This window comes from Stenotrophomonas sp. TWI602 (genome assembly GCF_039674045.1).
In the GTDB taxonomy this organism is placed as follows: Bacteria; Pseudomonadota; Gammaproteobacteria; order Xanthomonadales; family Xanthomonadaceae; genus Stenotrophomonas.
In genome coordinates, this window is the sequence record NZ_JBDJMT010000009.1 from 1 (window position 1) to 57,671 (window position 57,671).

The window sequence follows — 57,671 nt, forward strand, 5'->3', positions numbered from 1 at the left end:
ACCGGCGTGGGGACCCAAGCTACCCAGCGGTCGCAAGACCTAGAGCCACACGGTCGCCCACGCCGGGCTCTCGGCACCTAAAGTGCCAGATCGGCAAGAGATAAGAGCCACGCCACGCGTGGCTGCCTTGCGGCAACCGCAGCGTCAACCGCAGCCGGTACCTCGCGGCGCTGACGGCGCCTTGATCCGGTACAGATCCAGCCCGCCGGCACGCGGTGCGCGTGCCATGCCAGCCAGGACCATCTCCGACGGCTTCGACGCGTCCACCACCGGCGCACCGGTCTGGCCGTCGGCGGTATTGAAGGACAGCATCAGCGGCACCGCCGCCTGGCGGTGATCGCAGCTCGCCAGCAGGACCTGCGAATGCCCGTCGCTCGCGCGGGTGAACGCCAGTGCGCCGTCATTGTCCAGCCACGCCGCCCCAAGTTCGTCGGCGGCCGTGTTGAGCGGGGCCGGCAGGGCCTGCGCGGTACCGAATCCCTCGCCCTGCACGGGCGCCAGATACAGATCGAAGCCGCCCTGGGTCTGCCTGCCGTTGCGTGAGAACAGCAGCGTGCGCCCATCCGGACGCAGCGCGGGCGCCCGTTCGTCGTCGCGCGTGTTGAGCGCCGGCAGGGCCTGCACGGCCTCGATGGTGCCGTCGGCGGTCACCGGGGCACGGTACAGATCGAAGCCGCCTTTTCCGCCGCTGCGGTCGGAGGCGAAGTACAGCCAGCGGCCATCGTGGCTGAAGTACGGGTCGCGCTCGTCATTGGCGCTGTTGAGCGCGAGCGGGGCAGGGTCCTGCCAGCGCCCCTCGCGCAGCACCGCCTGCCACAGGTCCCAGCCCCCCTTTCCGCCGGGTCGGTCGCTGGCCCAGACGATGCGCTGGCCATCCGCTGCGATCGTGGCCTGCGCCTCGTTGGCCTTGGTCGAGACCACGCCCATGCCCTCGATGCCGAATTCGGAAAGCGCCATCGCGGCGGGTGTGCAGAGTAAACTGGCGCTCAGCGCGAGCAGAGACAATGGAATGCGCATCATCGCGTCCGTTGGGGTTTGCGTTCCATTCTAGGCCCGGAGCAGGAAACCCATGACCGACCGTTACGCCGTATTCGGCCAGCCCATCGCGCATTCGCAGTCGCCGCACATCCATGCCACGTTCGGCCGGCAGGAAGGCCTGGCGCTGGACTACCGTGCGATCGAGGCATCGCCGGGCGAGTTCCTGGCGGCCCTGGACGCCTTTGCCGCCGAGGGGGGCGTGGGCGCCAACATCACCGCGCCGCACAAGGAAGCCGCCTTCGCGCTGTGCACCACGCTGACCTCGCGCGCGCGCCGCGCCGGTGCGGTCAACACGCTGCTGCGCAAGGGCGATCGCTGGCATGGCGATACCACCGATGGTATCGGCCTGGTCCGGGATCTCACCGACCGTCACGGCCTGGACCTGCGTGGCCGCCGCACCCTGTTGATCGGCGCCGGTGGCTCGGCCCGCAGCGTGGCCCCGGCCCTGCTGGATGCCGGCATCCTGGAGCTGGTGGTGGTCAACCGCACCCCCGAGCGCGCCGACGCGCTGATCGATGCGATGGGTGAGCCGGGTCGCGCCATCACCCGCTACTGGGAAGACATCCGCGAGCTGGGCGATTTCGAGCTGATCATCAACGCCACCTCGGCCGGCCGCGACCGCGCCGCGGAGTTCAAGCTGCCGTTGTCGCTGGTCAACAGCATGACCACCGCGGTCGACCTCAACTACGGCGAGGCCGCGATTGCCTTCACTGCGTGGGCGCGCTCGGCCAGCTGCCGCAACATCGTTGATGGCCTGGGCATGCTGGTCGAACAGGCGGCGGAGAGCTTCCTGCAGTGGCACGCCGTGCGCCCGCAGACCGATGCGGTCTACACCGAGCTGCGGACCCAACTGGCCCCGCTGGCCGGCGAGGACTGAGCCGGTGGACATGGATCTGCTGATCTCGATGCTGACCATGGTGGGCGTGCGCCTGCCGGTACTGATCGCGCTGGCGATCGCCGTGGTCTGGGTGGTGGATACCCCGCGCGGCGCGATCCGCAGCGTGGCCTTGGCTGCGCTGGGCGTGATGGCGCTGACCACCCTGGCCGGCCTGGTGCTGAACCTGGTGCCGATGTGGATGGTGCAGCAGGGCAACTACGAGAATCTGCAGCTGATGTCCAAGCTGCTCGGTGCCGGCCACTTCGCGCTCAATCTGTTCGAGGCGCTCGCGCTGGTGCTGCTGGTCTGGGCGATGACCCGCGCGCTGCGCGGCCACGCCGTTCCCCCCACTGCGCCGCTGCCGCCACGCTGAGGGGTGCAGCCACCTGTCGCGGCCCACAGTAAGGGCGTGGGCCGCGTCACGGATATGAACCGGCGCGGAAAATGGCGCCGGTCACGGCCCCCGGGTCGTGAGAAAATGGGGGCCGTGATCCAGTCAGGCAGTCCCCCGGCGTGACCGAAAAAGTTGAAGCTCCCCGCGCCCTGAACGACGAGCTCAAGGCCGGCATCCGCGACGCCTACGCCAAGCTGCAGGCCAATACGCCCGGCTTCAGTACCCGGCGCTCGCAGAGCCAGATGATCGGCGTGGTGTCGCGTGCGCTCTCGCACAGCGGCGGCGTCGGCGTGGTCGAAGCACCCACCGGCGTCGGCAAGTCGCTGGGCTACCTGACCGCCGGCGTGCCGATCGCGCTGGCGACCAAGAAGAAACTGGTGATCAGCACCGGCACCGTGGCGCTGCAGTCGCAGCTGGTCGAGCGCGACATCCCCAATTTCCTCAAGGCCACCGGCATCGAAGCCACCGTGGCGCTGGCCAAGGGCCGCACCCGTTACCTGTGCACCCGCAACGCGGCCGAAGCGCATGGCGATGGCGCGCAGGAAGGCATGTTCGACGACGAACAGCCGTTGTTCGACCGGCCGTTGGCGCCGATCGAGATGGACCTGGCGCAGTCGCTGAGCAAGGCCTTCCTAGAAGGCCGCTGGAACGGTGACCTGGACAACGCGCCGGAAACGATCAGCAACACCCTGCGCTCGCGCATCACCACGCCGGCCTCCGGCTGCGCCGGGCGCAAGTGCGCCTACTCGGCGCAGTGCGCGGTGCTGCGCTCGCGCAACACCGTGCGCGAGGCGCAGATCGTGGTGACCAATCACGCGCTGCTGTTGTCGGCGCTGTCGATCGGCGAGAGCGACAACGGCCAGCCGCTGATCGCGCCGCCCTCGGACATGCTGCTGGTGCTTGATGAAGGGCATCACATCGGCAACGTCGCCATCGACCAGGGCGCGGCCAGCCTCGCGCTGGACGAAATGGCCAAGCGCACCGGCCGTCTGCAGGTGCTGATCGCCGCGTCCTACCGCGCGGTGGACAAGGACAAGCTGGGCAACCTGCTGCCCAACGAGGCGATCGAGGCCGCCGCCAAGGTCAGCAAGCAGCTCAAGGCCTTCCGCGATGTGATCGACCGCAGCTGGCGGCCGGATCCTTCCGCGCAGGAGCCGATGTGGCGCGCTCCGAATGGCCGCTTGCCGGACATCTGGATGCCGGATATCGAGGCCATCGCCGACGACACCCGCGCGCTGTTCAACTGGGCGCACGCCGCGCTGACGCAGGTGGCCAAAGGCAAGCCCGAGGATGCCGCGCGCGAGCGCCTGCAGCGCAACCTCGGCATGGCGCTGGAGATGATCGAGCAGCAGCACAACCTGTGGACCGGCTGGCGCCGCGAGGACAAGGAGGGCCAGCCGCCGACCGCGCGCTGGATCACCCTCTCGCGCGATGGCGATCTGATTCTGCATGGCTCACCGGTCTCGGCCGCGAACGTGCTGCGCAAGCTGCTCTGGGACGAAGTGGACTCGGTGGTGATGACCTCGGCCACGCTCACCGGCGGTGGCGATTTCCAGGCGCTGGCGATCGACAACGGCATTCCGGCCGAGGCCGAGATGGTCTCGCTGGCCTCGCCCTTCGATCTGCCGAACCAAGCGCAGCTGATCGTGCCGGCATTCCCGGTCACCCCGGATGACAAGGAAGGTCACCCCAAGGAAATCGCGAAGTACCTGGTCAAGGAGCTGGACTGGGGCAAGGGCAGCATCGTGCTGTTCACCTCGCGCTGGAAAATGGAAAAGGTGGCCGAGCTGATGCCGGCCGCGCAGCGCAAGCAGGTGCTGGTGCAGGGCGAAACCGCCAAGCAGAAGATGATCGACGAGCACCTGCGGCGCACCTCGGCCGGGGAGGGCTCGGTGCTGTTCGGGCTCAATTCCTTCGGCGAGGGCCTCGATCTGCCCGGCGAAGCCTGCACCACGGTGGTGATCACCCAGGTGCCGTTCGCGGTGCCGACCGACCCGCAGACCTCCACCCTGAGCGAGTGGTTCGAAAGCCGCGGCCTGAACGCCTTCAACCTGATCGCGATCCCGCATGCGCTGCGCACGCTGACCCAGTTCTCCGGCCGGTTGATCCGCACCTCCACCGACACCGGCCGCGTGATCATCCTCGATTCGCGGCTGCTGACCCGCCGCTATGGCAAGCGCATCATCGATTCACTGCCGCCGTTCAAGCGGGTGATCGGGTAGGGATGCATCAGACAGCCACGTGGCCGTGGCGTTCACAACGGTAGAGCCACGCCATGCGTGGCTGCTCTCCGATCAGAACGGGGTAGAGCCACGCCATGCGTGGCTGCTCTCCGATGAGAACGCGCCGCAGCCTGAAACTGCACGCATCCACGCATGGCGTGGGCCTACTCTTCCAGCTTCGCCAGGTCCCGCACCGCACCCTTGTCGGCACTGGTGGCCAGCAACGCGTAGGCCTTCAGCGCGCCGGTGACCTTGCGCGGGCGCACCTCGCGCGGCTTCCAGCCCAGTGCATCCTGCTCGGCGCGGCGTGCGGCCAGCGTGGCGTCATCCAACAGCAGATCGATGCGCCGTGCGGGAATGTCGATGCGGATGCGGTCGCCGTTGCGCACCAGGCCAATGGTGCCGCCCGAGGCCGCTTCCGGCGAGGCATGCCCGATCGACAGGCCCGAGGTGCCGCCGGAGAAACGGCCGTCGGTGAGCAGGGCGCAGTGCTTGCCCAGCCCCTTGGATTTCAGATAACTGGTCGGGTACAGCATCTCCTGCATGCCCGGGCCACCGCGCGGGCCTTCGTAGCGGATCACCACCACGTCGCCGGCCACCACGTCATCGGCGAGGATGCCGGCCACGGCGGCGTCCTGGCTCTCGAACACGCGCGCGTTGCCTTCGAACACGTGGATGGATTCGTCGACGCCGGCGGTCTTCACCACGCAGCCATCGACGGCCAGATTGCCGCGCAGCACCGCCAGCCCGCCTTCGGCCGAATAGGCATGCGCGACGGCGCGGATGCAGCCTTCGGCACGGTCCACGTCCAGCGTCGGCCAGCGCGTGGCCTGGCTGAAGGCGACCTGGGTCGGGATGCCGGCGGGGCCGGCACGGAAGAAATCGTGCACCTTTTCATCGGTGCTCACCGCGACATCCCAGCGTGCGATCGCCTCGGCCAGGGTGCGGCTGTGCACGGTCGGCACGTCGGTATGCAGCAGGCCACCGCGCGCGAGTTCGCCGAGGATGCCGAACACACCGCCAGCGCGATGCACATCCTCCATGTGGTACTTCGGCGTGTTCGGGGCGACCTTGCACAGCTGCGGCACACGGCGCGAGAGTTCGTCGATGGCATGCAGGTCGAAGTCCACCTCCGCTTCCTGCGCCGCGGCCAGCAGATGCAGGATGGTGTTGGTGGAGCCGCCCATGGCGATATCCAGCGTCATCGCGTTCTCGAACGCTTCGCGGGTGGCGATGCCGCGTGGCAATGCACCCACGTCTTCGCCGCCGTACCAGCGGTGGCACAGTTCCACGACCACGCGGCCGGCGCGGCGGAACAGCTGCTCGCGGTCGGCGTGGGTGGCCAGCGTGGAGCCGTTGCCGGGCAGCGACAGCCCCAGCGCTTCGGTCAGGCAGTTCATCGAGTTGGCGGTGAACATGCCCGAGCACGAGCCGCAGGTCGGGCACGCGCTGCGCTCGTACTCGGCGACCTTCTCGTCGCTGGCGCTTTCATCGGCGGCGATCACCATCGCATCCACCAGATCCAGCTTGTGCTCGGACAAGCGCGTCTTGCCCGCTTCCATCGGCCCACCGGAGACGAACACCACCGGGATGTTCAACCGCAGCGCGGCCATCAGCATGCCGGGGGTGATCTTGTCGCAGTTGGAAATGCACACCAGCGCATCGGCGCAATGCGCGTTGACCATGTACTCCACCGAGTCGGCGATGATCTCGCGGCTGGGCAGCGAATACAGCATGCCGTCGTGGCCCATCGCGATGCCGTCATCCACCGCGATCGTATTGAACTCCTTGGCCACGCCGCCGACCTGCTCGATCTCGCGCGCCACCAGTTGCCCCAGGTCCTTGAGGTGCACGTGGCCGGGCACGAACTGGGTGAACGAGTTGGCGATGGCGATGATCGGCTTGTGGAAGTCGCCATCGGTCATGCCGGTGGCGCGCCACAGGGCGCGGGCGCCGGCCATGTTGCGGCCGGCGGTGGAGGTGCGGGAGCGGTATTCAGGCATGGTGGCTGGCAGGATCTGGCGGGCCGTGGGGGCGCGTTTCACCTCGATTCTGCCGAAAAATTCCGGTTGCGTTTGCAACCGTTGCCACCGGTGTTTTCCGGGCAAAACCTGAAACCGCGTTCAGCTGGGCGACTTTGCCGGTTTTGGTTGTTCGCCCCGATCAGGCATGATTGGGGAGATAACCGTACTAGGGGGCATGACGCCATGAAACGTTCCAGGACCACTGCGCTGCTGCTGATGAGCGCCGCGCCGCTGCTGTTCACCGCCTGCCAGAAGAACGAGGCCGTGCAGGTGCAGGAAGGGCTCTACACCTCGGTGCAGGCCTGTACCGAAGCCACCGGCGATCCGTCCAGCTGCCGCACTGCCTTCGCCGAGGCGCAGAAGCAGTCGGCCGATGCCGCCCCCAAGTACGCCACGCGTGAAGCCTGCGAGGCCGAATACAACGCCGAGCAGTGCGTGGAACAGAAGACCTCCACCGGCCATTCGTTCATCGGCCCGATGATGATGGGCTTCTTCATGTCGCAGATGCTGAGCAACCGTGGCGGCGCAGGCCTGGCCCAGCAGCCGGCCGCGAGCCCGGCCTACCAGGACAAGGCCAAGGGCTGGGCACGCCCGGGTCCGTCGACCGGTGGCATGAACACCGCCAGCGGCATCGGCGCCGGCAAGGCCGGCCTGGCCCCGGTCAATGCCACCCCGAACCGGGCGGTCACCGCCAGCCGCGGTGGCTTCGGCAACACCAGCAGCAACCGCAGCAGCGTCGGCGGCTGATCGATGCAGCGCGTGCGTATCGCCGAGCGCAGCCAATGGCGCGCCCGGGCCGAAGAGTCGGGTTTCCGTTTCCACACCATCGATGGCCTGCCGTACTGGGATGAAACCGCGTACTACGCCTTCACCCTGCGCCAGATCGAACAGGACATCGAAGATCCCAGCGCCGAGCTGCATGCGATGGCGATGGACCTGGTGGACGAGGTGGTGGGCAGCCAGCAGCTGATGGACCAGCTGGCGATCCCGCCGCCGTTCCGCGACTGGATCGCTGACAGCTGGCGTCGCCGCGAGCCGCACCTGTATGGGCGGCTGGATTTTGCCTACGACGGCACCGGCCCGGCCAAACTCTACGAGCTGAATTACGACACGCCCACCTCGCTGTTTGAAGCCTCGTTCTTCCAGTGGCAGTGGCTGGAGGACCAGCGCAACCAGAACCGGCTGCCGCCGGATGCCGATCAGTTCAACGCGATCCATGAGGCGCTGGTCGAACGCTTCGGCGAACTGGCCGCGCAGCTGCCGCCGCCGCTGTATTTCAGCGCGGTGGGTGCGTCGGACGAAGACCAGGGCACGGTCGCCTACCTGCGCGACTGCGCGGCCCAGGCCGGCCTGCGCGGCGAAGCGATCGCGATCGAGGATATCGGCCTGTCCGAGGACGGGCGCTTCACTGCGCTCGACGACACCGTGATCGGCAGCCTGTTCAAGCTGTACCCGCTGGAAGACCTGATGACCGAGTCGTTCGGCCAGGCGCTGCCCGCCTCGGGCGTGCAGCTGCTGGAACCGGCGTGGAAGGCGATCCTCAGCAACAAGGGCGTGCTGCCGCTGCTGTGGCAGCGTCACCGTGGCCACCCGAACCTGCTCGCCGCCGAGTTCGACGATGGCAGCGAGCTGCCGCGTGGCTGGGTGCGCAAGCCGCTGTTTTCACGCGAGGGCGCCAATGTGGCCATGCACCTGGCCGATGGCAGCTGGCAGGAAAGCGAAGGCCCGTACACCGGCCCGGCGATCCGCCAGGCCGCGCATCCGCTCACCGCGTTCGATGGCGGCTATCCGCTGATCGGCAGCTGGGTGGTGGGTGACCACGCCTGTGGCATGGGCATCCGCGAAGACAACAGCCGGATCACCCGCGACAGCGCCCGCTTCGTACCGCACGCGATCATCGACGAAGCGCCGACGCGCATCTATCTCTGAGCGTTACAGCAACCCATCCCGCTTGACCGCCAGGTAGCGTTCCACCAGCGCGCCGGGCAGGGCCTCGGCGGTGACATCCAGCACCATCACCCGGTGGCTGCGCAGCGCGTCATGTGCGTCGCTGCGCTGCTGCAGGTAACGCGCGATCGCGCCGGCCTGGGTGGCGTCCTGCAGGGTCTCCACCGGCTGGGCCAGCGCATCGTCCAGCGCGCTCTCGCGCAGGCTGGCCACGCACACCAGGTGCTGGCGCTGCAGCAGGCGCACTGCGGCGAGCAGGTCTTCGATGTCCTCATCGCGCACGTTGGTGACCAGCATCACCAGCGAGCGCCGGCGCTGACGCAGCGACAACTCGGTGGCAGCGGCGAGGTAATCGGTGGCCACCGGCTGCGCCTGCAGATCGTAGCTGGCGCGCAGCAGGGTATCGATGGTGCCCATGCCGCGTCTGGGCGCGACCCAGCGGCTGTCGCCCCCGGCCGCAAACAGGCCCACACCGTCGCCCTGGCGCAGCGCGAGGTAGGACACCACCAGCGCCGCGTTGAGCACATGATCGAAGTGCGACAGGCCACCTTCGCTGGCCATCATGCGCCGGCCGGTGTCGATCATCAGCACCAGCTGCTGGTTCTTCTCGTCCTGGTATTCGCGGGAGATCAGCTTGCGCGCCCGCGCGGTCGCCTTCCAGTCGATCTGGCGCAGGCTGTCGCCGACGCGGTACTCGCGCATCTGGTGGAAGTCGGTGCCTTCGCCGCGGCGGCGCTTGAGGTGCGCGCCGACCAGGCGCGAGGCCTGTTCGGCACTGAACAATGCGAAGCGCGTCAGCGGGGCGAAGTTCGGGTACACGCGCACCGCCAGCGCCGGCGGCAGTTGCCGCCGTTGATGCCACAGCCGCCACGCGCTGTGCATGCGCAGGTGCACGCCCTCGAAGACGAAACGGCCACGCGCGGTCGGGGTCAGCCGGTACGCCACGCTGCTGGCGACCATCGGTTTGAGCGCCAGCGACCGCGGCAGGCCCTGCAGGCTCCAGCCGCCGGGCACCAGATCGAACACGTCCACGCGCTGGTGGCGGCTCGATTCCAGCCGCAGCGTCGCCTCGCGTTCAACGTTCAGTGCCAGCGACTCCGGCAGCTCGCGGTGCACACTCGGCGAGGGCTGGCGGCGCAGGCGCAGCAGGTCCACCAGCGCAATCAGCGCCACGCCGCCACCGATCGCCCACCAGACCGCATGCGGCCAGGCGCCGAGCACCACCGGCACGCCGAGCAGGCCCCAGCCGGCCAGCAATGCCAGCAGCAGCGCGCCCGGCCTCATGCCGATCGCTCGCGATGGAGGACGCGCGCCCTCATTTGCGCGGTGCGTCCACCTTGGCCAGCAGCGCGGTCAAGGCATCGTCGGCGCTTTGCCCTTCGATCTGCAGTTCCGGTGCCAAGGCGATGCGGTGGCGCAACGCCGGCTTGGCGATGTCGCGTACGTCATCGGGGGTGACGAAATCACGGCCGGACAGCACCGCCTGCGCACGCGCCGCACGCACCAGCGCGATGCTGCCGCGCGGCCCGGCGCCGAGGGCGATACCCGGCCACTGCCGGGTGGCAGCCACGATCCGCACCGCGTAGTCGATCACTTCCGGATCGACCGTGATCGCCGCGGTCGCCTGCTGCAGCGCGACCACCTCGGCCCCGCTCAGCACGCGTGGCACCTGCGAGAGATCGAAGTCGGCCGCGCTGCGGCCGGTGGTGATCGCATCGACCATGCGCTTCTCGTCGTCCAGCGTCGGGTAATCGATCAGCACCTTGAGCAGGAAGCGGTCCAGCTGTGCTTCGGGCAGCGGGTAGGTGCCTTCCTGCTCGACCGGGTTCTGCGTGGCCAGGGTCAGGAAGGGCGGGGACAGCGCGAACGCCTTGCCTTCGATGGTGACCTGGCCTTCCTGCATCACTTCCAGCAGGGCCGACTGGGTCTTGGCCGGGGCCCGATTGATTTCATCGGCGAGCAGCAGGTTGGTGAACACCGGGCCGCGACGGATCTTGAAGCTCTCGGTCTTCGGGTCGTACACCGCATGGCCGCTGACATCGCTGGGCATCAGGTCCGGGGTGAACTGCACGCGGCCATAGTCCAGCTCCAACGCCTGGGCGAGGGCGCGCACCAGCAGGGTCTTGCCCAGCCCGGGCACGCCTTCGATCAGCACGTGGCCGCCGGCCAGCAGCGCGATCAGGATCTGGTCGAGCACCTCGGGCTGGCCGATGAAGGCGCGGCCCACGGCCTCGCGCACGGCATCGACGCGCTCGGACAACGGCGATGGGGATGGCGTCACGGCAGGCGGGGACAACGGCGGCGGAAGCGTCGGCTCGGTCATAGCAGGTTTCTCATCTGGATCAGCAGGCGGATGCGGTCGCGCAGGCCGGCGACGTCGTGGGAAGCGGGTGGGGTCAAGGCGGTCTGCACGCGCTCGTGCGACCACTGCAGCAAGGTGGCGACGGCCTGTACCCGGGCCTCGCCGGTCAGTGCGGCTGCACTCGGCGAACGCCGCCGCAGACGCGCCAGGAACGCGCGGCGGACCGCGTCATACAACAGCGGTGCCTTGCCAAAGCGCAACAGGTGGTCGCCGCTGGCGCGGATGTGTTCGAGCAGCGAGCGGCGTTCCGCGGCAGGCGAGGGCAGTTCACTGCCCAGGCGCTGGGTGCGCTGCCAGAGCCAGCCGAGCAGGGCCAGCAGCAACGGCGCCCACACCGGCCAGCCGAGGTAGAACACGCGGTTCCACAACGACGGCGGGCGCGAAGCGTAGACCAGCCACATCGTGCCCTTGCCGTAGTTGGGCGCCAGCACGTAGCGGGTGAGATCGCGGTGGGCTTTGTCGTGCAGGCCATCAACGAGGGCGTTGGCAGCGTTTGGCGGAACGGTCGGGTTGGGCCGGCCCTTGCCCTGCATGAAGGCCATGTCGGCCAGCACATCGATGCGCCCCTGGCCGTGGCGCAGGCGGGCGAAGACCCGATTGGCCGCGTTGCCCCACTCGCGCTCGAGCCCCATGCCCGCGGGTGGCTCCACCGCGAAGCGGCGGCCAGTGCAGAACTCCACATGCTGCGGGTCATCGCGCACGTGGAACTGCTGGCAATCACTTCCGCGGTCCGCGCTGTCCACGCCGAGCGCGTCCAGCAGCGGGCCATTGCGGGCGGTGTCCTTGCCCACCGGTGGCGTGCGCACGATCAGGTGCCCACCACGCTTCACCCAGGCCATCAGCGTTGCTACGGCAGGTGCGGGCACTTCCGCGCTGTCCTGCAGCAGCACCAGGGTATCGCCCGGCGCCAGCGGCATCCGGGTCAGGTCCAGGCGTGGCCGCGACTGCACGGTCAGCCCGTCCGCACGCAGCGCCTGGCCGAGGACGTACAGCGGGTTGTAGCTGGCTTCGCCCTGTGGCGGCAGGTGCTCTGTGTGCGTCACCCGCTCGTGGGTGCGCAGGAACAGGATCGCCAGCGGTACGCCGATCACCAGCAGGCCCAGGCCGACCAGCAGCCAGCGCAGGCGGGCGCTCACGCGCGCCACCCGAACTGGGCCTGCAGAATCGTCGCCAGCGCATCGAAGTCATCATCGCTAGGCAGTCGGCCGGCATAGGCCGCGTACTGCCAGACCCGCACGATGCGCGCGAACAGGCTGCGGTCGGCCTCGGCCGGCATCCGTCGCGAGGCCCGCAGGCATTGGGCCTCGGTCGCACCCGGGGGCAGGTTGATCTGCGCCCGTTCGCTCATCGACTCCACACTCGCGCGGTACAGCAGCGCCAGCGCCTGGCGTGGGCGGCCCTCCTGCCACAGGGCACGCGCACGCGCGGCGGGATCGGGCGGCGCCACGTCCGGTACCCGGATCGGCTCTTCCACCACGGCCGCCGCCTTTGCCCGGCGGCGCTGGCCGGAGCCGCGCAGCCACGGCAGCCAGCGCGGTGCGGTGGCCAGCAGCAGCAACACCAGGACCCCGACCACCGCCCACAGCGTCCATTCGGCGATCCGGGCCGGCAACAGCGGCCCCTTGCTGCCGCGTTGGCCATTGGCCTTGGCCGCGGCCTCACGTTTCGCCTTCTCCGCCTCGGTTGCATCGCGCTCGATGCGCGTCCACTCGGTGACCTCACGGGTCGGACTCTGCAGCGGGTCTTCATACGCGCGCTGCACGGCCTGGCGGAAGCCAGCCGTATCCACCGCTTCAGCGCCAAAGATGACCGGGGGCGTGTTGTCCGGATCATTGTCGTACGTACGCGGCGGGTCATCGGCGTCATCGTCGTCGCCACCGTCGGCATCCGCGACCGCGTCCGCGTCCGAAGCCGTATCGGCGTCCTGCGCAGGCGACGGAGCGTCATCGGCCGGCGTCGGCAACGCACCCTTGGTGTTCGACTGCGCCGGTGCCTGTTGGGCGTGCAGTGCCGCGCCCGGCCAGACCAGCACAAGGGCCAGCACCAGCAGTGGCGCAGCGCGCTGCAACCGTGCATGCAGGCGCCGGAAGGCGATCTCCAGGTCCCATGCTTCCATCTGCGTACGCCGGTCCAGATACAGGCCGAAGCCGGCACCGACATAGAACGGCCCGATCAGTGTGGCGGCCAACCAGAACAGCAGGTTCACGCCCAGCTGCATCCACGCCGGCATGTCCTGCTTGGCCAGTTCCCACGCCGCGCGCCAGGACTCGGACAACAGGTCCACCGGGATGAACAGGAACACCGCGGCGATGCCGCCGACCACCAGCACGATCTCGAAGACCATGCACACCAGCGTCAGCAGTACGGCATGGCCCATCGCGCCACCGGCGATGGCGCGCCGACGTTGGCGACGATGCGCGGCGTCGGTGCCCTCCAGCAGATTCACCGGCAGCAGCACCGAGCGCAGCGGACTCAGGCGCCGCCAGCCCAGATAGCCCCAGAAGCCCTCCCAGCCCCACGTGCGCTGCGCGCGCAATGTCTGCGGGGTGGTGGATGCATCGCCGAACACCCCGCGCGAGATCACATACAACGCGATGCGCTCGAACAACGGCTTGAGCCACCACATCGCCAACCAGGCCCAGCCGAAACTGTCGGTCCACCAGGCCAGCGCGTTGAGCAACACGAACAACGGCAGCGACACGACGACCCACGGCGCCCAGATCGCCGCGGCATGCCGACGCACCAGGGCCATGCCCAGCTCCATGGCTTCCCAGCCGGAGCGTGCGCGAAGGACGATGTTGAGCCGGTCAATCTGCATCGGCCCCTCCGCGTCCGCCGCGCCACAACCACACCAACACCGCGGTCCACAGCACGGCCGCCACGCTGTATTTGCCCCAGGCCGGAATCGCCGCGATAGAGGACCAGAACGCTTCGATGAAGGCGGCGATCAGCAACATCGCCGCGACCCCAACGCACAGCTTGGCCCCGATCACACCGCCCTCGACCAGCGCATCGATGCGACGCCGGCGGCCGGGCGCGAGCAGTTTCATGCCCAGCTGCAATCCAGCGCCGCCGGCGATCACGATCGCGGTCAGTTCGAACGCGCCGTGGCCCGCCACGAAGCGCCAGAACGGATCGCCGTGGCCGACGTGCTGCAGATGGCCGGCGACCGATCCGATGCCGACGCCGTTGAACAGCATCACCAACACCGTGCCGACGCCGGCGATCAGCCCGAAGGCGAACGTGCGCAGGCCGATGCTGATGTTGTTCATGATGTAGTAGCCGAACATCGTCCAGTTGGTGCCGCTGTCGCGGCCCAGGTTCGGCGAGGCCGGGTCGTACATGCGTTCGAATTCGGCGATGCGCGCGTTGTCCATCAGCAGATGGATCAGCTCGGGGCGCCACAGGATCAGCGCGAAGCTGCCCACCAGCGGCACCACGAACAACGCTGCGGCTACCCACATGCTGCGCGCCTGGCTGCGCACCAGCTGCGGGAAATCGGCGAACAGGAAGGCGAGTGCTCGCTGCCACTGCGGACGCGGGGTGCGGTAGAGCAACGTGTGGCCCTGCTGCATCAACTGCTGCAGGCGTGCCACCAGCTGCGGGCTGTAACCGCGCCGACGCGCCAGTGCCAGCTGTTGGCACAGGCGGCGGTAGCGTTGCGGGAAATCACCATCGTCCAGGCCCTCGTGGACCGGCTGCCGGCGCGCCTGCCGCGGGCGCTCACCGCGCTGGGCCAGCCACTCCTCCAGCGCCTGCCATTCGGCCTGGTAGCGGGCGACGAACTGCTCCTGTCTCATCGCCGCCCCAGCAGCCAGTTGGCCATCGCATACAGGCGCAGCACGCCGAGCTGGCCGTGGCTGCCGGTGAGTGGCGACGCGACGTCGGCCAGCTCCTGCTGGCGCGGGGCCGATAGCCGCGGCGCGCGTTCGGCGAAGGCGACCACGGCAGCCTGTTCGGCCGGCTGCAGGGGCTGCGGCGGGGGCAGCACGCTGCCGACCGGCACGGTACCCCCCAGCGGCGCTGCGCCCTGGTGGATCACCACGGTGCCGGCGACCAGATCGCCAAGGCGGCGGCCATGCGCATCGAACAGACTCGACAGCAGTCCCAGCGCGTAGCCGAACGGCAGCATGTCCACGGTGCGTAGCAGGTTGCGGGTGATCGCGCTCATCCAGCCGATCGGTCCACCATCGCGCGCGACCACGCGCAGGCCCATCGCGCGCTTGCCCAGCGTGCGGCCCCAGCAGGCTTCCTGGACGATGGTGTAGGCCCACATCAGCAGGAACATCAGGCCGAGGTAGAGCCCTTGGCCGAACCCGCCGAGGAAGGCCAGCGGAATGCTCAGCATCATCAATGCGCCGACCCGGATCACGAAGTCGATCGCCCACGCCAGCGCACGCGGCAACGGCCCGGCGACCGGCAGGTGCAGGGGCACGCCTTCAGGGGTGATGACCTCCCGGTAGGTATCCAGCATGGGTGCGCTCATCGGCGGCGCTTCACGGTGGATCGTACGGAAGGCCACGGGGGACGCCGGATTCCTCTCCGGTCTGCCAGCGGGGGCATGCGGTTCTCGACTGCTTCCTGGTCGGCTGAGGACTTTACCGCAATCAACCCCGGTACTGGTCCTTCAGGCGCACGTAGTGATCGGCCGAGTAATGCAGCGACTCGATCTCCTTGTCGCTGAGCGTGCGCGCCAGCCGTGCCGGGTTGCCCAGCCACAGTTCGCCTTCGCCGACCACCTTGCCCGGGCCGAGCACCGCGCCGGCGCCGAGGAAGCCATGGGTGCTCACCGTCGCGCCGTCCAGGATGCAGGCGCCCATGCCGATCAGGCAGTAATCGCCGATCGTGCAGGCATGGATGATGGTGCCGTGGCCGACCGTGACGCCCTCACCGATGATCGTCGGGTAGCCGCCCTTGTTGAACGGGCTGTGGTGGCTGACGTGGATGATGGTGCCGTCCTGGATGTTGCTGCGCGCACCGATCCGCACGTGGTTCACATCGCCGCGGATCACCGTACCCGGCCACACCGAGACGTCATCGCCCAGCACCACATCGCCGATGATCGTGCAGGCCGGATCGATGTAGACGCGCTCGCCGAGCACGGGCAGTTTGTCGAGGAAGGGGCGGATCGGGGACATGCGCAAACTCCGGCAACGCAGGGGCTGGGACGCCGCCTGCAGCGTTGTCCCGGCCCCCGATGATAGCGCGGGGGCGCCCGCCACCCGCCGATACCCGTACACCAACGGTCGGCTCTACCGGCGGTGGGTGCTGTGTTACGCGGCGCGGGTGCGGCGCGCGCGCTCCAGATGCACCAGCAGCAGCGAGATCGCCGCCGGGGTCATGCCGGGGATGCGCTGGGCCTGGCCGAGGGTCTGCGGCCGCACGCGTTCGAGTTTCTGCTGCACTTCCGCCGAGAGGCCGCGCACGCCGGCGTAATCGAAATCGGCCGCGATCGCGGTGTTCTCGTGGCGCTGCTGGCGTTCGATCTCGTCGCGCTGGCGGTCCAGGTAGCCGGCGTACTTCACCCCGATCTCGACCTGCTCGGCGACCTTGGCATCGGCCACGGCCGGGCCAAGCGAGGGCACCTGCATGAGCGTGGCGTAGTCCAGTTCCGGGCGCTTGATCAGATCCAGCACATTGGTTTCGCGGCTGACCGCCACGCCCAGCGTGGCCTCCACTTCGCGGCCCAGCGCATTGCCCGGCGTGGCCCACAGCGCACGCAGCCGTGCGGTTTCCTGCGTCACGGCGTCCTGCTTGGTCTGGAAGGCGGCCCAGCGGCGGTCGTCGACCAGGCCCAGCTCGCGGCCGAGGCCGGTCAGGCGCACATCGGCGTTGTCCTCGCGCAGCTGCAGCCGGTACTCGGCGCGGCTGGTGAACATGCGATACGGCTCGTTGGTGCCGTGGGTGATCAGATCGTCGACCAGCACGCCCAGGTAGGCCTCATCGCGGCGCGGGCACCAGCCGGCGTCGTCACGGGTGAAGCGCGCGGCGTTGAGCCCGGCCAGCAGGCCCTGCGCGGCGGCTTCTTCATAGCCGGTGGTGCCGTTGATCTGGCCCGCGAAGAACAGGCCGCTGACGGTCTTGGTCTCCAACGTGTTCTTCAGCCCGCGCGGATCGAAGAAGTCGTATTCGATCGCGTAGCCGGGGCGGGTGATGTGCGCGTTCTCGAAGCCACGCATGCTGCGCACCAGTTCCAGCTGCACATCGAAGGGCAGCGAGGTGGAGATGCCGTTGGGGTAGATTTCGACCACATCCAGCCCTTCCGGCTCGACGAAGATCTGGTGACTGGCCTTTTCGGCGAAACGCACCACCTTGTCCTCGATGGAGGGGCAGTAGCGCGGGCCGATGCCTTCGATCTGGCCGCTGTACAGCGGCGAGCGGTGCAGGGCGTTGCGGATGATCTCGTGGGTGCGCTCGCTGGTGTGGGTGATCCAGCAGCTCACCTGCGCCGGGTGCTCGTCCACGCTGCCGAGGAAGGACATCACCGGGCGCGGATCGTCGCCGGGCTGTTCTTCCATCACGGTGTAATCCAGCGAACGGCCGTCGATCCGTGGCGGCGTGCCGGTCTTGAGGCGGTCGATCACGAACGGGCGCTCGCGCAGGCGCGCGGCCAGCGTGGTTGCCGGCGGGTCGCCCATGCGACCGGCGGCGTACTGGGTTTCACCGACGTGGATCTTGCCCGCCAGGAAGGTGCCGGCGGTAAGCACCACCGCGGCCGCGCTGAAGCGCAGCCCGGTCTGGGTGATCGCACCGCGCACGGCATCGCCTTCGATGATCAGGTCATCGACCGCCGCCTGGAAGACCGTCAGGTTGGACTGGGCTTCGACGATCTGGCGGATCGCCATCCGGTACAGATTGCGGTCGGCCTGGCAGCGCGTGGCGCGCACGGCCGGGCCTTTGGAGGCATTGAGCGTGCGCCACTGGATACCGGCGCGGTCGGCGGCATGCGCCATCGCGCCACCCAGGGCGTCGATTTCCTTGACCAGGTGGCCCTTGCCGATCCCGCCGATGGCCGGGTTGCAGCTCATCGCGCCGATCGTTTCCACGTTGTGGGTCAGCAGCAGGGTGCGCGCACCGCTGCGCGCGGCCGCCAGCGCGGCCTCGGTGCCGGCGTGGCCGCCGCCGATGACGATCACGTCGTAGCGGTAGAAGGTGTCAGTCATGGCGGAGGAACTCGGGACGGGGCCGGGCAGCCCGGATCAGCCCTGGAGGCAGGGCGCGGGTGGCGATTTTAGCGCCATTCGTCGGGGGCCATGACATCCACCCTCAAGTTGGCACGTTTTCTGCAGATAACCCAATAGCACCCAGGATGGCATGCGCCTTGTGCGTAACGGACCGGAATTGGAACAGGGGCCGGTCCAAGCGCATCGTGGGGAAGCAGAGGGGCCGGTAGTCGGGGGACTGCCGGCCCTGTTTTTTTGCCGGCCCGCGCCGGTTTCATGGGCGCCAGATACAAAAGGCCCCGCCATTGGCGGGGCCTTCTGCGTTGTAGGTGCCGACATCCGACAGGGCCGGAACAGGGGGGATCCAGATGTTCCTGGCGGATATCGACATAGAGCCGAATGTGACGCCACTTGTCGCTTTTGGCACTTTGTGACCGTGACTGTCACCGCCCGGCTAGAGTGAACTGCCGGGCGCGTGAAAATCAAGCCATCTCAAGGCTCAACTGTGCGTTGGTTCGCATTGTTGAGATTCCGCCACGGGGAACCGTTCATCCTGGGCGCAGACGGACGCGGTGCCTGGGCCGGGCGTGCCTGGGGCGGCGACGACGGGCGCTGCTGTTGCCGCTGCTGCGGGCGGCGCGGGCCACCGACCGAATCCATGTTCCGCCACGGCGAGCCGCCGTTGTTCGGACGCGGGCGATCCGGCGGACGGGTGGGGTTGCCGTTGCCGTTGCCGGGGCGCGGCGGCGGCCGATGATTGTGCGGCGGGCGATAGTTCGGGTACGGGCGATACACCGGATAGCCGTAGCCACCGCCATACCCACCGCCGTAACCGTAGTAGCCACCCCCGTAGTAGCCGCTGCCGTATCCGTAGGGATACCCGGCCGGGTAGCGATACTCGACCGAAGGTGCGCCGTGGTAGTAGCCATTGCCGCCGCCGCCACCGCCGACATAGTCGTACGTCGCGCAGCCGGACAGGGCCAATAACAGGCCACCGGCAAGAACAAGGCGCATTTTCATGATGGGGTCCCCCCAAAGGGCTGTAGGGCCAGCTTCCGCCCAGGGCGTTGAATCGGCCCTTAACTCGGCCCGATCCGAATGAATGGTTGCCATGCTGACACGTTCATCCAGGCGGGTGTGGACGTGGGGCATACGTTAATCTTGCGTCATGAGCGATTCACCCTTGCCCTGTGTTGACGACGTGCTGGCGGCGGCGGCGCGCATTGCCGTGCACGCCTGCGTGACGCCGGTACTGCGCTCGCGCACGCTGGATGCGATGACCGGCGCCACCGTGTTCTTCAAGGCCGAGCATCTGCAGCGCAGCGGGGCGTTCAAGTTCCGCGGTGCCTGCAATGCCGTCTGGGCGCTGGAGGAGGCGCAGGCGCGGCGCGGGGTGGTCACCCACTCCTCCGGCAATCATGGCGCGGCCTTGGCGCTGGCCGCCCGCACCCGCGGCATCGCCTGCCACGTGGTCGTGCCCGACGGCGCGGTGGCCGCCAAGCTGGCCAACATCGGCCGTCACGGGGCCACGCTGTGGCGCTGCGATGCCTCGATCGCCGCGCGCGAAGCGATGTGCGCCCAGGTCCAGGCCGAAACCGGGGCGACCCTGGTGCATCCGTATACCGACCCCCAGGTCATTGCCGGCCAGGGCACGGCTGCGCTGGAGCTGCTGCACGCCAGCGAGGGCCTGGACATGATGGTGGTGCCGGTGGGCGGCGGTGGCCTGGCCTCGGGCACGCGGCTGGCCCTGCAGGCGGTCGCCCCGGCGACCGGGCTGGTGCTGGCCGAACCGCTGGGCGCGGCCGATACCGCACGCTCGCTGGCGGCTGGCGAGCGCCGCATCGACTTCACCCCCGACACCGTCTGCGATGGCCTGCGCGGGACGCTCGGCGCGCCCAACTTCGCCCTGCTGCAGGGCGCGGCGCAGGTCATCACCGTCGCCGATGCGGCCACCGTGGCCGCAATGCGGCAGATCTGGCAGGTGCTCAAGCAGGTGGTGGAGCCATCCTCGGCCATCGCCCTGGCGGCGATCCTCGCCGAACCGGCGCGCTTTGCCGGCAAACGGGTCGGCGTGGTGCTGTCCGGTGGCAATGTCGATCTGGATGCCCTGCCGTGGGGCGCGGCATGAGCCGGCGCACGCGGGTGGGGTTGTTCGGGTGGCTGTGGCGGCTGTGCATCGTGCTGGCGGTGTGGCTGCTTGGGGTCACCGCGTGGATCGTCTGGATCGGCGAGCGCGATCAGGCGCAGAAGGCCGATGCGATCATCGTGCTCGGCGCCGCGGCCTATGACGCCAAGCCGTCGCCGGTGTTCGAAGAGCGCATCCGGCACGGGCTGGACCTGTACCAGCAGGGCTATGCGCCGCTGCTGATCTTCACCGGCGGCTACGGCGGCACCGGCGCACGCTTTTCCGAATCACAGGTGGCGCGCCGCTACGCGCTCAAGCAGGGCGTCCCCGACGATGCGATCCTGATCGAGACCGCTTCACGCACCACGCGACAGAACCTGATCGAGGCGCGGCGCTTGATGGATCAGCGCAAGCTGCACCGCGTGATCATCGTCAGCGACCCGCTGCACATGGCCCGCGCGCTGCGCCTGTGCCGCGAGCTGGGCATCGATGCGCTGGCCTCGTCCACGCCGAGCACGCGCTTCCGCAGCTTCCACACCAGCTGGCGGTTCCTGGCGCAGGAAATCTACTTCTTCCATCGCGATCTGTTCCCGTCGTAGCGCCGACCGTTGGTCGGCTGGACGCATGGTGGCTCGGCGGTCCAACCGACCAACGGTCGGCTCTACGCGATCAGCGTGGTCGGCTCAGGGCGTTTTGCGGCGGATCGGAATCGCCGAGATCGGCACCGTGGCGACATCGTGCCCCCGCTCGCGGATCGGCGCGCCGCCTTCCGGCGCCCACGCGTGTGCGTAGATCACTTCCCAGCTGCTGGGCAGCTTGCCGTCTTCGCGCCGCAGCGGCTCGTAGGCTGCGCGCGCGGCATCGAAGCGCCCGCGCCCGGTCAGCGTGTGGCGGCGGTCCTGGCGCGCGTTGGTGGCGCCGATCGCCTGCAGTTCGCGCATCAGCGCGGTCAGGTCGTCGTAGGTCAGGGTGAACAGGTCGCGGTCCAGGACCGGATCGCGGAAGCCGGACATCATCAGCGCATCGCCGAACTGTGCGATCGGTGCGAAGCGACTGACGTGCGGTACGTCGTCGGCGGCGGCGAACGCATCGCGCAGTTCGATCAGGGTCTCCGGCCCGAACGTGGAGACCAGCAGCAGGCCCCCGGGCTTGAGCGCGCGGCGGAACCCGGCGAACACCGCCGGCAGATCCTCCACCCACTGCAGGCACAGGTTGCTGAAGATCACATCCACGCTCTGGTCCAGCACCGGCAACGCCTGCGCATCGCCGCACACCCGCGAGAACGGCTTCCACCAGCCGGCCTGCTTCTTCGCCTCGCGCAGCATCGGCTGGGCCAGGTCCAGCGCGATCACCTGTGCCTTCGGCCAGCGCTTCTTCATGAGCGCGCTGGCATGGCCGGTGCCGCTGCCGACATCGAGCACCACCTGCGGCTGGCGGCTTTCCAGGTAATCCAGCGATTCGAGCAGGCGCTTTTCCACCTCGCGCTGCAGCGCCGCGGCGGCGTCGTAACTGCTGGCGGCGCGCGAGAAGGCGCGGCGGACATGATGGGGATCGAAGCTGGACGTCATGGGGTACTCACGGCTCAAAACGGTGGTGCGGGTGGACTCAGAAGGTGCCGGGGTAGGCGCCGCCATCGATCAGCAGGTTCTGCCCGGTGATATAGCCGGCCTGTGCGCTGCACAGGAAGGCGCAGGCGGCACCGAACTCATCGGCGGTGCCGAAGCGGCCGGCGGGAATATGCGTGCGTTTGCGCTCGGCCAGCTGGCCGGCATCGATGCCCTGCTGCTGCGCCAGGTACGCGAAGTTGCCGCGCAGGCGATCGGTATCGAACTGGCCCGGCAGCAGATTGTTGAGGGTGACGTTGTGGGCAACGGTCTTGCGTGCCAGCCCGGCCACGAACCCGGTCAGCCCGGAGCGCGCCCCGTTGGAGAGCCCGAGGATGTCGATCGGGGCCTTCACCGAAGAAGAGGTGATGTTGACCACGCGGCCGAAACCACGCTCGATCATGCCATCTACCGTGGTGCGGATCAGCTCGATCGGGGCCAGCATGTTGGCATCCAGCGCGGCGATCCAGTCCTCGCGGGTGAACTGGCGGAAATCGCCCGCCGGCGGGCCCCCCGCGTTGTTGACCAGGATGTCGACCTGCGGGCACGCGGCCAGCGCGGCGGTACGGCCTTCCGGCGTGGTGATGTCGGCAACCACGCCGATCACCCTGCGTGCGCCCGGCAGGGCCTGCAGTTCGAGCACGGCGCGTTCCAGGGCCGCTTCACCGCGCGCGGCGATGACCACGTTGACGCCCTCGCGGGCGAGTGCGCGTGCACAGCCCAGCCCGAGGCCTTTGCTGGCGGCGCAGACCAGGGCCCAGCGGCCGGCGATTCCAAGATCCATGGGGTCAGTCCTGTGGGGAAAGGCAGGCGTACATGATCGGCGATGCGCGGCCGGAACAGGTCAAGGCAGCGCGGCAACAAAGTGTTGCAGCTGCGCGGCCACTTCGTCGGTATGGCCGAGGAAGGGCGCATGCCCGCCCTGGGCGATCACATGCGCCTGCGCGCCCGGCGCCAGCGCGGCGGCAGCCTGCATGGCCCGCGCCGAGACCAGCCGATCGCGCTGGCCGGCCAGCCACAGGCTGGGCTTGCCCAGCTGGGCCAGGGCGCCCCGCAGATCGGTGTTCTCCAGCAGGCGCAGGCCCTCCTGCAACGCACGTGGGGCCGGCGCACCGCGCGCGACCAGCATCTCGCGCAGCGTGCGCAGTTCCTGGCGGGCGTGTTCGGAGCCCATCGCATCCAGCGCGAGGAAGCGCTCCAGCGTGCCGCGATAGTCCTGCGCGAGGTCCTGACCGAACTGTTCGAACACCGCCGGCTCCACCGCATGCGGCCAATCGTCGCCGCGCACGAAACGCGGCGTGGCGGCGATCATCGCCAGGGCACGCACCTGGGGCAGGGTCGCGGCCGCATGCAGCGCGAACAGCCCGCCGAGCGACCAGCCGCACCAGACCGCCGGCGGCGTGGCGGCGGCAATGGCGTTGACCACGTACGGCAGGCGCAGCGGCGTGGTGTCATCGCGGCTGGCGCCGTGGCCGGGCAGATCCACCAGGTGCAGCTGCATGTGCGCCGACAGGCGGTCCACCAACGGCGCGAACACGCCGCCGTGCAGGGCCCAGCCGTGGATCAGGACCAGCGCGGGGCCTTGGCCGATGACATCGATCTGCATGCTCAACCCAGCGCTGTCACGCGGTCAGGGCAGTCAGCGATGGCGGCTGCACCACGGTGTCGCGGGCGTGCGCGATCGCATCGACCAGTGCGCGTACCTCGGCGGGTGCGTGCAGGGCGGACAGGGTCACCCGCAGGCGCGCCTTGCCCTCCGGTACGGTGGGCGGACGGATCGCGCTGACCAGGAAACCGGCGGCTTCCAGCGCGGCCGACATGCCCATCACCGTCGATTCGGCGCCGCACAGCAGGGGCTGGATCGGGGTATCCGATGGCATCAGTTCCAGGCCGTGCTGGCGGGCGCCGGTGCGGAAGATGCCAATCAGTTCGGTGAGCTTTTCGCGGCGCCAGTCGTCGCGGCGGGCCAGCTTCACCGCGGCCAGGGCGGCGGCGGCCTGCGCCGGCGGCACGGCGGTGGTGTAGATGTAGGGGCGCGCGGTTTCGGCCAGGTGCTGGATCATCGCCTCGTCGCCGAGCACGACCGCACCGCTGCCGCCAAGCGCCTTGCCGAGCGTGGCCAGCTGCAGCGGCACATCGTTCACACCCAGGCCCGCATCGGCCACGCAGCCGCGGCCGTGTTCGCCGACCACGCCGATGCCGTGCGCGTCATCGACGTACAGCAGCGCTTCCTGCATGCGCGCCACCAGCGACAGGGATCGCAGCGGGGCGATGTCGCCGTCCATGCTGAAGACGCCGTCGGTGGCCAGCATCGCCGCGCCGTTGGGCGCGTGCTTGAGTTGGCGCAGCGCGCCTTCGGTATCCAGATGCGGGTAGCGGCGCAGGCGGCAACCGGCCAGGCGCGATGCATCGAGCAGGCTGGCGTGGTTGAGCCGGTCCTGCACGCAGACATCGTCTTCTTCGCTGAGCAGCGCCTGCTGCACCGCGAGGTTGGCGGCGAAGCCACTGCCGAACAGCAGCGCACGGGGATAGCCGAGCCAATCGGCCATTTCCCGTTCAAGCGCGTCATGCAGCGCGTGGTGGCCGCAGATCAGGTGCGATCCGGTGGCGCCGGTGCCTTCGCGCGCGGCAGCATCCTGCAATGCGCTGACCACGCCGAACTGCTGCGACAGGCCCAGATAGTCATTGCTGCAGAAACCGGTGAGCCACTGGCCATCGACGTCCAGCCGCACGCCATCGCGCCGGTTCACCACGCGGCGCACGCGAAGGCGCCCCTGCGCGTCGCGGAGCTTGCGCTGGGCCTGGATGCGGTCGTGCAGGTCAGGGCGGGCCATGGTCGTCAGGGGGTCCGGGTGGGCCGTTAGCGTACCCGGTTGCCGGGCCCGCTGCTCGGGGCTCAGGCCGCCCGCCCGCCGCGGCCGCCGGCGGTGATGTCGGCGTGGACCGTGCCTGGGTGGTCGTGCCCGTCGGCATCCACCGTGACCGGCATCGGGCGCAGGCCCAGCCGCGCGAACAGGGCCAGGTCGCGTTCGGTGTCCGGGTTGCCGGTGGTCAGCAGCTTTTCGCCGTAGAAGATGGAGTTGGCCCCGGCCAGGAAGCACAGCGCCTGCAGCTCGTCGCTCATCGCCTCGCGCCCGGCCGACAACCGCACCATCGCGCGGGGCATGGCGATGCGGGCCACCGCGACCATCCGCACGAACTCGAACGGGTCCAGTTCGGCGGTGCCGTGCAGGGGCGTGCCGGCCACCTGCACCAGCCGGTTGATCGGCACCGAATCCGGGTGCGCGGGCAGGGTGGCCAGCGCCAGCAGCAGGCCGGCACGGTGCTCGCGGGTCTCGCCCATGCCGACGATGCCACCGCAGCAGGTCTTCAGCCCGGCATCGCGCACGTGCGCCAACGTGTCCAGGCGGTCCTGGTACTGGCGCGTGTGGATGATCGAATCGTAGTAATCCGGCGCGGTATCCAGGTTGTGGTTGTAGTAGTCCAGCCCGGCGTCGCGCAGGGCGGTGGCCTGTTCGCCGCTGAGCATCCCCAGCGTGGCGCAGGTCTCCAGGCCTAGTGCCTTCACCTCGCGGATCATCGCTGCCACCTTGGGGATATCGCGGTCTTTGGGCGAACGCCAGGCCGCGCCCATGCAGAACCGCGAGGCGCCCGCCGCCTTGGCCTGGCGGGCCTTGGCGACCACGTCGTCGGTGGCCATCAGCTTCTGTGCATCCACCCCGGTGCTGTAGCGCTGCGCCTGCGGGCAGTACGCGCAGTCTTCCGGGCAGCCGCCGGTCTTGACCGACAGCAGGGTCGAGACCTGCACTTCCGCCGGATCGAACTGCTCGCGGTGCACGCTGGCCGCGCGGTGCAGCAGCACCGGGAAGGGCAGCGCGAACAGCGCCAGCAGTTCCTCGCGGTGCCAGTCGTGTCGGATGACAGAAGCCATGGGGGTGTCCTGACAGATAGTGGAACGAAAGGGCGGCAGTCTGGTGAGGCTGCCTGCATCTGTCAACCATATGGCCTTATCAAAAGTTTACGGAGCCCTGGGCTGGCTCGGCTGGCAGATCCTGCCGCTGCGCTGCCTGGTCTGCGAGTGCCCGGGCGAGGACGGGATGGATCTGTGCCGCGCCTGTCATCAGGCGCTACCGTGGAACGACCGTGCCTGCCGTCGCTGCGCACTGCCGTTGATGGCGAACGATCCCGGTGATGCAGCGGGGGATCACTGCGAGCGTTGCGTGGACGAGTATCCCCGCCAGGCGGCGGCCAGTGCCGCGTTCCTGTACGCGCCGCCGATCGACCGGTTGCTGATCCGGTTCAAATTCCACCAGGACCTGGCCGCGGGACGGTTGCTCTCGCAGCTCATGCTGCAGCGCGTGCCGCCGTTTCTGGCCGGGCCGCTGCAGCCGATGCCACTGCACCGCCGCCGGTTGCGCCAGCGCGGTTACAACCAGGCGCTGGAACTGAGCAAGCCGCTGGCGCGCGGGCTGTGCTGCCCGCTCTGGAACGGGCTGCAGCGTACCCGCGAGACCGTGGCGCAATCGAACCTGGATGCGGATGCCCGGCGCTGCAATCTGCGCGATGCGTTCGCAGTACGCGGCCATCCACCCGCCGGGCTGACGATCCTCGACGATGTGATGACCACCGGGGCAACCACCGATGCCGCGTTGCGCGCGCTGCAGTACGCCGGTGCCGGCCCGATGCAGGTCTGGGTCTGTGCGCGGGTGCCGTAAGCGCCGTTGCCGCGCCTTGCACGCTGCCAGGACGTACCATCGGGCGGTCATCACCCTCGCAAGGACGTCCCATGAACCTGCCGCCGGATCCGCGCACCTCACCGCTTCTCACTGCCATCGGCCGCAGCTGGTGGGTGCTGATGCTGTACGGCGCGGTCGCCGTGGTCTTCGGCCTGATCGCGATTGCACGGCCGCTCTCGGCCGCGACCGCACTGGCCTGGGCGATCGGCGTGATGGCCCTGGTGGAAGGCCTGATCAGCCTGTTCGCGCTGTTTGGCCGCAGTGGCGTGCCGCGCGGGTGGCTGCTGGTCTACGCGCTGGCCTCGGTGGCATTCGGTGTGCTGGCCGTGCTCAACCCGCTGGCCACGGCCAGTGTGCTGATCCTGTTGCTGGCCGCCTGGCTGATCGTCGCCGGCATCTACCGCATCGTGTTCGCGATCCGGGTGCGCAAGGAAATCCAGGGCGAGTGGCTGCTGATCCTCAGCGGCGTGCTGGCGATCGTGCTCGGCGCGATGATGGTGGCCAATCCGATGGCAGGCATTGCCGTCACCACGCTGTGGGTCGGCATCGGCAGCCTGCTCTACGGCGTGCTGCAGATCATGGTCGCCTGGCGCATCCGCCGCCTGCGCTGAGCACGCGCAGCGGCGATACTCGTGCCCGTCCTGATGGAGAGACACGCATGCGCAGCAGTCTGTTGATCGTAACGATGGCGCTGGGGGCCGGCCTCAGCGCCTGCACCCAGGCGCCGCCCGCACCCGCCGCGTCCGAGACGCCGGCGGGCGTCGCACCGCTGGCGAACGCACGCATCCAGATGCGTGAGGTGGCCGAGGATGCCCGCCACCCCGGCGTCACCACGCTCAAGGACCGCGACGGCAACGCGCTGTCCTTGATCGAGCCGGCCTTCATCACCACGGCCGACATCGCCACGGTGGCCGTGGGCAGCGACGGGTCTACCGGACACGGGACCCTGATCCTGCGTTTTACGGAGGCCGCGGCACCGCGCATCCTCGCCGCGACCGAAGCGCGCGTCGCCAAGCGTGTGGCATTTACCGTCGGCGATCAGGTCCTCAATGTCGCCGTCATCGCCGGCCCCTTCGCGCAGTCCATGCAGGTGACCGGGCTGGACAGCACCGCCGACGCCCACCGGCTGTATACCGAGGTCACCGGCAAGGCGCCTTGAGTGCCTCGCCGCTGTTGACGGCCTCAGCGGAAATTCGCTTCGATCTGCTCCAGCGATTTGCCCTTGGTTTCCGGCAGCCAGAACGCGGCGATCAGGAAATACAGCAACGTGCAGCCGGCCCAGAAGAAGAACATGCTGGCGTAACCGTGATGGCCGACCGCGGGCAGGAAGATCGCGGCGATCACGGTGGAGACGAACTGGTTGATCAGCAGTGCGATGCTCATGCCGTTGGAGCGGATGCGGGTCGGCATCAGCTCGGACAGCGCCAGCCACACGCACACGCCCGGGCCCACCGCGAAGAACGCGACGAACAGCAGAATGCAGCCGGCGACCAGCCAGCCGTGGGTGGGCGAGGGCACCGGGCCGATCACCGCACGTTCGATCACCAGCGGCGCGTTGGCGGCCTGGGCGGGATCCGGGAAAGGATTGAGATGCAGCGTGCGGAAGAAGCGGCCGATCACGCTGTCGGCCGACACCGCGTCTTCGCGACGGATCTGCAGCGTGGCGTCGATCGGGTTGTCGCTGCGCAGTGAGCGCACGTTGCTGAAGCCACCGTAGGCATACGACACGGTCAGCTGCTGCGGCGCGCCGCCGGCGTTGCCCTCCAGCCGCTGCCATTGCGCGGCATCCAGCGGCAGCAACAGGGTGGTGCCGCTCACCTGCTGCTGCAGCGCGGCCTGCACATCCAGCCGCCCGCGCTCGCTCTGCACGAACAACAACGCAGCCGCCAGCAGCGACAGCGTGATGCCACCACTGCCCAGCATCAGCAGGAACTTGCGGCCCTTGCGGTCGACCAGCACCAGTGCGACCACGGTCATCACCGCGTTGAGCAGCTTGATCGCCACATCGGCGCCGTTGGCCACCGAGCCGGGCAGGCCGGCCTGGTTGAGGATGTTGACCGCGTAGGCCAGCACCGAGTTGATGCCGGTGGCCTGGGTGAAGGCCAGCACCAGGCAGGCCAGCACGAACGGCCACACGTAGCGGCGGCTGAGCAGCGGGTCGCGCTTGCCGTTGCGGCCGATCTGGAGCTCCTCCGGCGCCTGCATGCGCTGCAGGGTCGGCTCCACGTCGCTCGCGGCGACGGTACGCTGCAGGGCGTGGCGCGCTGTCTCGATGCGGCCACGGCGCACCAGCCAGCGCGGGGATTCACTGATCAGCAGCACGCCGCCGGTGAACACCAGGCCGGGCAGCAGGCAGCTCCAGAAAATGGTGCGCCAGGCATGGTCCTTGACGTCGAACAGCAGGCGCTGCTGCTCCGCACCGGGCAGATGGCGCACCGCGGCGGTCGCGGCATCCACGGCATGCGCGTGGTACAGCCCGATCACCGCAGCCAGCACCAGGCCGATGGTCAGCAGCAGCTGGAACATCGCCGCGCCGCGCCCGCGTCGTTCCGGGCTGAGCACTTCGGCCAGATACAGCGGCACCACCACGCCGATCAGCCCGCCACTGATGCCCTGCAGCAGGCGTCCCATCAACAGCGCGCCATAGCCATCGGACAGGGCCATCACCGGAATGCTGGCGGTGAACAGCACGCCGGCCAGCAGCATCGCGCCACGGCGGCCGATCAGGTCGGCGACCATCCCGGCAAACAGCGAAGACAGCACACTGCCCAGCAGCACCGCGGCCACCACGAAACCCAGCTGCTGGCTGGTCAGGTGCCAGCTCGCGGTGGCGGTGGCCTCCAGATAGGGCAGGGCGCCGGCGATGATGCCGATGTCGATGCCGTAGAGCAGCCCCCCCATGCCGCCGATGAACAACAGATAGCGTACCGGCCAGCGCGGCGCGGAGGCGCCGGCGTGCACGGGCATGGCTGCGGAAACGTCGTTCATCGTGCCGGTCCTGTCTGCAAGTGCGTGCGCCATGGCGGCGCGGGAGTCCACGCTCAGTCGAGCGCGATGTCGTCGCCTTCCACCACCACGCCGCGCACGCGCAGGTCGTGGTCGAGCACCACCAGGTCCGCCCAGGCGCCGGTCGCGATGCGGCCGCGGTCGTCGATGCCGAGGTAGTCGGCCGGGTAGCGCGACAGCCGGTGGGAGGCATCGGCGATGTCCAGGCCGAGCGAGACCAGGTTGCGCAGCGCCTGGTCCATGGTCAGCGCACTGCCGGCCAGCGAGCCGCTCGACAGCCGTACGCACCCCAGGCATTTGTGCACACGCTGTACGCCGAGCGCGTACTCGCCATCGGGCATGCCGGTCGCCGCGGTCGCATCGGTGACGCAGTACAGACGCGGGATCGCGCGCAGGGCGGTGCGGATCGCGCCGGGATGCACGTGCTGCAGATCGGGAATGAGTTCGGCGTACTGCGCGTGCGCGAGCGCGGCGGTGGCGATGCCGGGTTGGTAGTGGTCCACGCCGGTCATGCCGTTGAACAGATGCGTGAAGCCGGCCGCACCGGCGTTCAATGCGGCGACGCCGTCTTCGTAGCTGCCGGCGCTGTGGCCGAGCTGCACGCGGATGCCGAGCGCACTGAGCGCGGGAATCAGCGCGAGGTGCTGGCCGATTTCCGGGGCGAGAGTGAGTACCTTGATCGGGGCGATCGCATGCAGGCGCTGCACGTCGGCCAGGGTGGCCTCCACCACCAGCGGTGGCTGCGCGCCCAGGCGCTGCGCACTGATGAAGGGGCCTTCCAGATGCACACCGAGTACGCGGGCCATGCCGGGTGCGCGCGTGGCGATCGCGGTGGACAGGCCTTCAAGCGCGCGCGTGATGTCATCTTCCTGCGCGGTCATGGTGGTGCCCAGCAGCGCGGTGGTGCCGTGCCGGGCGTGCGCGCGGGCCACCGTCTGCGCGGTCGTGCCGCCCTGCATGATGTCCACCCCGGCACCGCCATGCACATGCAGGTCGATGAAGCCGGGCAGGATCAGCGGCACCTCATTGTCGCCGCGCGGATCGGCGTGCACCGTATCGATGGCGGTGATGCGCTGGTCGAAATGGATATCGCCGCGGACCCAACCGGTGTCGGTGAGCAGGCGGCCGTGCAGGAAGCGGGACTCGGTCAAGGCGGGGACTCGGCGATGATCACTTCGACGCCCAGCCGCTGCAGCCCTTCCAGGTACTCGGGCTCGATGCTGCCGTCGGTGATGATGGTATGGACCTGGTCCAGCCGCGCGATGCGGTGCAGGCTGACCCGGCCAAACTTGGAGGCGTCGGTCAGCACCACGATGCGGCGCGCGCGCTCGACCATGCGGTGGTTGAGGCTGGCTTCGGCCTCATGGTGGGTGGTGAGGCCGAACTGCAGGTCCAGGCCATCCACGCCCAGGAACAGGGTGTCGAAGCTGTAGGTGTTGAGGCTCGCCTCGGCCTGGCTGCCATGCAGCGAGAGCGACTGCTTGCGCAGCAACCCGCCGGTGAGCAGCAGCTCCACGCCGGGCGCATTGGCCAGCTCCCAGGCGATGTTGAGCCCGTTGGTCATGACCGTGACGTCGCGATGCCCGCGCAGGTGCCGCGCCAGGGTCATCGTGGTCGAGCCGGAGTCGATGATGATGTTGTCGCCGGCCTTGACCAGCTTGGCCGCCTCGATACCGATCCGGTCCTTCATCGGCAGGTTCAAGGCATCCTTCTCGTGGATGTCCTGTTCCTGTGGCGGCGTGCGCACCAGCGTCGCGCCCCCATGGGTGCGCGTGGCCAGCCCCTGCGACTCGATGTGGGTCAGGTCGGCCCGGATGGTGACCGCCGAGACCGCAAAGCGCGCCACCAGCTCGCTGACCTGCACGTTGCCGTGCTCGACCAGGGTCTGGAGGATCTGTTGGCGGCGCTGCCGGGTGTTTCGCATGGGGGCGATTCCGTTCGAAAGGGAAAGCCGAAGCTTACCGTTCCGAAAGCTCCTTGGCCTGTCGGGTTTCGTTATCCGCCCCTGAGCAGTTGCGATTGCAGGCCCGGGCATACTCGGCCAGGCGCAGCGCCACCTTGTGCTGGATCAGCGCCAACGGCGCCGGCCGCAGCTCACCGGCCTCGATCGCCTTGAGCTGTTCGGGCATGAACTGGCTGAGCAGCATCTGCGGCGGCGCGTGCGCGGTGAGATTGGCAACCAGCGTGTCCAGCGCAGCCTGTACCGCTGGCTCGCCCCAGTAATAGCGGCTGCGATCGCTGAGCGAGTATGCGCGCAGCAGGCGCAGTTCGTGCTCGTCGCCCTGGTAGTAGCTGCGCCAGCTGCCCGGTGCGTCGACCATGCAGCGGTCCAGCACCTCGATCAGGTTCGAGCGCTGCGCGGCCGGCAGCAGTTCGGATTCGATCATCGCCAGCGCGAACACCGCCTCGCGGAAGGCATAGGTCGCCGCCGGGCCGACTTTCAGGATCGCGAAGTGATCGCGGACCAGCGCGTGCAGGCCGGCTTCGGTCTGGTAATCGGTGGAGTGCGCTTCGAACACGATGCCCGGCTGTTGCTCGACAAAGGCAGACAGCGCGGTGGCGGCGGCCGGATCGTAGTAGTGCACGCTGCTGTGGTCGAAATCCACGCCGGGCTGGACGACCATCGCGATCACGCGCTCCCAGGCCGGCAGCAGGTCCGGGGCGGAGAACGCCTCACGGTGGATCGCCAGGGTGGTCGCTGCGGCCGCCGGCGTGGTCACCTGCAGGCCGCCGGCCAGCGAGGCTTCACCGCCGGGAATCGGTACCTCGGTGCCGATCACGTAGACCGGTGGTGGCAGCCCGTGCTCGGCGGCCGTGCGCTCGGCGATGCGCGCCAGTTCGGCCGAGCGCGCGGCGACGATGGCGTCCGGCAACGGGGTCGGGTCGTCGGCGCAGGACATGCTGCAGTCCAGGTGGATCTTGTGGAAACCGGCGGCGACGTAGGCGGCGATCAGTTCGCGCGCGTTTGCCATTGCAGCTTGTGCCGGGCCCTTCTGCCAGGCGTTCGGACCGAGGTGGTCGCCACCGAGCACCAGCCGCTCGGCCGGGAAACCGGCATCGCGTGCCAGCTGCAGCACGTAGTCGCGGTACTGCGGCGGGGTCATGCCGGTGTAGCCGCCGAACTGATCGACCTGGTTGGAGGTCGCCTCGATCAGCAGCAGGGTGTCGTAACGCTGCGCGACCTGCATCGCCGCCAGCAGCACCTGCGCGTTGCTGCAGCAGACGCTGTACAGCCCGACGGGGTGGCCCTGGCGATGGGCGGCGATCAACGATTGGACGGCGGACATGGCAACTCCAGTAACAACAGTGTTCAGGGGGAGGGGGAGTGCTGGCGCGCGAGCAGTGCCGCGCCCCGCGCACCGCCGGCATCGCCGAAGGTGGGCGGCAGGATCGGGGGGACCCGCACACCGGCAAACAGGTAGGGCGCGATCGCGGCAGGCAGGTCGCGGTAGAGCTGTTCCAGCTTGGACAGGCCACCGCCGAGCACGATCACGTGCGGGTCCAGCGCGAGGATCAGGCTGGCGAAGCTGTAGCCGAGCAGGTCGCGGTGGATGGCCAGCGCCTGCTGCGCGACCGCATCGCCGGCCTGGGCCCGTGCGACCACCTCGGCGGCGTCCAGCGCGTGGCCACCACGGCGTTCATGGATCATCGCCAGGCCGCTGCCGGACACGTAACGCTCCAGGCAGCCGCGCAGGCCGCAGCCACAGTCCAGCACGGGCAGGTCGTGGCGCTGCTGCAGCGTGGCGGGCAGGCTCCAGTGGCCCCACTCGCCGGCGATGCCATTGTGACCGGCGATCAGCCGGCCGCCGACGCAGAAGCCACCGCCGGCCCCTGTGCCGAGGATCGCCCCGAACATGCTGGGGTAGCCGGCGGCGGCGCCGTCATGGGCCTCGGACAAGGCAAAACACTGCAGGTCATTGCCGAGCTCCAGCGGGCGCTGCAGGCGTGCCTGCAGGTCCGTACCGACGGTCTGACCGGTCAGGCTGGGCACGTTGGCACTGAGCTGGCGGCCGCTGACGCGATCGCGCACGCCGGGCAGGCCGATGCCGACCCCCAGGCCGCGCTGGCCGAGCGCGGCATCCGCCGCGGCGACCAGATCGACGATCGCCTGCAGGAACGCGGCGTAGTCGCGGGTCGGCGTCGCCACGCGTTGGCGGTGGTGCACCCTCAGCGTGGCGTCGCACGCGACCAGTTCGATCTTGGTGCCGCCGATGTCGATGCCATACCAGGTCTGCATGCGTGCTCAGCCGTGGGGGTGGATGGTCACGCCCTGCACCACACGGTTGACCGTGCCGTCGGGGAAGGGATTGTCCGGGGTCATGCCGAGCGCGGCCGAACGCTGCAGCGCATAGCACTGCGGCACCAGCAGCCACAGCGGGGCCAGCCACGGATCGGGCAGTGCAGGTGCGGCCAGGACGAAGTCGCCGTCGGCGCGGTCCGCGTCGTCCGGCCCGATCGACAGCACCCGCCCGGCGATGCCGTCGCGGCGCAGTTCGTGCAACAGGTCCTGCTCGTAGCGGCGGGCCAGCGGCTGCGCGCTGCGCAGCATCACCACCAGCGTTTCACCGTTGAGGGTGGACTTGGGCCCATGGCGGAACCCCAGCGGTGTATTGGCCAGTGCCAGCACGCGGCCGGCGGTGAGTTCGAGCACCTTCAGCGCGGCTTCGCGGGCGACGGCTTCCAGAGGACCGCTGCCGAGATAGATGACGCGCGAATACGGCGCTTGGGCCAAGGCCGCCACCGCGGCATCCCAGACATCCAGCGCACGCTCGCCATGGCTGGCCAACGTGCGAAGACGCTCCAGGCGCGCTGCCCACGGGGCGCTGTCGAACGCACTCAGCGCGGCCAGCAGCATGCAGCTCAGGCTGCTGGTCATGGCGAAGGCGCGATCACAGCTGGCCGGCGGCATCAGCAGCGACAGCGTATCGCTGCGGCCGTGGCCACGTTTGGCGAGTTCGCCTTCGGCATTGCAGGTGATATCGACGAAGCGCGCGTGCTCGACCTGGTCGCGGACCAGATCCACCGCGGCCACGCTCTCCGGGCTGGAGCCGCTGCGCCCGAACGACACCAGCAGGGTCGGGCGCTCGCGGCGCAGGTACAGCGCCGGATGGGTCAGCAGGCTGGTGGTATGCACAGCGCGCACCTCCGCCGGCCACTGCGCATTGATCTGGTCGGCCACCATCTCGGCAATGAAGCCCGAGCTGCCGGCGCCGGTGAAGATCAACAACTGGTCGGGATCGCGCAGGGCCTCCCCGAGGAAGCCATTGATGCGTACCTGCGCAGCGTCCAGCAGGCTCGCCAGCGCGGCCCACAAGCGGGGCTGCTGGGCGATTTCTTCGGCGGTATAGGCGCCACCGAGGCGCTGCCACGTGGGCAAATCAGGGAGCAGAGAAGCGTCCATTCGCAATTCCTGTTGGGCGACCGCACCTTCTGCGTTTTCTTTCGAAATGTCAAATATCGAAAGATAAAGAAAAGGTCTGTCGGTCACAGTTTTCGTCTTTCATTCGGGGTTGACCGGCGGGAGATGCGCGCGAATGCCGCGTTGCACCACAGTTTCAGCACTCCAAAAATGCGTATTCAGGTGGGGTTTGGAAAGCGCGGCGTTGCCGAATCTTTCGTTTATACCAAAATATCCTTTCTTTTTCTTTGCAATTTGTTGACATCTTTCGAGACCGTGCCCTAGAGTCGGCCGCACTGGTTTCAGTTTCCCGCTGACCGCGGGCTTGGGGGCAAGGTGGACTTCCGGTTTCGACGCACTGGTCTGACGATCGCACTGCTCACCGCAGTGGCTCTGGCTGCCACCGCCCACGCTGAGCCGGTGGGCAACCTCCGTGCGATCACCGCCGCCCCCGCCAAAGACGGCACCGCCGGCTGGACACTCAGCACGGATACCGGCGCCACGCTGCGCGTGGACCTGCTGCGCGATGACGTCCTGCGCGTGCGCGCCGGCCGCAACGGCACGCTGACCGGTGCCGGCGACAAGGCCGCCCCGATCGTGCTGCCGCAGCCGCCCGCGAAGGTCGCCGTCCAACTGGAAGAGGATGCCAACGAGGTGCGCATCCGCACCGATGCGCTGGTCCTGCACATCCAGCGCCAACCATTGCGCCTGTCGCTGGTCCGCCGCGAGGGCGACCGCGACGTCGCGCTGTGGCGCGAACTGCAGCCGCTGGACCTGGACAAGGACCAGAGCGTGCAGGTGCTCTCCAGCGAAAGCGATGAGCACTTCTACGGTGGTGGCCAGCAGAACGGGCGCTTCGAGTTCAAGGGCCGCGAACTGGAGGTGTCGTACTCCGGTGGCTGGGAAGAGGGGGATCGCCCCAACCCGGCGCCGATGCTGTTGAGCTCGCGGGGCTGGGGCATGCTGCGCAACACGTGGAGCGACGGCACCTACGATCTGCGCCAGGCCGACCAGGCCACGCTGCTGCACCGCGAGGACCGCTTCGATGCGTACTACTTCGTCGGGCCGAGCCTGCATACGCTGCTGGACCGTTACACCACGCTGACCGGCCGCGCCGGCCTGCTGCCGCGCTGGGCGTTCTCCTATGGCGACGCCGACTGCTACAACGATGGCAACAACATCAAGAAGCCGGGCAGCGTGCCCGACGGCTGGAGCGACGGCCCGACCGGCACCACGCCCGACGTGGTCGACAGCGTGGCCAGGCAGTACCGAGAGCACGACATGCCCGGGGGCTGGATCCTTCCCAACGATGGTTACGGCTGCGGCTACAAAAAGCTGCCCGAGACCGTGCAGGGGCTGGCGAAGTACGGCTTCAAGACCGGCCTGTGGACCGAGAACGGCGTCGACAAAATCGCCTGGGAAGTGGGCACCGCCGGCAGCCGCGTGCAGAAGCTCGACGTGGCCTGGACCGGCAAGGGCTACCAGTTCGCGATGGATGCCAACCAGTCCGCGTTCAACGGCATCATGGACAACTCAGATTCGCGCCCGTTCCTGTGGACGGTGATGGGCTGGGGCGGCATCCAGCGCTATGCGGTGGCCTGGACCGGCGACCAGAGCAGCAGCTGGGATTACATCCGCTGGCACATTCCGACCCTGATCGGCTCGGGCCTGTCCGGCATGGCCTACGCCAGTGGCGACGTGGACGCGATCTTTGGCGGCAGCGCCGAGACCTTCACCCGCGACCTGCAGTGGAAGAGCTTCACCCCTGTGCTGATGGGCATGTCCGGCTGGTCGGGCAATGCGCGCAAGCACCCGTGGTGGTTCGATGAGCCCTACCGCAGCGTCAACCGCGACTACCTCAAGCTGAAGATGCGCATGACCCCGTACATGTACGGGCTGGCACACGATGCAGCGACCAGCGGTGCACCGCTGCTGCGCGCGCTGATGTGGGACTACCCCCAGGACCCGCAGGCCTACACCGAAGCGCACAAGTACCAGTTCCTGCTCGGCCGCGAGCTGTTGATCGCACCGGTGTACCGCAGCCAGGCCGCGAGCCGTGGCTGGCGCCGCGACATCCACCTGCCGCAGGGCCGCTGGATCGACTACTGGGATGGCCGCCAGCTGCAGGCCGGCGCCGAGGGGCGCTCGCTGGATCGTCCGGTCGATCTGGCCACGATCCCGGTGTTCGTGCGCGCCGGCGCCATCATCCCGATGTACCCGGCGATGCTCTACGACGGTGAGAAGCCGCTGGATGAAGTGACCTTCGATCTGTACCCGCAAGGCACCTCGCAGTACACGCTGTACGAAGATGATGGCGCCACCCGCCGCTATGAGAAAGGCGAATCGAGCACGCAGGCGATCACGGTGCAGGCCCCGGCGCAGGGCACTGGCCCGGTGCAGGTGCGCATCGATCCGGTGCAGGGCCAGTACGCCGGCCAGCTGCCGCAGCGCCGCTATGCGCTGCGCGTGCTCAGCCGCCAGCGCCCGGCCACGGTGACGCTGGGCGGACGCGCGCTGCCGATGCTGGCCGACCAGGCAGCGTGGCAAGGTGCGGGCGAGGGCTGGTACTTCGATGCGGCAGAGCGCCGCGGCACCCTGCACGTGCGCACCGCGCCGACCGACATCCGCCAGGCACTCACGCTGCAGCTGGATCTGCCGATCGCCGCCGCACCGGCCGACGATGCCTTCCCGGCCGCACCGGAACTGGGCCGCGCGCTGCCCTCCGACAGCCTGCTGGTGGTCAACCGGCCGGCCGAGGAGCAGGGCTATGAGATGGAGAAAGCCTTCGACGATGATCCGGCCACGTGGTTCCGCACCGTGCGCAACCAGGCGGTCAAGACCGGTGCGCATGAGTGGGTGCTCGGCTTCGGCGAACGCAAGCTGATCGACGGCATCGAACTGGCGCCGCGCAACGACCCGCACTGGAAGAACGGCCAGATCCGCGATTACGAGATCTACATGGCCGACAGCAACGGCGAGTGGGGCGAACCGATCAAGCGCGGTCGCCTGACCCTGCAGCAGGGCATGCAGCAGATCGACTTCCCCGCCCACGCAGGCCGCCTGCTGCGCTTCCGCGTGCTGAGCACGCAGAACCCGGAAGGCGACGGTGCCAGCGCTGCCGACCCGATGGTGACCGCGGCGCAGGGCAGCGTGGCGCGTGCGGTGGATGCGCTGCAGCCGCGCGATGTCGGCCCGATCGTGCTGTCCACGTTCCACGTGCTGGAGCATCCGCAGCCGGAAGGCCCGGTGCAGCAGCTGTATCTCTCCGCGCTGCCCATGCCGACCCCGTTGAAGGCCAGCGTCGCTGCCGACCACGCGTTGGGTGGGCAGTCCGAGATGCGCATGAACGGTCTGCATTTCCGCCGCGGCCTGGGCGTCAATGCCAGCAGCCGGATTGATCTGGAACTCACGGGCAGCTGGCGCCTGCTGCGCGCCGACCTGGGCATCGATGATCAGTGCCGCACCGCGGGCGGCATGCAGTTCCAGGTGTGGGGTGACGGTCGGCTGCTGTACGACAGCGGCCTGGTCAACGCACCCGGCGTGGTCAAACCGGAGCTGGACGTGCGCGGCCTGCAGCGGCTGAGCCTGCGCACGCTCGGGGCGCAGGGCGATCGACCCGCGCAGGTCTGTGGCAACTGGGCCAATGCCGCCCTGATCGGACAGGAGGGCGATACCGCCAGCATCGTGTCGCCGTAACCGAAGAAACACGCTTTCAGAAAAACAGCTCTCTCCCGTTTCCCGTCTGCGGCCGTCTGGCCGCGGCACGGGGGACGTTTGCCCGAAAACACCCATCCACCGCCAGCCCCACGCTGCGGATCGAACAAGGAGCCAAAGATGTTGACCGAACGCCATCGCCATCGCCGCATCACCGCCACCCCCTTGTCCATCGCACTCGGCCTGGCCGTTGCGGTGGTCGGCAGTGCCAGCGCCCAGGACGCAACGCCGGATACGAAAGCCACCGAGCTGTCGCGCATCGAGGTGACCGGCTCCAACATCCGCCGCAGTGATGTGGAAACTGCCTCGCCGGTGCAGGTGATCAGCAAGCAGGACATCGAGAACATGGGCGCGCGCACCCTGCTGCAGGTGCTCGACAACCTGCCCGCCGCGCGGCCGGGCCAGCAGGACTCGCGCTCGCTGTTCACCGGTTCGGATGGTGCCTCGCAGGCCAACCTGCGTGGCCTCGGCGCACAGGGCACGCTGGTGCTGCTCAATGGCCGCCGCCTGTCCTACTACGGCGCGCCGGCCGGCTTCCAGACCCAGTTCGTCAACATCGATGCGATCCCTGCCGCAGCGATCGAACGCATGGAAGTGCTGACCGACGGCGCCTCGGCGGTGTACGGTACCGATGCGGTGGCCGGCGTGATCAACGTGATCACCAAACGCTCCTACCAGGGGGCAGAGATCAACCTCACCACGGACAAATCCTCGCGCATCAGCTCCTACGGCGAACACCAGGGCAGCATCACCGCCGGCTTCGGCGACCTGGATGAAGACCGCTACAACGTCTACGCCTCGGTGAACCTGTACCGGCGCGATGCGATTCCGCTGAGCGACTTCTACGACAAGCGGCCCGACCAGTACTACGTCAACAACCCGAACTACCTGCCCAACCTGCGCCTGGGGACCGGCAGCAAGCCGGGCGAGTTCAACCCGGGCAGCTACTTCGCCTTCGATCCGGTCACCGGCCGCCGCGTGCAGGAAGCCGCCCCGGGCTGCAACAACGTACTCACCAGCGAAGCGGCCGGCCCGCGCTGTATCTGGGAGACGTGGATGAACAACGAGATCGACGCCGGCGCCAAGTCCGAGCGCAACACCGCCTACGTCAACGCCCACTTCCTGATCGGCGACAGCACCGAAGCCTTCGCCGAAGCCACGTACACCGACATCGACCTGACCGCCAACGGCGGTACGCCGCGTGCCTACGGCACCACCACCGGCAACCCGACCAGCTGGTTCTCGCGCAATACCGGCACCACGGTCAACCAGTTCCTGTATCCGTACCTGGGCCCGAACAACGAATACAACAACGCCTCGCCCGAACTGAAGGCACTGATGGGCGGCGTGGTCGGCCTGCAGTACCTGTTGCAGGACGTGGGCGCCAACCACTTCGGCCAGCGCAACACCGATCAGAGCTATCGGGTGGTGGCCGGAATGCGCGGTGATGTCGGCGACTGGAACTGGGAAACCGCCTTCGCCACCGCCGGCAGCCACTCGGTCACCTACCAGACCACCAACGTCAACCTGGCCGGCTTCGAGAAGGCCTTCGGCCCGTATTCCGTCGATCCTGGTACCGGCCGCGTCATCATTTCCGATCACCCGGCGTACAAATTCGGTGAGATCAGCGAGGCCAACGCCGCGCTGATCCGCGAAGCGTTCCCCACCTTCGACATCCAGTCCTGGACGCGCCTGCATACGCTGGACGGAAAGATCGAAGGTCCGCTGTTCCAGATGCCGGCCGGTGAAGTGCGTGCGGCCTTCGGCTTCAACGCCAGCCGCGAAACCTTCTACACCCCGGGCAACCCGGATGCGGCCAACGGCCTGATCACCCAGCAGGGCGGCTCGTGGTTCGACGGCAAGCGCAACACCTATGCGCTGTTCGCCGAGACAGTGGCGCCGCTCACCGAGAAGCTGGAACTGGACGCCGCACTGCGCGTGGACAAGTACCCGGACTTCAGCGCCAACCTGGCCCCGAAGATCGGCCTGAAGTACCAGATGTTCGATCAGCTGATGCTGCGCGGCACCTACTCCACCGGCTTCCGCGCGCCCAGCCTGGCCGAGTCCGGCAACGGCGGCGTGTTCGCCCAGTTGGGGGGCTACCGCGATGAAGTGCGCTGCAACGAGACCAACGCGATCGCCAACCTGCTGTTGCGGTCGCAGCGCGGCGGTGACGTGGACCTGGGCAAGTCCCTGCTCAATACCGACTGCAGCCGCACCGTGGCGCGCATGACCCAGCCGAACCCGGACCTGAAGCCGGAGAAGGCCAAAATCACCACCCTCGGCTTTGTCTACGAGCCGACGCAGTGGCTCTCGGTGTCGGCCGATTACTGGTTCATCTACCGCAGCAATGAAATCGTTGCCCCGGATTTCACCCGCGACGAAGACATCATCTCTTCCACCCGTTCGCCGATCACCGAAAGTGACCGCGCCAACCTGGCGGCGCTGGCGGCGATGTGCGCCGACCCGGCCAGCGGCGTCGCCTGTCCCGGCACGCTGCCCGGCTACAGCGTGGGCAACGTGGCCAGCGTGGTGGGCCAGTACAAGAACCGTGGCAAGACCCTGATCGACGGCTTCGACATCGACGCCCGCAGCCGCTTCTCGCTGGGCGAGTGGGGCAACCTCAACATCGGCGTGGCCGCCACCATCGCCAACCGCAACCGTTCCTACCTGGATGATGAAAGCGGCTGGTACTACGGCGACCTGGTCGGCTATTACAACAACCCGCGCCTGCGCGCCACGTTGAACGCGGACTGGAGCTACAAGCAGGTCACCACCAGCGTCTTCGTCAATTACGTGGGCGGCACCAAGTGGGCGCTGCAGCAGATCGACGAGGAAGACAACAACCCGCAGACCTGCACCGCCGGCTACCTGCCGGTGGAGCAGAGCAAGTGCGATGGCGCCCCGTCGTGGTGGACCGCTAACCTGAGCGTGGCCTGGCGCCCGGATGCCCACTGGAACGTCGGTTTCACCATCAAGAACCTCTTCGACCGCCTGCCGTTCTATGACCCGAACAGCTTCCTCGGCGATTCCAGCGATTACGCCACCATCTTCGGTCGCGGCTACAGTCTGACCGTCGGCTACAAGTTCTGATGCTCCCCTCGCGCCGGTCCTGGCCGGCGCGATCTTCACACGAGGTACTGTCCATGAAACGCAGAGAATTCATCGCCGCCAGCGCGGCCGTCGCCGCCACCAGCCTGCTGCCGAACACGCCCGCCTGGGCGCGCGGTCGCAAGGTACGGCTGGGCCTGATCGGCACCGGCATGCGCGGCCAGGTATTGCTGAAGGAACTGGTCCGCCGCGATGACGTGGAGGTGGTCGCGCTGTGCGACATCGAGCCGATCATGCTCAAGCGCGGCATGGACATGGTCGCCAAGGCCGGCAAGCCGGCGCCCAAGGCGTATGGTCAGGACGGCGACGTCAACGCCTGGAAGCGGCTGATCGAGCAGCGCGGCCTGGATGGCGTGGTCATCGCCACGCCCTGGGAATACCACGCGCCGATGGCGATCGCGGCCATGCAGGCAAAGGTCGCGGTGGGCTGCGAAGTGGTCGCCGGCATCACCCTGCAGGACCACTGGGACGTGCTCAAGACCCAGCTGTCCACCGGCACGCCGTACATGCTGCTGGAGAACGTCTGCTATCGCCGCGACGTGATGGCCGCGCTGCAGATGGTGCGCCAGGGACTGTTCGGGGAACTGGTGCACCTGCAGGGCGGCTACCAGCACGACCTGCGCGGGGTGAAGTTCAATTCCGGCGACCCCAGCCAGCCGTATGACAGCGGCGTGGAGTTCGGTGCCAAGGGCTGGTCCGAAGCACGCTGGCGCACCGAGCATTCGGTGAAGCGCAACGGTGAGCTGTACCCCAGCCACGGCATCGGCCCGTGCGCGATGTACACCGGCATCAATCGCGGCAACCGTTTCACCCACATCAACGCATTTGCCAGCAAGGCACGTGGGCTGCACGAGTACACCGTGGCCAAGAGCGGTGGCACCACCCACCCGAGCACCAAGGTAGCCTTCAAGCTCGGCGACATCGTCACCACCACCCTGGCCTGCGAAAACGGCGAGACCATCCTGCTGCAGCACGACACCTCGCTGCCGCGCCCGTACTCGATGGGCTTCCGCGTGCAGGGCACCAAGGGCCTGTGGATGGATGTGAACCAGTCCATCCACATCGAAGGCCGCAGCCCGCCGCACAAGTGGGAACCGTTCCAGGCCTACCAGGACCAGTACGAGCATCCGCTGTGGAAGCAGCATGCCGATACCGCTGCCAGCGCCGGCCACGGTGGCATGGACTGGTTCGTCATCCATGCCTTTGTGGAGGCCCTCAAGGCCAAGGCACCGATGCCGATCGACATCTACGACGCGATCACCTGGAGCGCGATTACGCCGTTGTCCGAGCAGTCCATCGCCAACAGCTTCCAGACGCTGGAGTTCCCTGACTTCACCGCCGGGTTGTGGAAGCAGCGCAAGCCGATCTTCGCCTTCGACGGATCGTACTGAGCGGCATCGCCCGCCATCGTCCTGTCACGGACGGGTCGCACAGTAATCGCCCACCGGGCCGCCCTGCGCGGCCCGGTTCCATTTCGGGGACGGGCAGCATGACGGCAGTGGCGGAACATACGTATGGGTGGAAAGAGCGGCTGCACCGATGGTGGCAGCGGGCCCGCCGCTGGAGCGTGTTGGGTGGGCTGGTCGTTGCTGGCGCCGCGACGGCCGCCGATGCCGCGCCTGCGCACTGGATGGCCTATGCCGCGCAGTCGGGTGAGGCGCTCTCGCAGCGCCTGAGCAACACCGGCGATCCGCGCGTGGAGCGGTTGCAGGCCCGTCTTGCCGAGCGCAAGGATCCGGGTGCCGCGTTGACCGTGTCGTTGTGGATCGATGCCACCGGCAACATCATCGATAGCCGCTTCGCGTCACTGGGCGATGCCGCGGCAGATGCCGAGCTGCGTGCGCTGCTCAGTGCTGCGCCGTTGCCCGTCGCACCACCGCCGGACATGCGCCAGCCGTTGAATCTGGGGCTCTCACTCATCCCCACTGCGGCCGGCGACACGCCCATCCCCTGAGCGTCATCGTCCGGGCCTGACCGCTGGTGGCGGCGGGGGCGGACGCTGTGGTTGGGTGGATATGCCGAAGGTGTTGCCCATGCGTTGCTGAGTGGCCGCGCGATGGGCCAGCCCCAGCGCCGATGGCGGCTGGCGGACGATCAACAGCGAGCCGGGTGCCTGTACGGGTGCCGCCGAGGCCGGCGCAGGCGCGAGCAGCCGGCTGAAGCAATCGTAATCACGGATGCGCTCGCCGTTGACCTCCACCTCGATGCAGGCCGGCGCTGGGTCTGCCTGCGCGCGGGCGACCCAGGGCACGGCCAGCAGGGCGATGCACAGGCCCGCTGCGGTAAGTGATCGAAGGTCCGGCATGGCTGTCACCGCTCTGCAATGAAACCGACCTAACGTGACCGGCTTGGCGTTGTGATGCTGGCGCGTCTTGCATGCAGTTTGATGACACCGGGGCGCATGACCAACAGGGGCGGGCAGGCAAACGCATCGGCGGCCGGCGCAGGAACTCTCTGCGCCCGTGTGGCTGGCTGTTTCTCCTGCTCGCGATGACCTGGCCGCCGGCGATGGCGCTGGCCCAGGACGCCATCGATGCCGCGCACACGCAGTACACGTTCGATGTTCCGGCGCAGCCGCTGCCGGAGGCCTTGCAGTTGTATGGGGAGATCACCGGGGTGGCGGTACTGATCGATGCCCGCTTGTTGGGTGGCCTGCGTTCGACCGCGCTGTCGGGGCGGTACGCCCGGCGCGACGCGTTGCAGCGGATGCTGAGCGGTACCGGACTCGTTCCGCATTTCGTGGAGAACGGTGCGTTCACCCTGGTGCCGGTGGGATCCGTGGCCGCCGACGAGGTGCTGCCCGATGCCACACCCATGCGTGCACCGTCCCTGCCCGAGCGGACCCGCCAGCGCGGTGCCCGGGTGATCCAGCACTCGCTGGAGCAGGCGCTGTGCGGCACGGCATTGACGCGGCCGGGTGACTACCGGGCGAGCGTGCGCTTCTGGCTGACCGAACGGGATCAACGCATCCGCGCACCGGAGCTGCTGGAATCCACCGGTGACCTGGCACGCGACACGGCGATCGTCAGTCGCCTGCGCGACCTGCCGTTACCCGGCCTTCCGGTTGGCCTGCCACAACCCATCACGCTGCTGTTGCTGCCTGAAACACCGGGCGCGACGCCGCCGTGCCGGGCCCGCTGATGACCGGTCTGCGCACCCTGTTCCTGGATCACTACGAAGCCTTCCGCAAACGCCTGCGGCGCCGGCTGGGCTCGGATGACCTGGCCATGGACGCGCTGCAGGAGACCTGGCTGCGGGTGGAGCGCATGGGCAGTACGCAGCCGCAGCGCAACCCGGTGGCCTACCTGTTCCGCATGGCGGTCAATGCCGCTACCGACCAGCGCATCGCCCACGGCCGGGTGCTGACCGGTGCCGAGGTGGAGGCGCTGATGGATGAAGCCCCGGATTACCTGGACCCGTCCGATGTGGCGCACGGGCGTTCCGAGCTCGCGGCGCTGGCCGATGCCCTGCGCGAGCTGCCCGAGCGCCAGCGCGCCATCCTGATCGCCGCGCGTATCGACCAGCAGCCCATCGATACCATCGCCGACCAGCACGGGGTCTCCTCACGGATGGTCGGCAAGGACCTCAAGAAAGCCCTGCAGCATTGCGCAGGACGGCTGGACCGGCCGCTGGTGCAGCGTTTCGGTCCCGGGGCGGGAAAACCGTCATGACTGATATGAAGACCTCCGTATCCCCATCGCCCGCTGATGTGCAGGCGCAAGCGCATGACTGGCTGCTGCGCCTGCAGACCGGCCCGGTGACGGCTGCCGACGCGGACGCGTTCCGACGCTGGCGTGCGCTGGATCCCCGTCATGCCGTGGCCTTCGCCCGGGCGCGCCGACTGTGGTCGGCGCTGGCGCCGGCGCTGCAGGCCAGTACGGGTCCGGCCGAGGCCACGGTGCCGAACGCCGGCGTGCCGCTGCCCGCATCCGCAACCGTCCTCCCGGTACGGCAGCGCCCCCGTCGTTTCAATCCAGGCCGACGTGCGTTTTTGGGCGGCGCTGCCGCTGCCGCCGCGGTCGGCTGGGTAGCGGTGCAGTCGCCGCTGGGGCTGTGGCCGGCGCTGGACGCGCTGGGTGCCGACTACCGCACCGCGACCGGCGAGCGCCGCGACCTCAGCATCGGCAGCGTGGCCGTGGCCATGGCCGCGCGCACCACGATGCGCCGTCCCGCCGATGGCTCGGCCGGGATCGTGGTGAGCCAGGGCGAAGCCCAGTTCGCGGTGCCGGCCTCGGCCGCTGCCAGCTTCGTGATCGGTGTCGACGGTGCGCGACTGATGCCGGCCCCGGGTGCGCGGGTGAACGTGCGCTGCATCGGTGGCGACATCCGCATCACCTGCCTGGCCGGGCGAGCCGAACTGGTGCGGGGCGCGCGTACCGTGGTGCTGCAGCCCTCCTGGCAGGCACGCCTGACGGCGGACCGGATCGCTTCCGTGGCGCCGGTCGCGGCCGACACCATCGACGCCTGGCGGCGCGGCTGGCTGGTCTTCGATGATCAGCCGCTGCAGGACGTGGTGGACGAAATCAACCGCTACCGCACCGGCCGTATCGTGCTGACCGGCAGCGCATTGCCGGCACGGCGCGTACAGGCGCGCATCCCTTTGGCGCGTATCGATACCTTCATCGATCTGGTGCGCGATGCCTATGGCGCAAAGGTGGTGAGCATGCCCGGCGGCGTCGTGCTGTTGAGCTGAGCGGCGCGTGCGCAGATGAATTTTTTGTTGCAACGGTTCAGTCGTTGTCACCTGCCCCCGTCTTATCCCTCGTAACAAGCGCAACGCATTGCACTGCCACGCTCGCTCCTGCCATGGACGGGATCGCGCTGCAGGACGGCAGCACGCGCTTGCCCTTATCAGCGAACGATATTGCGACGGGTGACAGCGATGGTGAAGCAGCAGAGCGGTTCGATCGGATGCACGGCCCCGCAGGTGCCGCAGGTGCGCGCGCTGTCGCAGGCCATCGCGGTGTTGCTGATGGCCGGTGGCGTCGCGGCGGGCGTCAACGCGCAGCAGGCCTTCAGTCCGGCATGGTTCGCCAACAAGGGCGTGCAGCAGCAGACCGCCGCGCAGACCGGCCGCCTGCCGAACGGCATGCCGTCCAACCTGGTGCGTACCGACCAGCAGGCGCAGCAGGCCCGCGACACGCTGAAGACCTCGCTGGAGAACCTCAACACTGCCGCGCAGGCGATCGCCATGCAGCAGCGCATGCAGCAGACCGCCCGCGATGCCGCGCGGCTGCGCGCCGGCCAGGTGCCCGATGGCCTGGGCGAGGGCGGGCTGAAGATCGATGACGACACCCTGACGCGCGGCTGGTTCAACGCCAGCGCCCCGACCCAGAGCAGCAAGGACGGCACCACCACCGTCAGCATCGCCCAGACCGGCGACAAGGCCATCCTCAACTGGGAAACCTTCAACGTCGGCCGCAACACCGTGGTCGATTTCGACCAGCAGGCGAGCTGGTCGCTGCTCAACCGGGTCAATGATCCCAATGCGCTCCCGTCGCAGATCCTCGGCCGCATCCAGGGCCAGGGCACGGTGATGCTGGTCAACCGCAATGGCGTGGTGTTCGACGGCAGCAGCCAGGTCAACGTCAAGAACCTGGCCGCCTCGGCGGTCAACATCAGCGACGCGCAGTTCCGCAAGGGTCTGTACAGCGACGCGCAGGGCAATGCCTTCATCCCGACCTTCGGCAACGAACTGACCACCACCACCAACGGCTTCGCCCATGGTGCGGCCACCGGTGACGTGGTGGTGGAGCGCGGTGCGCAGATCACCACGGCGGTGCCCACCTCGGTCACCGAAGGCGGCGGCTACGTGCTGCTGCTCGGCCGCCAGGTGGACAACCACGGCCAGATCACCACCGCCAATGGCCAGACCACGCTGGCCGCCGGCGATGCGTTCGTGATCCGCAAGGGCATGGGCACCGACCAGAACCAGACCTCCACCACCCGTGGCAACGTGGTCACCACGCTGCGCAAGCCGGTGGCAGCCGATGCCGTCGTGGCCACCGCCAGTGGCGTGGTCAGCAACAGCGGCCTGATCCAGGCCAGCACCGGCGACATCACCCTGGCCGGCCATGACGTGCGGCAGCAGGGTGCAGTGGTGTCGACCAGCTCGGTGCATACCCGCGGCACCGTGCATCTGCAGAACGAACGTGCCGATACCACCGGCAGCGTCCTGCTGGACCAGGGCAGCACCACCGCGATCGTGCTCGATGCCAGCGCCACCACCGCGCTGGACGTCCAGCGCGAAACGCTGGTGCAGGAATCGGACAAGGTCGGCGACGGTATCGCCCATCGCCGCGACCAGTCGCTGGTGCAGGTTAGTACCGGCGGCAAGGTCGCCTTCGATGACGACAGCCTGACGCTGGCGACGGGCGGGCAGATCTTCGTCGACGCCGCCGACAGCGAGGTCCGCCAGGGCGCGCGCCTGGACGTGGCCGGCTACGTCGGGGTCAAGATCGCGATGGAGGCCAACAACGTCCAGATCAACGTGCAGGGCAACGAGCAGCGTGACGCCGCGCTCAACCGTGACGACAAATCGCTCAACAGCAGGAACATCTGGCTTGACCGCCGCGACCTGGTCCTGGTTCCGGCCGGCACCAACGGCTATGAGACCGATCGCTGGTACACCGCCGGTGGCCTGCTGGAAGTCGGCGGCTACCTCGGGGTGACCGGCCACGGCATCGGTGAGTGGTCGGCGCAGGGCGGGACCGTGCAGTTCTCCGGCGGCAACGTGACCACGCAGCGTGGCTCGAACATCAACCTCTCCGGTGGCGCGCTGGACGTGCAGACCGGCTACGTCAACCTGACCCACCTCAAGGGCGCCGACGGCAAGCTCTACAACGCCTCCACCGCGCCGGGCGATCTGCTCTACAGCGGGCTGTACCGCGGGTTCGAAGATACCCATGCGCGCTGGGGCAATACCGAGTTCTACTACAACCCGCTGATCGCACCGCAGCGCAGGCTGGAGAACGGCTACACCGTCGGCCGCGATGCCGGCCGGCTGATCGTCGCCACCCGTGCAGCGCAGCTGCAGGGCGACGTGGACACCACGACCTTCCAGGGCGACCGCCAGCAACGCGCCCGCGATGCCGCGCTGGATGGCTACCAGCAGGGACAGACCAGCGTTGCACGCCAGGGTCAGCTGGTGATCGGCAGCTACCTGCCGTACTACGACAAAAACAGCGGCCAGCAGCGTTTCGGCCCGGCCGCATTGGCCGAACATGTGGCCATCGGTGGCGATGCAGCCAGTGTCTCCGGCATCGGCGTCATCGGTCTGGACGCGGCCTGGCTCAACGCGCAGCGCTTCGGCGGCGTGGAGGTGTACGCGCACGCCGGCATCGATGTCGACCAGGCGCTCGAGGTTGCGCTGGGCGGCACGATCGCCCTGCATGCCAGCGATGTCCGCATCAACGCCGACCTGCGCGCCAGGGGCGGCAGCATCGCACTGGGTGACATGGTCGTGCAGCGCACCTCGAGCGGCATCGAGTGGCAGGATCTGCCGATCAGCGCGCGTCCCGGCGATACCCTGCTGCACCAGGTGCTGGTCGGCGATGGCGTGACCCTCGATGCGCGTGGCCTGTGGACCAACCAGGCGCAGGACCCGGCGGCCATCGGCGGACTGCCGTTCCTCGACGGCGGCAGCGTGGCGGTGCGCAGCACCGGCAACGTGGCCCTGGGCAAAGGCAGCGTGATCGACGTGTCCTCCGGTGCGGCCATGGGCGAGGAGGGCGATGTAACCGGTGGCAAGGGCGGCAGCGTCACCCTGGCCGCAGGGCAGAACATGGGGAGCGGCGTGCTGTCGCTGGATGGCAGCATCCGAGCCCACGGCATGAAGGGCGGCGGGGCGCTCAACATCGAGAACGGCACGATGGTCAGCATCGGCGGCGACGTGCCGGATGCGATCGAGCAGCTGGCCGCCGGCCAGGCCAGCACGCTGCCGGTACGCCTGGCCGCCGACGTCACGCTCCAGCCGGGCGACGTGATCCCGCTGAGCTTCTCCATCACCATTACCCATGTGGCCGGCGGCAAACCGATGCCGCTCACGATCCGGCCCGAGGTCAGCAGCACCAAGCCGGTGACCACCCAGGCACCGTGGCTGTTGCCGGCTGCCGTGCAGCTGGCCGACTACGGCCCGGTCCGGTCCGCCGGCGAGATCCTGCCGGCAGGCACCACCCTGTGGACCATCACCGACCTGCCGGCCGGCTATGTGGTGCCGGCCAATGTATTCCCCGGTGGTCTGCCGATTCCGGCACAGACCTCCCGTTATGTCGCCGGTACCGTGGCCACTGCCGCGGTCACGGTCCCGGCCGGCACCCGCCTGCCGGTCGGCACGGTCTGGCAGCGCGATGTGCCGGTGCAGTCGTTCCTGGCGCTGGACACCGGTCTGTTCCAGAGCGGCTTCAAGCAGTACAACGTGGTGGGCCGCGATGGCGTCAAGGTGGTCGAGGGGGCGCACCTGGACGTGGCGATGCCGCTGCTGCAGGTCGACCTCGCTGCCGCGCGTGCGCTGGCCACCGGTGCCGATCCTGCCGATGCCCTGTCGGTCTGGCTGCCACCGCTGCAGCAGGACGATCCGAAAAGCGGCGAGGTCATTCTGCGCAAGGGCGCCGGGCTGTCACTGACCGCCGGCACGCCGCAGAACGCGGCCGACCTGGAGATCGGCCGCAACAGCCGGATCAACGTCGATCCCGGCCAGGCCATCACCCTGACCGGCAACGCACAGATCACCCTCGATGGTGCCCTGCAGGCCCGCGGTGGACGCATCACGGTACTTGGCGGTGACCTGGGCGAAGGCAGTCTGCTCAACCTGCCCAAGGGCACGCCCAACGCGCGCTCGATCTGGATCGGTGAGCAGGCCGTGCTCGACGTGTCCGGCATGGCCTATACGGCCCTGGATGAAGCCGGCGGTCGGCACGGCCAGGTGCTGGCGGGCGGCACGATCGAGATCGGCGCACGGCATGACCTCGCATCGCGCAACCTCCCGGCGATCGATGCATTCGTGGTGGTGCGCGAGGGCGCCCGCTTGGACGCCTCCGGTGCGCAGGCGGTGCTGGACCTGCCCGATCTCGGCACGACCCCCATTGCCAGCCACGGCGGCATCATCGCGCTGAGTGCCAGCAATGGGCTGTTCGTCGACGGCACCCTGCATGCCGCCGCCGGTGGCAGCGGCGCGCGCGGGGGCACGTTGGCGCTGAATCTTGAAACGCCGATCTACGGGCCGGTCGAGCGCTTCAGCGGCAAGGGCATCGAGGTCGCCGACGGCGTGCGCGTCCCGCGTGAGCTGGTGATCGAACAGCACTACAGCGGCAGCGGCCTGGGCACGGAGGCCGTCGCCGGCGAGCTCGATCCAACCCTGGTCTATGGCAAGGCCCGCTACGGCGTGGACGCGATCCAGGCCGGTGGCTTCGATACCGCTTCGCTGTACGTCAATGGCCTGCTGAGCTTCGATGGCGATGTAGCGCTCGACATGCGCCAGGCGTTGTACCTCACGGCCAGCGCTCTGGGGCTCTCCACGGATGCCACGCGCGACAGCCAGGTGCATTTGGCCGCACCGTACCTGCGCCTGGCCGGCTCGGCGCGCCGCCAGCCGGACAACACCATCATGCCCAACCCGGTCACCGGCTCGCGCAATATCAGCCCGGCGTCCGGTTCGCTGGGCGTGGCCGCGCTCGCCGACGCGGCGTCGATCACGCTCGCAGGCAGTCTGGTCGATGTGGTGGGCATGGTCGGCTTCGGCGCGAACGGTGAAATCGTGCAGAACGCGGTCGACCCGCTGGCGGTCAAGCGCGACGCGTTCGGCGCGGTGCGCATCGAAAGTCAGGGCGACCTGCGCCTGCGCGAGGCCGACCTGTTCTCGCCCGGCGACACCACCCTGGCGGCGGCGCAGATCTACGGCAGCGGCAATGTCACGGTGGGCCTGCGGACCCTGCTGAACGAATGGGGCACCCTCACGACGGAGTTGGATCCGGACCGCATGCTGGACATCCAGCGCATCGGCAATACCTTGCCGCCGCAGCCCTACAGCGTGTTCGGCACGATGCGTTTCAGTGCCGCCACCATCAACCAGGGCGGGGTACTGCGCGCACCGCTGGGCAACATCATTCTGGGGCGCGCCGATGGCACCGGCTACACCGGCGTGGTCAACCTGCTGCCGGGCAGCGTCACCTCGGTCAGCGCCAACGGCCTGGTGATGCCCTACGGCGGCACGGTCGACGGGCTGGTCTACAACTACAACGGCGTCGACGTGGCTTACCAGGGCGTGGGCGGTGAACCGGCGGTGGAGTTCCGCTCGCACGCGGTGAACGCCCAGGCCGGCGCGGTGCTGGATCTGTCCGGCGGCGGCGAGCTGACCGGCGCGGCGTTCCTCTCCGGTCGCGGTGGCTCCACCGATGCGCGCCTCAACCCGCTGGTGCAGATGGACCGCGATGGGTTCACGCTGCCGGGCCTGTCCACCAACCCGGTATACGCCATCCTGCCCGGGGTACAGGCTGGGCAGGCTCCGCTCGATGCCGAGCGCGGTGCCGGCGATGCGGCCATCGGCCAGCAGATCACCCTCGGCGCCGGCATCCCCGGGCTGCCGGCAGGCACCTATACGCTGCTGCCGTCCAGCTATGCACTGCTGCCGGGTGCCTTCCGCGTGGAACGCAACGGCCTTGCCGGCAGTGCCACCGCGTTCGGCACTACCCAGGCCATGCGCAACGGCTCGTGGAGCACCTCGGCGCGGCAGAGCATCGCCAACACCGGCAGCAGCGACACGCTCCCCACGCAGTGGGTGGTGACCGCCGCCGACACCCTGCGCACCTATTCGCAGTACAACGAAACCAGCTACGCCACCTTCGCGCTGCAGCAGGCCATGCGCGAGGGGGCGCCGCGCCCGCTGCTCGAACGCGACGCCAAGGCGGTCAATTTCATGGTGACCAGCCCGGATGTGGCCGGCTCGCTGGACCTGCCTTCGCTGCGGTTCAACGCCACGGTGCTGGATGTTCCCGCCACGGCGGGCACCGGTTCGGTCGCGCGTCTGTTCAATGCAACGAACTACGAAATTCTCGCCGACGGCACGGAAGCGACCGAGGACTTCGCGGGTATTTCCATGCATGCCAGCGCGCTGAACCGGGTCGGCGCAGCGCGCCTGGAAATCGGCGGCCGCCTGCGCAGCACCTACGCCAATCCGGCCAACGGCTCGCTGCAGTCGGCCAACGTGATCAACATCGATGGCGGCGGGTCCAGCAACAGCATCGTGATGCGTGCCGGTGCGCAGCTGGAGGCGGCGGAGGTCTTCCTGATGACTGGCCGCCAGGCGGGTGGCATCACCCTGGAACAGGGCGCGGGCATCAACACGCTGGGCCAGGGCGCCGCCGCCTATGACGCCGCGCAGGGTTACATCTATACGCCGGGCCGCTCTGCGCTGCTGGCCGTCTCCAACGGCCAGATCAACCTGCTGGCGCCGGAAGCGGTCGACGGCCAGGGTAACGGCGCCGGCGCGATCGAGATCGGCGCCTGCGCCGTGCTCAGCGGATGCGCGGGCACGACCCGTCTGTACTCCGAAGGCACCATCGCCACCGCGACCGACAACCGCTTCGTGCTGGGCGATGCAGTGCGCTATGGCACCCGCAACCTGGCACTGGCGGTCGGTGGCATCAACGTCGGCAGTGCCGAGGCGATCGCCGACGCCACCGCGCGCGGCACGCTGCCGGCCGGCATGACGCTCAACCAGGACGTGCTCAGTCGGCTGTTGCTGGGCGACACCAGCGTCGGCGCGCCGGCACTGGAAGCGCTGTCGCTGACCGCACGCGAGTCGGTCAACTTTTACGGCGATGTATCGCTGTCCACCTACGATGCAGTCACCGGCAAATCGGCGTTGCAGCAGCTGGTGCTGGGGACGCCGGCCATCTACGGTTATGGCGATGCCGATGCCGTGGCCCGCATCCACACCGATACCCTGATCTGGAGCGGTGCACTTGCGCCGGCCGGCAGCATCGTCGCCGACGGCCCGGGCACCGGCCACGGCCAGCTGGTGGTGGATGCCCGCGACATCGTGTTCGGCTACGGCCCGCGTACCCAGCCGGATACCGTACGCACGCAGGACCGCCTTGCGCTGGGCTTCGCCGGCGTGCACCTCAACGCCAGCGGCCGCGTGACCGCCAACCAGAAGGGCAGCCTGAGCATCTTCGAAACCCAGGGTGACTGGAATGCGGATACCCGCTCCTATGCCCGCAGTGGCGGCGAGCTGTTCCTCAACACGCCGCTGCTGACCGGCGCAGCCGGGTCGGTCAACACCATCACCACCGGGGGCAACCTGCATGTCACCGGCAACGGCGCGCCCGTCGCGCCCGACAACGCGACCCTGGCCGCCGCGCTGGGCGCGGAGATCGCGCTGGACAGCCGCGACGGCAGCCTGCTGCTGGACACCGCCGTGCTGCTGCCCAGCGGCAAACTGCGCCTCGCGGCGCAGGGCGACGTGCGCCTCGCCGATGGCGCGCAGCTGGACCTCGCCGGCCGCCGCATCGCTTTCTTCGACACCGCCAAGTACAGCTGGGGTGGTGACGTGCTGATCGACAGCCGGCAGGGCGACGTGCAGCAGGACAGCGGCGCGAAGATCAGCCTGGCCGCGCAGAACAACCGCGCCGGCACGTTCACTGCACACGCCGCCGCAGGCACCCTCGATCTGGCCGGCCAGCTGCTGGGCAGCAGCAGTGGGCATTACGACGCCGGTGGCACCGAGGTGCCGTACAGCGCCGGGCGCATCGACCTGCACGGGCAGGGGATCAACGATTTCAGTGGGCTCAATTCGCGCTTGACCCGCGATGGCGTCACCGGCGGGCGCAGCTTCCGCATCGGCGAGGGTGATCTTGCGTTGGGCGACGAAGTGGTGGCGCGTGAGGTGAACATCGCGTTGGACAACGGTCAGCTGTGGGTCAACGGCACCGTCGATGCCAGTGGCGAACAGGCCGGCAGCATCCGTCTGGCCGCGCGCAATGGCGTCACCCTCGGCAGCGCGGCCGTGCTGGATGCCAGCGCGAGCGTACTGCGCCGCGACAGCTACGGGGCGGCGATCGATGCGCCCAACCGCGCCACCATCGAGATCGATTCGGGCCGTGGCACGTTGGCCATCGCCAGTGGCGCACGCATGGACCTGCGCGTGGCCGGCAGCAGCAGGAATGTCGGCACGGTGGCGCTGAACGCGCCGCGCGTGGGCGGCAACGACGTGGCGATCGCGACCGGCGGCCCGATCAGCATCGACGGTGCGAAGACGATCCAGCTCAATGCCTTCATCACCGACAACAGCGCAGCGGCAGGCACGGAGGCCAGCACCCGCGGCGAGAGCTACCAGGTCATCGACCAGGCGTACCTGGACCGCCTGCATGCCCAGAGCACGACCTTCATCGACGCCGCACTCGCCAACAGCGCACTGGTCGACCAGCGCCTGGCGGGCCTGCGCGCGTACGGCGACGCGTTCCACCTGCGCCCGGGCGTGGAGGTCGTGGCCGACCTGGCGGTGAATGCAGACGGCAATCTGCACGTGGATGGCGATCTGGATCTTTCGGCGCACCGTTACGCCAGCCTCAACCCCGGCAGCCAGCGCACCGGCGTGCGCGGCTCCGGTGAGGCCGGTGCGCTGGTGCTGCGCGCGCAGGGCGACCTGGAGGTGTTCGGCAGCATCAGCGATGGTTTCGATGGCAGTCGCCTGGGCACCACGTTCGACGACAACGGCTGGTACCTCACCGCCGGCCGCCAGCTGTTCGGCAGCGACGTGGTGGTTCCGCATGGGGGCCTGGTCACGCTTGCCGCCGGCACCGTGTTCAATTCGGGCAAGGTGCTCAACTACGACCTGCCCATCGGCGACATGCAGATGGCCGCCGGCACCCTGTTGCCCGCCGACGCCCGCCTCGCGCTGCCGCTGGCGCTGGCCAAGGGCACCGTACTGGGCGCGGCCGTCCACGATGCCTCCGGTGCGCTGCTGTATGCGGCAGGCACGGTCCTGGCCGATGCGGTCACGCTGCCGCAGGGCGCGCGTCTGTCGGCCGGCCTGCGCCTGCCGCTGGCCGCCCGCATCGCGGCGATGACCTGGCCGGCCGGGGTGGCCCTGCCGGCGTCGCCACTCGGCAATCTGGTCACCCTGGCCGCTGACCTGGGCCTGGCCAAGGGCGCCTTCATTCCCAGCGACACCGAGGTCAAGCTGCCTGGCGACGCCACCACGGTGAACCTGCGACCGGTGGACGCCGATGGCAACCAGGGTCGCATCTGGGCACTGGCGCCGATGCTGGCGGCCGGGTCGCAATCGTGGGACATCAGCCTGGTGGCGGGCGCCGATATGGCCGCCGCGGATCGCCTGACGGTGGATTCCGCCGGCACCGGCAGCGTTCGCCTGTCCGATCCGCATTACGGCCAGGGTGGCGCCGTGGTGGAGATTCCCGGGACCGGCTCGCCGGCGACGTACATGTGGGGAGATGTGGCCACGTTTGAACAGATGGTGATGGGATTCTTCGGCGAGTACATCCTCAGCTTCGTGCCGGTCGCGGGTGCGACATTCACCGCCGATGAAATCTCCGAGCTGATGATGTGGGGCTTGATCTGGAGTGGCCCGGAGAACCTCAACGACCTTGGATTCGACGGTCTGGCTGCCATCGACTCGCCAGAGGTTCCGCCGGACACCGAGTTCAGGACACTGCCCGGGCGTGAACAGTTGCCCAGCGTGGTGCGCACTGGTACCGGCGACCTGCGTCTGGTCTCCGGCAAGGACATCGCCACCACCTCGCTGTATGGCGTCTACACCGCCGGTACTCCGTCGGCTGCCTTGGCCGGCAACGGGGGCGATCCGTACAATCAGGCGCGCGCGCGCGTCGCACCCGGCAATGCCAATCCGCTTGGAAACAGCGTGCTGGGAGATGCCGGCGAGGTGTTCGAGCACCTTGTCGATGGCGGCAGCCAGAGCCTGTACCAGGCGTGGTATCCCGAAGCAGGTGGCAACCTGCTGCTGCGCGCCGGTGGCAATATCTCGGGCGACAGCATCGGGCGTCATGGAGCGCTGACGCGTACGGAAGCGCTGGGAATCGCCACACCGCGATTGAGCACCAGCGCATCGGTGGGCAACTGGCTGTGGCGACAGGGTACCGGCAGCGTGCAGACCGGTGCGGAAGGCCTGCCGACCGCATGGTGGATCAACTTCGGCACGTACGTTGCCGCACCCGACAACGCGAACTACGACAACAATTTCGTCAACATGCCGCAGCTGATCGGGTTCACCGGCTTCGGCACGCTCGGCGGTGGCAACCTGCTGCTGGAGGCGGGCGGCGATGCGGGCATGCTGCAAAGCCGCGGCGACCATGGCGCGGCGTACATCACCCGCAGCGCGGGCCTGAACCTGACCGTTGCCAGCACCGGCAGGGTCAGCGCCGATGGCGCGCTGGTACAGACCGGCGGCGGCGATCTGGACATCCGCATCGGCGGCGGCCTCAACGCCGACCCCGCGCTGCGCTCGTTCACGGGCAGCAACAGCGCCCCGGTGGCCAACGAAATCACCGTCAACGACGCGCAGCGACTGGACGTCAACGGCAGCTTCACCAACCTGCGCGGGGCACTGCGGCTGGAAGCCGGTTCTGTGGGTGGTGTGGAACTGCGCTACGGAAAGCGCCAGGATGCCAAGGAGTCGCGTCCCTATGACGTGTACACCGCAACGGCCGCTACCGCAGCCGGTGGGCCGGTGCTGGTGCTCGGTGATGCCGGCGCCCGTCTGGATGCGCGTGGCGACCTGGTGCTGGGCACCGTCTCCGATCCGGGGCGCGTCGCCCAGTTCAACAATGGCACCCCCTTCAGCGTGGGCGGCAACACTTACCAGGACGGCGGCTGGAGCTGGTTCTCGCTGTGGACCCCGTCCACCGCGGTGGACCTGATGGCCGCCGGCGGCAACCTGACGCCGTCGCTGGCGATGCAGGACCGCAACGCTGGCA

General features: G+C 68.7%; 41 protein-coding genes (1 of these 41 running past the window's edge). 18 read left to right on the top strand and 23 right to left on the bottom strand.

The features are described 5' to 3' along the window. Positions 1–144: 144 nt before the first annotated feature. The gene (locus tag ABE483_RS10530; protein ID WP_346481638.1) at positions 145–1,017 is read right to left on the bottom strand and encodes a TolB-like protein; all 873 of its coding nucleotides are present in this window, start codon (positions 1,015–1,017) and stop codon (positions 145–147) included. A 52-nt stretch (positions 1,018–1,069) separates the two neighbouring features. Here ABE483_RS10530 and aroE point away from each other — a divergent pair, with 52 nt between their 5' ends. The 3 genes from aroE to dinG all read left to right on the top strand — a co-directional run bounded on the left by aroE (position 1,070) and on the right by dinG (position 4,531). Further along, a complete protein-coding gene (aroE, locus tag ABE483_RS10535) occupies positions 1,070–1,915 on the top strand; it encodes a shikimate dehydrogenase (RefSeq protein ID WP_346481639.1) in 846 nt (281 codons plus the stop codon). Between the two features lie 10 nt (positions 1,916–1,925). Beyond that, positions 1,926–2,288 carry a hypothetical protein gene (locus tag ABE483_RS10540; protein ID WP_346481640.1) on the top strand — a complete coding sequence of 121 codons (363 nt, stop codon included), beginning with the start codon at positions 1,926–1,928 and terminating at the stop codon, positions 2,286–2,288. Between the two features lie 140 nt (positions 2,289–2,428). Beyond that, entirely contained in the window at positions 2,429–4,531 is a 2,103-nt protein-coding gene (gene dinG / locus ABE483_RS10545; RefSeq protein ID WP_346465699.1) for an ATP-dependent DNA helicase DinG, read from the top strand. 164 nt (positions 4,532–4,695) lie between these two features. Here the strand turns inward: dinG and ilvD are convergent, their stop codons facing one another. Then, entirely contained in the window at positions 4,696–6,534 is a 1,839-nt protein-coding gene (ilvD, locus tag ABE483_RS10550) for a dihydroxy-acid dehydratase (protein ID WP_346481641.1), read from the bottom strand. 204 nt (positions 6,535–6,738) lie between these two features. On the opposite strand from ilvD, the gene ABE483_RS10555 reads away from it, so the two are divergent. Together ABE483_RS10555 and ABE483_RS10560 are read left to right on the top strand one after the other, a co-directional pair. Beyond that, the gene (locus ABE483_RS10555; RefSeq protein ID WP_259262015.1) at positions 6,739–7,302 is read left to right on the top strand and encodes a DUF1190 domain-containing protein; all 564 of its coding nucleotides are present in this window, start codon (positions 6,739–6,741) and stop codon (positions 7,300–7,302) included. A 3-nt stretch (positions 7,303–7,305) separates the two neighbouring features. Continuing rightward, positions 7,306–8,484: a glutathionylspermidine synthase family protein gene (locus tag ABE483_RS10560; RefSeq protein ID WP_313219357.1), complete on the top strand. Its 1,179-nt coding sequence runs from the start codon at positions 7,306–7,308 to the stop codon at positions 8,482–8,484. Between the two features lie 3 nt (positions 8,485–8,487). On the opposite strand, the gene ABE483_RS10565 is transcribed toward ABE483_RS10560, so the two are convergent. From ABE483_RS10565 to ABE483_RS10605, 9 genes are all read right to left on the bottom strand, one after another. Then, a complete protein-coding gene (locus ABE483_RS10565) occupies positions 8,488–9,786 on the bottom strand; it encodes a DUF58 domain-containing protein (protein ID WP_346481642.1) in 1,299 nt (432 codons plus the stop codon). Positions 9,787–9,817: 31 nt separating this feature from the next. Next, complete coding sequence (locus ABE483_RS10570; RefSeq protein WP_346463380.1) at positions 9,818–10,825, bottom strand: MoxR family ATPase; 1,008 nt, start codon at positions 10,823–10,825, stop codon at positions 9,818–9,820. Further along, positions 10,822–12,000 carry a DUF4350 domain-containing protein gene (locus tag ABE483_RS10575; RefSeq protein ID WP_346481643.1) on the bottom strand — a complete coding sequence of 393 codons (1,179 nt, stop codon included), beginning with the start codon at positions 11,998–12,000 and terminating at the stop codon, positions 10,822–10,824. Before ABE483_RS10575 ends, ABE483_RS10570 begins: the two co-directional genes overlap by 4 nt. After that, positions 11,997–13,682, bottom strand: coding sequence for a DUF4129 domain-containing protein (locus ABE483_RS10580; RefSeq protein ID WP_346481644.1), 1,686 nt, complete (start codon positions 13,680–13,682; stop codon positions 11,997–11,999). Before ABE483_RS10580 ends, ABE483_RS10575 begins: the two co-directional genes overlap by 4 nt. Continuing rightward, positions 13,672–14,664: a stage II sporulation protein M gene (locus ABE483_RS10585; RefSeq protein ID WP_313209374.1), complete on the bottom strand. Its 993-nt coding sequence runs from the start codon at positions 14,662–14,664 to the stop codon at positions 13,672–13,674. Before ABE483_RS10585 ends, ABE483_RS10580 begins: the two co-directional genes overlap by 11 nt. Then, the gene (locus ABE483_RS10590; RefSeq protein ID WP_313219366.1) at positions 14,661–15,350 is read right to left on the bottom strand and encodes an RDD family protein; all 690 of its coding nucleotides are present in this window, start codon (positions 15,348–15,350) and stop codon (positions 14,661–14,663) included. The genes ABE483_RS10585 and ABE483_RS10590 overlap by 4 nt, the downstream gene beginning before the upstream one ends. Before the next feature lie 121 nt (positions 15,351–15,471). Continuing rightward, the gene (locus tag ABE483_RS10595) at positions 15,472–16,002 is read right to left on the bottom strand and encodes a gamma carbonic anhydrase family protein (RefSeq protein ID WP_313209370.1); all 531 of its coding nucleotides are present in this window, start codon (positions 16,000–16,002) and stop codon (positions 15,472–15,474) included. A 135-nt stretch (positions 16,003–16,137) separates the two neighbouring features. Next, positions 16,138–18,027, bottom strand: a complete 1,890-nt coding sequence (gene mnmG, locus ABE483_RS10600) for a tRNA uridine-5-carboxymethylaminomethyl(34) synthesis enzyme MnmG (protein WP_346481645.1) — start codon at positions 18,025–18,027, stop codon at positions 16,138–16,140. Between the two features lie 492 nt (positions 18,028–18,519). Further along, positions 18,520–19,047, bottom strand: coding sequence for a hypothetical protein (locus ABE483_RS10605; protein ID WP_346481646.1), 528 nt, complete (start codon positions 19,045–19,047; stop codon positions 18,520–18,522). Between the two features lie 148 nt (positions 19,048–19,195). On the opposite strand from ABE483_RS10605, the gene ABE483_RS10610 reads away from it, so the two are divergent. Both ABE483_RS10610 and ABE483_RS10615 read left to right on the top strand, forming a co-directional pair. After that, complete coding sequence (locus ABE483_RS10610; RefSeq protein ID WP_346465710.1) at positions 19,196–20,155, top strand: pyridoxal-phosphate dependent enzyme; 960 nt, start codon at positions 19,196–19,198, stop codon at positions 20,153–20,155. Continuing rightward, on the top strand, positions 20,140–20,751 hold the full coding sequence (locus tag ABE483_RS10615) for a YdcF family protein (protein WP_313209362.1): 612 nt from the start codon (positions 20,140–20,142) through the stop codon (positions 20,749–20,751). Before ABE483_RS10610 ends, ABE483_RS10615 begins: the two co-directional genes overlap by 16 nt. A gap of 84 nt (positions 20,752–20,835) precedes the next feature. Here the strand turns inward: ABE483_RS10615 and bioC are convergent, their stop codons facing one another. From bioC to bioB, 5 genes are all read right to left on the bottom strand, one after another. Further along, entirely contained in the window at positions 20,836–21,720 is an 885-nt protein-coding gene (bioC, locus tag ABE483_RS10620; protein WP_313209360.1) for a malonyl-ACP O-methyltransferase BioC, read from the bottom strand. Between the two features lie 37 nt (positions 21,721–21,757). Beyond that, positions 21,758–22,540 carry an SDR family oxidoreductase gene (locus ABE483_RS10625; protein WP_313209358.1) on the bottom strand — a complete coding sequence of 261 codons (783 nt, stop codon included), beginning with the start codon at positions 22,538–22,540 and terminating at the stop codon, positions 21,758–21,760. A 60-nt stretch (positions 22,541–22,600) separates the two neighbouring features. Then, positions 22,601–23,362, bottom strand: a complete 762-nt coding sequence (gene bioH, locus ABE483_RS10630) for a pimeloyl-ACP methyl ester esterase BioH (protein WP_346481647.1) — start codon at positions 23,360–23,362, stop codon at positions 22,601–22,603. A gap of 16 nt (positions 23,363–23,378) precedes the next feature. Further along, positions 23,379–24,590, bottom strand: coding sequence for an 8-amino-7-oxononanoate synthase (gene bioF, locus ABE483_RS10635; RefSeq protein ID WP_313219369.1), 1,212 nt, complete (start codon positions 24,588–24,590; stop codon positions 23,379–23,381). Between the two features lie 62 nt (positions 24,591–24,652). Continuing rightward, the gene (gene bioB / locus ABE483_RS10640) at positions 24,653–25,687 is read right to left on the bottom strand and encodes a biotin synthase BioB (RefSeq protein WP_346481648.1); all 1,035 of its coding nucleotides are present in this window, start codon (positions 25,685–25,687) and stop codon (positions 24,653–24,655) included. A gap of 70 nt (positions 25,688–25,757) precedes the next feature. On the opposite strand from bioB, the gene ABE483_RS10645 reads away from it, so the two are divergent. The 3 genes from ABE483_RS10645 (at position 25,758) to ABE483_RS10655 (ending at position 27,651) form a co-directional block, all read left to right on the top strand. Next, the gene (locus tag ABE483_RS10645) at positions 25,758–26,471 is read left to right on the top strand and encodes a ComF family protein (protein ID WP_313219373.1); all 714 of its coding nucleotides are present in this window, start codon (positions 25,758–25,760) and stop codon (positions 26,469–26,471) included. 71 nt (positions 26,472–26,542) lie between these two features. Then, positions 26,543–27,103, top strand: a complete 561-nt coding sequence (locus ABE483_RS10650; protein WP_313209348.1) for an HdeD family acid-resistance protein — start codon at positions 26,543–26,545, stop codon at positions 27,101–27,103. Positions 27,104–27,150: 47 nt separating this feature from the next. Next, positions 27,151–27,651: a hypothetical protein gene (locus ABE483_RS10655; RefSeq protein ID WP_346463366.1), complete on the top strand. Its 501-nt coding sequence runs from the start codon at positions 27,151–27,153 to the stop codon at positions 27,649–27,651. Between the two features lie 23 nt (positions 27,652–27,674). Here the strand turns inward: ABE483_RS10655 and ABE483_RS10660 are convergent, their stop codons facing one another. From ABE483_RS10660 to ABE483_RS10685, 6 genes are read right to left on the bottom strand one after another with little or no spacing between them, the layout of a single operon-like run. Beyond that, positions 27,675–29,480, bottom strand: coding sequence for an MFS transporter (locus ABE483_RS10660; protein WP_346481649.1), 1,806 nt, complete (start codon positions 29,478–29,480; stop codon positions 27,675–27,677). A gap of 53 nt (positions 29,481–29,533) precedes the next feature. Continuing rightward, positions 29,534–30,649, bottom strand: a complete 1,116-nt coding sequence (nagA, locus tag ABE483_RS10665) for an N-acetylglucosamine-6-phosphate deacetylase (protein ID WP_313209342.1) — start codon at positions 30,647–30,649, stop codon at positions 29,534–29,536. Then, positions 30,646–31,422: a DeoR family transcriptional regulator gene (locus tag ABE483_RS10670; RefSeq protein WP_123729905.1), complete on the bottom strand. Its 777-nt coding sequence runs from the start codon at positions 31,420–31,422 to the stop codon at positions 30,646–30,648. Before ABE483_RS10670 ends, nagA begins: the two co-directional genes overlap by 4 nt. Before the next feature lie 34 nt (positions 31,423–31,456). Further along, on the bottom strand, positions 31,457–32,785 hold the full coding sequence (locus ABE483_RS10675) for a D-tagatose-bisphosphate aldolase, class II, non-catalytic subunit (protein ID WP_346481650.1): 1,329 nt from the start codon (positions 32,783–32,785) through the stop codon (positions 31,457–31,459). Positions 32,786–32,808: 23 nt separating this feature from the next. Further along, positions 32,809–33,735, bottom strand: a complete 927-nt coding sequence (locus ABE483_RS10680) for an ROK family protein (RefSeq protein WP_313209336.1) — start codon at positions 33,733–33,735, stop codon at positions 32,809–32,811. Between the two features lie 6 nt (positions 33,736–33,741). After that, complete coding sequence (locus ABE483_RS10685) at positions 33,742–34,899, bottom strand: SIS domain-containing protein (protein WP_346481651.1); 1,158 nt, start codon at positions 34,897–34,899, stop codon at positions 33,742–33,744. A 333-nt stretch (positions 34,900–35,232) separates the two neighbouring features. Between ABE483_RS10685 and ABE483_RS10690 the strand changes: the two genes are divergently transcribed. The 4 genes from ABE483_RS10690 to ABE483_RS10705 all read left to right on the top strand — a co-directional run bounded on the left by ABE483_RS10690 (position 35,233) and on the right by ABE483_RS10705 (position 43,675). Continuing rightward, positions 35,233–38,592: a TIM-barrel domain-containing protein gene (locus tag ABE483_RS10690; protein ID WP_313219381.1), complete on the top strand. Its 3,360-nt coding sequence runs from the start codon at positions 35,233–35,235 to the stop codon at positions 38,590–38,592. A gap of 138 nt (positions 38,593–38,730) precedes the next feature. Continuing rightward, positions 38,731–41,703, top strand: coding sequence for a TonB-dependent receptor (locus ABE483_RS10695; RefSeq protein ID WP_346481652.1), 2,973 nt, complete (start codon positions 38,731–38,733; stop codon positions 41,701–41,703). A 53-nt stretch (positions 41,704–41,756) separates the two neighbouring features. Beyond that, positions 41,757–43,112: a Gfo/Idh/MocA family oxidoreductase gene (locus ABE483_RS10700; protein WP_346481653.1), complete on the top strand. Its 1,356-nt coding sequence runs from the start codon at positions 41,757–41,759 to the stop codon at positions 43,110–43,112. 107 nt (positions 43,113–43,219) lie between these two features. After that, on the top strand, positions 43,220–43,675 hold the full coding sequence (locus tag ABE483_RS10705; protein WP_346465729.1) for a hypothetical protein: 456 nt from the start codon (positions 43,220–43,222) through the stop codon (positions 43,673–43,675). Positions 43,676–43,678: 3 nt separating this feature from the next. Here ABE483_RS10705 and ABE483_RS10710 read toward each other — a convergent pair whose 3' ends face one another. Continuing rightward, positions 43,679–44,026, bottom strand: a complete 348-nt coding sequence (locus ABE483_RS10710) for a hypothetical protein (RefSeq protein WP_346465730.1) — start codon at positions 44,024–44,026, stop codon at positions 43,679–43,681. Between the two features lie 71 nt (positions 44,027–44,097). Between ABE483_RS10710 and ABE483_RS10715 the strand changes: the two genes are divergently transcribed. The 4 genes from ABE483_RS10715 to ABE483_RS10730 form a co-directional block, all read left to right on the top strand. Next, on the top strand, positions 44,098–44,862 hold the full coding sequence (locus tag ABE483_RS10715; RefSeq protein ID WP_346481654.1) for an STN domain-containing protein: 765 nt from the start codon (positions 44,098–44,100) through the stop codon (positions 44,860–44,862). Further along, positions 44,862–45,392 (top strand): sigma-70 family RNA polymerase sigma factor, encoded by a 531-nt coding sequence (locus ABE483_RS10720; protein WP_346463347.1) that lies wholly within the window; start codon positions 44,862–44,864, stop codon positions 45,390–45,392. Before ABE483_RS10715 ends, ABE483_RS10720 begins: the two co-directional genes overlap by 1 nt. Continuing rightward, a complete protein-coding gene (locus tag ABE483_RS10725) occupies positions 45,389–46,414 on the top strand; it encodes a DUF4880 domain-containing protein (protein ID WP_346481655.1) in 1,026 nt (341 codons plus the stop codon). The genes ABE483_RS10720 and ABE483_RS10725 overlap by 4 nt, the downstream gene beginning before the upstream one ends. 192 nt (positions 46,415–46,606) lie before the next feature. Beyond that, positions 46,607–57,671, top strand: partial view of a filamentous haemagglutinin family protein gene (locus ABE483_RS10730; protein ID WP_346481656.1) — the 5' portion only. The gene runs 2,555 nt beyond the window's last position; the window shows 11,065 of its 13,620 coding nt (coding positions 1–11,065); its start codon is at positions 46,607–46,609; the stop codon falls past the right edge of the window.

What these genes read in the sequence shown, in the direction of transcription:
- ABE483_RS10530 (WP_346481638.1), bottom strand. Translation starts at nt 1,017, where the DNA reads ATGCGCATTCCATTGTCTCTGCTCGCGCTGAGCGCCAGTTTACTCTGC.
- aroE (WP_346481639.1), top strand. Translation starts at nt 1,070, where the DNA reads ATGACCGACCGTTACGCCGTATTCGGCCAGCCCATCGCGCATTCGCAG.
- ABE483_RS10540 (WP_346481640.1), top strand. Translation starts at nt 1,926, where the DNA reads ATGGATCTGCTGATCTCGATGCTGACCATGGTGGGCGTGCGCCTGCCG.
- ilvD (WP_346481641.1), bottom strand. Translation starts at nt 6,534, where the DNA reads ATGCCTGAATACCGCTCCCGCACCTCCACCGCCGGCCGCAACATGGCC.
- ABE483_RS10555 (WP_259262015.1), top strand. Translation starts at nt 6,739, where the DNA reads ATGAAACGTTCCAGGACCACTGCGCTGCTGCTGATGAGCGCCGCGCCG.
- ABE483_RS10560 (WP_313219357.1), top strand. Translation starts at nt 7,306, where the DNA reads ATGCAGCGCGTGCGTATCGCCGAGCGCAGCCAATGGCGCGCCCGGGCC.
- ABE483_RS10565 (WP_346481642.1), bottom strand. Translation starts at nt 9,786, where the DNA reads ATGAGGCCGGGCGCGCTGCTGCTGGCATTGCTGGCCGGCTGGGGCCTG.
- ABE483_RS10570 (WP_346463380.1), bottom strand. Translation starts at nt 10,825, where the DNA reads ATGACCGAGCCGACGCTTCCGCCGCCGTTGTCCCCGCCTGCCGTGACG.
- ABE483_RS10580 (WP_346481644.1), bottom strand. Translation starts at nt 13,682, where the DNA reads ATGCAGATTGACCGGCTCAACATCGTCCTTCGCGCACGCTCCGGCTGG.
- ABE483_RS10585 (WP_313209374.1), bottom strand. Translation starts at nt 14,664, where the DNA reads ATGAGACAGGAGCAGTTCGTCGCCCGCTACCAGGCCGAATGGCAGGCG.
- ABE483_RS10590 (WP_313219366.1), bottom strand. Translation starts at nt 15,350, where the DNA reads ATGAGCGCACCCATGCTGGATACCTACCGGGAGGTCATCACCCCTGAA.
- ABE483_RS10595 (WP_313209370.1), bottom strand. Translation starts at nt 16,002, where the DNA reads ATGTCCCCGATCCGCCCCTTCCTCGACAAACTGCCCGTGCTCGGCGAG.
- mnmG (WP_346481645.1), bottom strand. Translation starts at nt 18,027, where the DNA reads ATGACTGACACCTTCTACCGCTACGACGTGATCGTCATCGGCGGCGGC.
- ABE483_RS10605 (WP_346481646.1), bottom strand. Translation starts at nt 19,047, where the DNA reads ATGAAAATGCGCCTTGTTCTTGCCGGTGGCCTGTTATTGGCCCTGTCC.
- ABE483_RS10610 (WP_346465710.1), top strand. Translation starts at nt 19,196, where the DNA reads ATGAGCGATTCACCCTTGCCCTGTGTTGACGACGTGCTGGCGGCGGCG.
- bioC (WP_313209360.1), bottom strand. Translation starts at nt 21,720, where the DNA reads ATGACGTCCAGCTTCGATCCCCATCATGTCCGCCGCGCCTTCTCGCGC.
- ABE483_RS10625 (WP_313209358.1), bottom strand. Translation starts at nt 22,540, where the DNA reads ATGGATCTTGGAATCGCCGGCCGCTGGGCCCTGGTCTGCGCCGCCAGC.
- bioH (WP_346481647.1), bottom strand. Translation starts at nt 23,362, where the DNA reads ATGCAGATCGATGTCATCGGCCAAGGCCCCGCGCTGGTCCTGATCCAC.
- bioF (WP_313219369.1), bottom strand. Translation starts at nt 24,590, where the DNA reads ATGGCCCGCCCTGACCTGCACGACCGCATCCAGGCCCAGCGCAAGCTC.
- bioB (WP_346481648.1), bottom strand. Translation starts at nt 25,687, where the DNA reads ATGGCTTCTGTCATCCGACACGACTGGCACCGCGAGGAACTGCTGGCG.
- ABE483_RS10645 (WP_313219373.1), top strand. Translation starts at nt 25,758, where the DNA reads ATGGCCTTATCAAAAGTTTACGGAGCCCTGGGCTGGCTCGGCTGGCAG.
- ABE483_RS10650 (WP_313209348.1), top strand. Translation starts at nt 26,543, where the DNA reads ATGAACCTGCCGCCGGATCCGCGCACCTCACCGCTTCTCACTGCCATC.
- ABE483_RS10655 (WP_346463366.1), top strand. Translation starts at nt 27,151, where the DNA reads ATGCGCAGCAGTCTGTTGATCGTAACGATGGCGCTGGGGGCCGGCCTC.
- ABE483_RS10660 (WP_346481649.1), bottom strand. Translation starts at nt 29,480, where the DNA reads ATGAACGACGTTTCCGCAGCCATGCCCGTGCACGCCGGCGCCTCCGCG.
- ABE483_RS10670 (WP_123729905.1), bottom strand. Translation starts at nt 31,422, where the DNA reads ATGCGAAACACCCGGCAGCGCCGCCAACAGATCCTCCAGACCCTGGTC.
- ABE483_RS10675 (WP_346481650.1), bottom strand. Translation starts at nt 32,785, where the DNA reads ATGTCCGCCGTCCAATCGTTGATCGCCGCCCATCGCCAGGGCCACCCC.
- ABE483_RS10680 (WP_313209336.1), bottom strand. Translation starts at nt 33,735, where the DNA reads ATGCAGACCTGGTATGGCATCGACATCGGCGGCACCAAGATCGAACTG.
- ABE483_RS10685 (WP_346481651.1), bottom strand. Translation starts at nt 34,899, where the DNA reads ATGGACGCTTCTCTGCTCCCTGATTTGCCCACGTGGCAGCGCCTCGGT.
- ABE483_RS10695 (WP_346481652.1), top strand. Translation starts at nt 38,731, where the DNA reads ATGTTGACCGAACGCCATCGCCATCGCCGCATCACCGCCACCCCCTTG.
- ABE483_RS10700 (WP_346481653.1), top strand. Translation starts at nt 41,757, where the DNA reads ATGAAACGCAGAGAATTCATCGCCGCCAGCGCGGCCGTCGCCGCCACC.
- ABE483_RS10710 (WP_346465730.1), bottom strand. Translation starts at nt 44,026, where the DNA reads ATGCCGGACCTTCGATCACTTACCGCAGCGGGCCTGTGCATCGCCCTG.
- ABE483_RS10715 (WP_346481654.1), top strand. Translation starts at nt 44,098, where the DNA reads ATGCAGTTTGATGACACCGGGGCGCATGACCAACAGGGGCGGGCAGGC.
- ABE483_RS10720 (WP_346463347.1), top strand. Translation starts at nt 44,862, where the DNA reads ATGACCGGTCTGCGCACCCTGTTCCTGGATCACTACGAAGCCTTCCGC.
- ABE483_RS10725 (WP_346481655.1), top strand. Translation starts at nt 45,389, where the DNA reads ATGACTGATATGAAGACCTCCGTATCCCCATCGCCCGCTGATGTGCAG.